54 protein-coding genes and 1 riboswitch (1 of these 55 running past the window's edge) are annotated in these 55,998 nt (G+C 70.7%); of the genes, 17 read left to right on the top strand and 37 right to left on the bottom strand.

The features are described from left to right. Positions 1–797, top strand: the 3' portion of a protein-coding gene (locus tag ACFUNE_RS16445) for a deoxyribonuclease IV (protein WP_383567486.1). It extends 61 nt beyond the left edge of the window; only the last 797 of its 858 coding nucleotides appear in the window; the start codon falls outside the window, past its left edge; it ends in the stop codon at positions 795–797. A gap of 78 nt (positions 798–875) precedes the next feature. Further along, the gene (locus tag ACFUNE_RS16440) at positions 876–1,379 is read left to right on the top strand and encodes a DUF4396 domain-containing protein (protein ID WP_383567483.1); all 504 of its coding nucleotides are present in this window, start codon (positions 876–878) and stop codon (positions 1,377–1,379) included. Positions 1,380–1,396: 17 nt separating this feature from the next. Here ACFUNE_RS16440 and ACFUNE_RS16435 read toward each other — a convergent pair whose 3' ends face one another. Further along, a complete protein-coding gene (locus ACFUNE_RS16435) occupies positions 1,397–2,029 on the bottom strand; it encodes a sulfite oxidase-like oxidoreductase (protein WP_383567480.1) in 633 nt (210 codons plus the stop codon). Between the two features lie 155 nt (positions 2,030–2,184). On the opposite strand from ACFUNE_RS16435, the gene bfr reads away from it, so the two are divergent. Next, positions 2,185–2,664: a bacterioferritin gene (bfr, locus tag ACFUNE_RS16430; RefSeq protein ID WP_383567477.1), complete on the top strand. Its 480-nt coding sequence runs from the start codon at positions 2,185–2,187 to the stop codon at positions 2,662–2,664. A 35-nt stretch (positions 2,665–2,699) separates the two neighbouring features. Here bfr and ACFUNE_RS16425 read toward each other — a convergent pair whose 3' ends face one another. Both ACFUNE_RS16425 and ACFUNE_RS16420 read right to left on the bottom strand, forming a co-directional pair. Then, positions 2,700–2,969 carry a bacterioferritin-associated ferredoxin gene (locus tag ACFUNE_RS16425; RefSeq protein WP_383567475.1) on the bottom strand — a complete coding sequence of 90 codons (270 nt, stop codon included), beginning with the start codon at positions 2,967–2,969 and terminating at the stop codon, positions 2,700–2,702. Positions 2,970–3,126: 157 nt separating this feature from the next. Next, entirely contained in the window at positions 3,127–4,473 is a 1,347-nt protein-coding gene (locus ACFUNE_RS16420; protein WP_383567472.1) for a class II 3-deoxy-7-phosphoheptulonate synthase, read from the bottom strand. Between the two features lie 92 nt (positions 4,474–4,565). Here ACFUNE_RS16420 and ACFUNE_RS16415 point away from each other — a divergent pair, with 92 nt between their 5' ends. After that, positions 4,566–4,634, top strand: coding sequence for a trp operon leader peptide (locus tag ACFUNE_RS16415; protein ID WP_383567791.1), 69 nt, complete (start codon positions 4,566–4,568; stop codon positions 4,632–4,634). A gap of 96 nt (positions 4,635–4,730) precedes the next feature. Next, complete coding sequence (locus tag ACFUNE_RS16410) at positions 4,731–6,617, top strand: anthranilate synthase family protein (RefSeq protein WP_383567469.1); 1,887 nt, start codon at positions 4,731–4,733, stop codon at positions 6,615–6,617. Positions 6,618–6,712: 95 nt separating this feature from the next. Here ACFUNE_RS16410 and ACFUNE_RS16405 read toward each other — a convergent pair whose 3' ends face one another. From ACFUNE_RS16405 to ACFUNE_RS16385, 5 genes are all read right to left on the bottom strand, one after another. Further along, positions 6,713–7,717 (bottom strand): 2-hydroxyacid dehydrogenase, encoded by a 1,005-nt coding sequence (locus ACFUNE_RS16405; protein WP_383567466.1) that lies wholly within the window; start codon positions 7,715–7,717, stop codon positions 6,713–6,715. A gap of 134 nt (positions 7,718–7,851) precedes the next feature. Beyond that, positions 7,852–8,889, bottom strand: coding sequence for a 6-phosphofructokinase (locus ACFUNE_RS16400; RefSeq protein WP_383567463.1), 1,038 nt, complete (start codon positions 8,887–8,889; stop codon positions 7,852–7,854). Between the two features lie 112 nt (positions 8,890–9,001). Next, on the bottom strand, positions 9,002–9,694 hold the full coding sequence (locus ACFUNE_RS16395) for a response regulator (RefSeq protein ID WP_383567460.1): 693 nt from the start codon (positions 9,692–9,694) through the stop codon (positions 9,002–9,004). Further along, complete coding sequence (gene macS, locus ACFUNE_RS16390) at positions 9,691–10,908, bottom strand: MacS family sensor histidine kinase (protein ID WP_383567457.1); 1,218 nt, start codon at positions 10,906–10,908, stop codon at positions 9,691–9,693. Before macS ends, ACFUNE_RS16395 begins: the two co-directional genes overlap by 4 nt. Before the next feature lie 60 nt (positions 10,909–10,968). Then, positions 10,969–11,688, bottom strand: coding sequence for a lysophospholipid acyltransferase family protein (locus ACFUNE_RS16385; protein ID WP_383567454.1), 720 nt, complete (start codon positions 11,686–11,688; stop codon positions 10,969–10,971). Between the two features lie 214 nt (positions 11,689–11,902). Between ACFUNE_RS16385 and ACFUNE_RS16380 the strand changes: the two genes are divergently transcribed. Beyond that, positions 11,903–12,682 (top strand): alpha/beta hydrolase, encoded by a 780-nt coding sequence (locus tag ACFUNE_RS16380; protein ID WP_383567451.1) that lies wholly within the window; start codon positions 11,903–11,905, stop codon positions 12,680–12,682. After that, positions 12,675–13,346, top strand: a complete 672-nt coding sequence (locus ACFUNE_RS16375) for a hypothetical protein (protein WP_383567448.1) — start codon at positions 12,675–12,677, stop codon at positions 13,344–13,346. Before ACFUNE_RS16380 ends, ACFUNE_RS16375 begins: the two co-directional genes overlap by 8 nt. A 6-nt stretch (positions 13,347–13,352) precedes the next feature. On the opposite strand, the gene ACFUNE_RS16370 is transcribed toward ACFUNE_RS16375, so the two are convergent. The 6 genes from ACFUNE_RS16370 to ACFUNE_RS16345 form a co-directional block, all read right to left on the bottom strand. Continuing rightward, positions 13,353–14,120, bottom strand: a complete 768-nt coding sequence (locus ACFUNE_RS16370; RefSeq protein WP_383567444.1) for an endonuclease/exonuclease/phosphatase family protein — start codon at positions 14,118–14,120, stop codon at positions 13,353–13,355. 71 nt (positions 14,121–14,191) lie between these two features. Further along, positions 14,192–15,133: an ROK family glucokinase gene (locus ACFUNE_RS16365; RefSeq protein WP_329227873.1), complete on the bottom strand. Its 942-nt coding sequence runs from the start codon at positions 15,131–15,133 to the stop codon at positions 14,192–14,194. Between the two features lie 117 nt (positions 15,134–15,250). Beyond that, entirely contained in the window at positions 15,251–15,745 is a 495-nt protein-coding gene (locus tag ACFUNE_RS16360) for a DUF5304 domain-containing protein (protein ID WP_383567440.1), read from the bottom strand. A gap of 80 nt (positions 15,746–15,825) precedes the next feature. Continuing rightward, a complete protein-coding gene (locus ACFUNE_RS16355) occupies positions 15,826–17,004 on the bottom strand; it encodes an ArsA-related P-loop ATPase (protein ID WP_383567438.1) in 1,179 nt (392 codons plus the stop codon). A gap of 4 nt (positions 17,005–17,008) precedes the next feature. Further along, the gene (locus ACFUNE_RS16350) at positions 17,009–17,458 is read right to left on the bottom strand and encodes an SRPBCC family protein (protein WP_073747652.1); all 450 of its coding nucleotides are present in this window, start codon (positions 17,456–17,458) and stop codon (positions 17,009–17,011) included. A 120-nt stretch (positions 17,459–17,578) separates the two neighbouring features. Then, positions 17,579–18,388, bottom strand: coding sequence for a metallophosphoesterase (locus tag ACFUNE_RS16345; RefSeq protein ID WP_383567435.1), 810 nt, complete (start codon positions 18,386–18,388; stop codon positions 17,579–17,581). Between the two features lie 280 nt (positions 18,389–18,668). Between ACFUNE_RS16345 and ACFUNE_RS16340 the strand changes: the two genes are divergently transcribed. Then, positions 18,669–20,465, top strand: coding sequence for an AMP-dependent synthetase/ligase (locus ACFUNE_RS16340; RefSeq protein ID WP_383567432.1), 1,797 nt, complete (start codon positions 18,669–18,671; stop codon positions 20,463–20,465). A 77-nt stretch (positions 20,466–20,542) separates the two neighbouring features. Here the strand turns inward: ACFUNE_RS16340 and ACFUNE_RS16335 are convergent, their stop codons facing one another. Beyond that, complete coding sequence (locus ACFUNE_RS16335; RefSeq protein WP_383567429.1) at positions 20,543–21,685, bottom strand: glycosyltransferase family 4 protein; 1,143 nt, start codon at positions 21,683–21,685, stop codon at positions 20,543–20,545. 77 nt (positions 21,686–21,762) lie between these two features. Between ACFUNE_RS16335 and ACFUNE_RS16330 the strand changes: the two genes are divergently transcribed. Then, positions 21,763–23,019 (top strand): glycosyltransferase family 87 protein, encoded by a 1,257-nt coding sequence (locus ACFUNE_RS16330; RefSeq protein ID WP_383567426.1) that lies wholly within the window; start codon positions 21,763–21,765, stop codon positions 23,017–23,019. On the opposite strand, the gene ACFUNE_RS16325 is transcribed toward ACFUNE_RS16330, so the two are convergent. The 5 genes from ACFUNE_RS16325 to ACFUNE_RS16305 form a co-directional block, all read right to left on the bottom strand. Beyond that, the gene (locus tag ACFUNE_RS16325; RefSeq protein ID WP_383567424.1) at positions 22,976–24,232 is read right to left on the bottom strand and encodes a hypothetical protein; all 1,257 of its coding nucleotides are present in this window, start codon (positions 24,230–24,232) and stop codon (positions 22,976–22,978) included. The two genes, ACFUNE_RS16330 and ACFUNE_RS16325, sit on opposite strands and share 44 nt — an antisense overlap. A 16-nt stretch (positions 24,233–24,248) precedes the next feature. Then, positions 24,249–25,271 carry an NlpC/P60 family protein gene (locus tag ACFUNE_RS16320; protein WP_383567421.1) on the bottom strand — a complete coding sequence of 341 codons (1,023 nt, stop codon included), beginning with the start codon at positions 25,269–25,271 and terminating at the stop codon, positions 24,249–24,251. 238 nt (positions 25,272–25,509) lie between these two features. Further along, entirely contained in the window at positions 25,510–26,535 is a 1,026-nt protein-coding gene (locus ACFUNE_RS16315) for an NlpC/P60 family protein (protein WP_383567418.1), read from the bottom strand. Positions 26,536–26,831: 296 nt separating this feature from the next. Further along, positions 26,832–28,196 (bottom strand): NYN domain-containing protein, encoded by a 1,365-nt coding sequence (locus ACFUNE_RS16310; protein WP_383567415.1) that lies wholly within the window; start codon positions 28,194–28,196, stop codon positions 26,832–26,834. Positions 28,197–28,230: 34 nt separating this feature from the next. Next, positions 28,231–28,473, bottom strand: coding sequence for a hypothetical protein (locus tag ACFUNE_RS16305; RefSeq protein WP_014156692.1), 243 nt, complete (start codon positions 28,471–28,473; stop codon positions 28,231–28,233). A 170-nt stretch (positions 28,474–28,643) separates the two neighbouring features. Between ACFUNE_RS16305 and ACFUNE_RS16300 the strand changes: the two genes are divergently transcribed. Both ACFUNE_RS16300 and ACFUNE_RS16295 read left to right on the top strand, forming a co-directional pair. After that, the gene (locus tag ACFUNE_RS16300) at positions 28,644–29,393 is read left to right on the top strand and encodes a rhomboid family intramembrane serine protease (protein ID WP_383567412.1); all 750 of its coding nucleotides are present in this window, start codon (positions 28,644–28,646) and stop codon (positions 29,391–29,393) included. After that, on the top strand, positions 29,390–29,671 hold the full coding sequence (locus tag ACFUNE_RS16295; protein WP_014156690.1) for an Lrp/AsnC family transcriptional regulator: 282 nt from the start codon (positions 29,390–29,392) through the stop codon (positions 29,669–29,671). The genes ACFUNE_RS16300 and ACFUNE_RS16295 overlap by 4 nt, the downstream gene beginning before the upstream one ends. 148 nt (positions 29,672–29,819) lie before the next feature. On the opposite strand, the gene ACFUNE_RS16290 is transcribed toward ACFUNE_RS16295, so the two are convergent. From ACFUNE_RS16290 to ACFUNE_RS16265, 6 genes are all read right to left on the bottom strand, one after another. Beyond that, the gene (locus ACFUNE_RS16290; protein ID WP_383567408.1) at positions 29,820–31,196 is read right to left on the bottom strand and encodes an aminotransferase class V-fold PLP-dependent enzyme; all 1,377 of its coding nucleotides are present in this window, start codon (positions 31,194–31,196) and stop codon (positions 29,820–29,822) included. Between the two features lie 179 nt (positions 31,197–31,375). Next, a riboswitch (SAM riboswitch) is annotated at positions 31,376–31,493 on the bottom strand. Positions 31,494–31,578: 85 nt separating this feature from the next. Then, the gene (gene trpD / locus ACFUNE_RS16285; protein WP_383567405.1) at positions 31,579–32,643 is read right to left on the bottom strand and encodes an anthranilate phosphoribosyltransferase; all 1,065 of its coding nucleotides are present in this window, start codon (positions 32,641–32,643) and stop codon (positions 31,579–31,581) included. A gap of 123 nt (positions 32,644–32,766) precedes the next feature. Continuing rightward, positions 32,767–34,392 carry a cytochrome bc complex cytochrome b subunit gene (locus ACFUNE_RS16280; RefSeq protein ID WP_383567402.1) on the bottom strand — a complete coding sequence of 542 codons (1,626 nt, stop codon included), beginning with the start codon at positions 34,390–34,392 and terminating at the stop codon, positions 32,767–32,769. Then, entirely contained in the window at positions 34,389–35,441 is a 1,053-nt protein-coding gene (locus tag ACFUNE_RS16275) for a Rieske 2Fe-2S domain-containing protein (protein WP_383567400.1), read from the bottom strand. Before ACFUNE_RS16275 ends, ACFUNE_RS16280 begins: the two co-directional genes overlap by 4 nt. After that, positions 35,438–36,247: a c-type cytochrome gene (locus ACFUNE_RS16270; protein WP_383567397.1), complete on the bottom strand. Its 810-nt coding sequence runs from the start codon at positions 36,245–36,247 to the stop codon at positions 35,438–35,440. Before ACFUNE_RS16270 ends, ACFUNE_RS16275 begins: the two co-directional genes overlap by 4 nt. 55 nt (positions 36,248–36,302) lie before the next feature. Beyond that, on the bottom strand, positions 36,303–36,923 hold the full coding sequence (locus tag ACFUNE_RS16265) for a heme-copper oxidase subunit III (RefSeq protein WP_014045480.1): 621 nt from the start codon (positions 36,921–36,923) through the stop codon (positions 36,303–36,305). 187 nt (positions 36,924–37,110) lie between these two features. On the opposite strand from ACFUNE_RS16265, the gene ACFUNE_RS16260 reads away from it, so the two are divergent. After that, positions 37,111–37,512: a hypothetical protein gene (locus ACFUNE_RS16260; protein WP_383567392.1), complete on the top strand. Its 402-nt coding sequence runs from the start codon at positions 37,111–37,113 to the stop codon at positions 37,510–37,512. A gap of 62 nt (positions 37,513–37,574) precedes the next feature. Here the strand turns inward: ACFUNE_RS16260 and ACFUNE_RS16255 are convergent, their stop codons facing one another. From ACFUNE_RS16255 to coxB, 4 genes are all read right to left on the bottom strand, one after another. Beyond that, positions 37,575–38,831, bottom strand: coding sequence for an Ig-like domain-containing protein (locus ACFUNE_RS16255; RefSeq protein ID WP_383567389.1), 1,257 nt, complete (start codon positions 38,829–38,831; stop codon positions 37,575–37,577). 124 nt (positions 38,832–38,955) lie between these two features. Next, positions 38,956–39,354: a cytochrome c oxidase subunit 4 gene (locus ACFUNE_RS16250; RefSeq protein ID WP_383567386.1), complete on the bottom strand. Its 399-nt coding sequence runs from the start codon at positions 39,352–39,354 to the stop codon at positions 38,956–38,958. Continuing rightward, a complete protein-coding gene (ctaD, locus tag ACFUNE_RS16245; RefSeq protein WP_383567383.1) occupies positions 39,351–41,087 on the bottom strand; it encodes a cytochrome c oxidase subunit I in 1,737 nt (578 codons plus the stop codon). The genes ACFUNE_RS16250 and ctaD overlap by 4 nt, the downstream gene beginning before the upstream one ends. Then, positions 41,084–42,052: a cytochrome c oxidase subunit II gene (gene coxB / locus ACFUNE_RS16240; RefSeq protein ID WP_383567380.1), complete on the bottom strand. Its 969-nt coding sequence runs from the start codon at positions 42,050–42,052 to the stop codon at positions 41,084–41,086. The genes ctaD and coxB overlap by 4 nt, the downstream gene beginning before the upstream one ends. Before the next feature lie 272 nt (positions 42,053–42,324). On the opposite strand from coxB, the gene ACFUNE_RS16235 reads away from it, so the two are divergent. Further along, positions 42,325–43,707 carry a cysteine desulfurase/sulfurtransferase TusA family protein gene (locus ACFUNE_RS16235; protein ID WP_383567377.1) on the top strand — a complete coding sequence of 461 codons (1,383 nt, stop codon included), beginning with the start codon at positions 42,325–42,327 and terminating at the stop codon, positions 43,705–43,707. Positions 43,708–43,753: 46 nt separating this feature from the next. Here the strand turns inward: ACFUNE_RS16235 and ACFUNE_RS16230 are convergent, their stop codons facing one another. Continuing rightward, the gene (locus ACFUNE_RS16230; protein ID WP_383567374.1) at positions 43,754–44,728 is read right to left on the bottom strand and encodes a carbohydrate kinase family protein; all 975 of its coding nucleotides are present in this window, start codon (positions 44,726–44,728) and stop codon (positions 43,754–43,756) included. Positions 44,729–44,887: 159 nt separating this feature from the next. On the opposite strand from ACFUNE_RS16230, the gene ACFUNE_RS16225 reads away from it, so the two are divergent. After that, positions 44,888–45,085 (top strand): hypothetical protein, encoded by a 198-nt coding sequence (locus ACFUNE_RS16225; protein WP_383567371.1) that lies wholly within the window; start codon positions 44,888–44,890, stop codon positions 45,083–45,085. Between the two features lie 120 nt (positions 45,086–45,205). Then, positions 45,206–46,654 carry a hypothetical protein gene (locus ACFUNE_RS16220; RefSeq protein ID WP_383567368.1) on the top strand — a complete coding sequence of 483 codons (1,449 nt, stop codon included), beginning with the start codon at positions 45,206–45,208 and terminating at the stop codon, positions 46,652–46,654. Positions 46,655–46,727: 73 nt separating this feature from the next. Here the strand turns inward: ACFUNE_RS16220 and ACFUNE_RS16215 are convergent, their stop codons facing one another. Then, complete coding sequence (locus ACFUNE_RS16215) at positions 46,728–47,084, bottom strand: iron-sulfur cluster assembly accessory protein (RefSeq protein WP_056784314.1); 357 nt, start codon at positions 47,082–47,084, stop codon at positions 46,728–46,730. 222 nt (positions 47,085–47,306) lie between these two features. Between ACFUNE_RS16215 and nadA the strand changes: the two genes are divergently transcribed. Further along, a complete protein-coding gene (nadA, locus tag ACFUNE_RS16210; protein ID WP_383567365.1) occupies positions 47,307–48,494 on the top strand; it encodes a quinolinate synthase NadA in 1,188 nt (395 codons plus the stop codon). A 96-nt stretch (positions 48,495–48,590) separates the two neighbouring features. Here the strand turns inward: nadA and ACFUNE_RS16205 are convergent, their stop codons facing one another. The 5 genes from ACFUNE_RS16205 to ACFUNE_RS16185 form a co-directional block, all read right to left on the bottom strand. Continuing rightward, complete coding sequence (locus ACFUNE_RS16205) at positions 48,591–51,746, bottom strand: efflux RND transporter permease subunit (protein WP_383567362.1); 3,156 nt, start codon at positions 51,744–51,746, stop codon at positions 48,591–48,593. 187 nt (positions 51,747–51,933) lie between these two features. After that, positions 51,934–52,623, bottom strand: a complete 690-nt coding sequence (locus tag ACFUNE_RS16200; protein ID WP_383567359.1) for a response regulator — start codon at positions 52,621–52,623, stop codon at positions 51,934–51,936. Continuing rightward, on the bottom strand, positions 52,620–53,885 hold the full coding sequence (locus ACFUNE_RS16195; protein ID WP_383567356.1) for a histidine kinase: 1,266 nt from the start codon (positions 53,883–53,885) through the stop codon (positions 52,620–52,622). Before ACFUNE_RS16195 ends, ACFUNE_RS16200 begins: the two co-directional genes overlap by 4 nt. 130 nt (positions 53,886–54,015) lie before the next feature. Further along, positions 54,016–54,294: a hypothetical protein gene (locus ACFUNE_RS16190; protein WP_329227933.1), complete on the bottom strand. Its 279-nt coding sequence runs from the start codon at positions 54,292–54,294 to the stop codon at positions 54,016–54,018. A 10-nt stretch (positions 54,295–54,304) separates the two neighbouring features. Beyond that, entirely contained in the window at positions 54,305–55,087 is a 783-nt protein-coding gene (locus ACFUNE_RS16185) for a PspA/IM30 family protein (protein ID WP_147963071.1), read from the bottom strand. A gap of 296 nt (positions 55,088–55,383) precedes the next feature. On the opposite strand from ACFUNE_RS16185, the gene ACFUNE_RS16180 reads away from it, so the two are divergent. Beyond that, entirely contained in the window at positions 55,384–55,983 is a 600-nt protein-coding gene (locus ACFUNE_RS16180; RefSeq protein ID WP_383567352.1) for a DUF3043 domain-containing protein, read from the top strand. The last annotated feature ends 15 nt before the right edge of the window (positions 55,984–55,998 follow it).

Raw genomic sequence — 55,998 nt, 5'->3', positions numbered from 1 at the left:
GCTACGCACGGGAGCTGGCGGCGGAAGCCGTCCAGGTCTTCGTCGCCAATCCGCGAGGCTGGGCGACACCGCCCGGCAACCCCGCGCAGGACGAGCTGTTCCGCTCGGAGTGCGCGGCCGGGTCCGTGCCGGCGTACGTCCACGCCCCGTATCTGATCAACTTCGGGTCGCACACCGAGGCCACGGTCGAGCGGTCGGTCCTGTCGCTCCGCCACTCGCTGCGCAGGGCGAGAGCCATCGGCGCCCTCGGTGTGGTGGTGCACACCGGCTCGGCCACCGGCGGACGCCCGCGTGAGGAGGCCCTGGCCCAGGTGCGTACGCACATGCTCCCGCTGCTGGACGAGCTGACCCATGACGACGATCCGTTCCTGCTGCTGGAGTCGACCGCAGGCCAGGGCTCCTCGCTCTGCTCGCGGACCTGGGACTTCGGCCCGTACTTCGAGGCCCTGGACTCCCACCCGAGGCTGGGGATCTGTCTGGACACCTGCCACGTGTACGCGGCGGGCCACGACCTGACCGGCCCCTTCGGTATGCGGCAGACCCTGGATCTGCTGGTGGAGACGGTCGGCGAGGGACGGCTGAAGCTGATCCACGCCAACGACTCCAAGGACGTGGTGGGTGCCCACAAGGACCGGCACGAGAACATCGGCGCGGGCCACATCGGCGCCGAGCCGTTCCGTGAGCTGTTCTCCCACCCGGCGACCGAGGGGGTGCCGCTGGTCATCGAGACACCCGGCGGCAAGGAGGGCCACGCGGCGGACGTGGCGCGTCTGAAGGAGCTCCGGGACACCCGCTGAGCCCTCACGGGAATACCCCTGGGGGGTATGTGGTTGGCAGAGGTGTCAGGAATCCGCGACCAGACTCCGGGGCTCACCATGCGGCACGACGCACACCACGCGCACGACAGGCATCAGGGACACCACGCCACTCACGGCGACGGGGGCTCCGGATGGGCCATGGCCGCGCGCGCGACCCTGCACTGCCTCACCGGCTGCGCGATCGGCGAGGTCCTCGGCATGACGGTCGGCACCGCGCTCGGCTGGGGCAACGTGCCGACGATGGTGCTCGCGATCGTCCTGGCGTTCCTCTTCGGCTACGCGCTGACCCTGCGCTCGGTCCTGAGCTCCGGCGTGGGCCTCCGCTCGGCCGTCGGGGTCGCGCTGGCCGCCGACACCGTGTCCATCGCCGTGATGGAGCTCATCGACAACGGGGTGATCGCGCTCTGGCCGGGCGCCATGGACGCCCAGCTCTCGGACGCGATGTTCTGGACCGTTCTGGCCATCGCACTGGGAGCGGCCTTCGTCGTCACGACACCGGTCAACAAGTGGATGATCGGGCGCGGCCTGGGGCACGCGGTGGTGCACACCCACCACCGCTGAACGACGGTGCGGGAGCGTCAGAGCTCGGGGCCGTCCCCGGGCTCCTCCTGGTAGGAGTAGCGCTGCTCGCTCCACGGGTCACCGATGTTGTGGTACCCGCGTTCCTCCCAGAATCCGCGGCGGTCCGCCGTCATGTACTCGATGCCCCGGACCCACTTGGGGCCCTTCCAGGCATACAGGTGCGGCACGACCAGGCGCAGCGGGAACCCGTGCTCCGCGGTGAGCAGTTCGCCGTCCTTGTGGGTGGCGAACAACGTCCCGTCCGAAGCGAAGTCGGCGAGCCGCAGATTCGAGCTGAATCCGTATTCGGCCCAGACCATCACGTGCGTGACGTGGGGCGCCGGCGGGGCCAGTTCCACGATCTCGCGGGCCGCGATTCCGCCCCATTCCGCTCCGAGCATGCTGAATTTCGTCACGCAGTGGAGGTCGGCGACGACGGACGAGAAGGGAAGTGCCGAGAATTCCTGGTGATTCCAGCAGTGCTTGTCACCGTCGGCCGTGGACCCGAAGACCCGGAACTCCCAGCGGTCCGGTTTGAACTTGGGCACGGGGCCGTAATGGGTGACGGGCCAGCCCCGCTGCAGCCGCTGACCCGGCGGAAGCCCGGACTGCTCTGCTGTGCCGCGTTCCCGGCTTTCCGGCTGACCCATGCCTCCATGGTGACAGACAGGCAGGGGTGGTCATGACCAGGGGAGAGTCGATCAGGGCAACTCGTACTAAGCATGCACTTACTGGACGACCGCTTGGCGCGATGCGAGGATGCGCGCAAACATGCCCAGTTCACCGGTTGGAAGGAGCCTCTGCGATGCAGGGCGACCCCGAGGTCCTCGAGTTCCTCAACGAACAGCTGACCGCCGAATTGACTGCCATCAATCAGTACTTCCTGCACGCGAAGATGCAGGAGAACTTCGGCTGGACGAAGCTCGCGAAGTACACCCGGGCAGAATCGTTCGACGAGATGAAGCACGCGGAGCTCCTCACCGACCGGATCCTGTTCCTGGACGGGCTGCCCAACTATCAGCGGCTCTTCCACGTGCGGGTCGGCCAGACGGTCACCGAGATGTTCCAGGCGGACCGGCAGGTCGAGGTGGAGGCGATCGACCGCCTCAGGCGGGGCATCGAGGTGATGCGCGGCAAGGGCGACATCACGTCGGCGAACATCTTCGAGTCCATCCTGGAGGACGAGGAGCACCACATCGACTACCTCGACACCCAGCTGGAGCTGGTCGAGAAGCTCGGTGAGCCGCTCTACATCGCCCAGTTGATCGAGCAGCCGGAGAGCTGATCCGCCGACCGCCCCGGCATCGTCGCGCGGTCCCCTCAGGCGGCGTCGGAAAGCCTGACGTCCGGCGTGACGCCGAGGGCGACGGGCGCACCCGCCGGGGCGCCGACCGACGCCGTACGCCGCTCGCCGAGCTCCCGGGGTGCGCAGTCGCCGCGGCCGAGAAGCGCCTGGATCCTGCGGACGCAGCCGCCGCAGTCGGTGCCCGCCTTGCAGGCGGAGGCGATCTGGCGGGGCGTGCACGCTCCGCCGTCCGCATGCCGCTTGACCTGGTCCTCCGTGATGCCGAAGCAAGAGCATACGTACATGCGGTTCACCTCCCGACGGGTCGCTGCGCCGTCCCGAATTCTCGGTGAGGCTAACCTAACCTTACCCGCGACACCCCGCACGCAAAAGCCCCGGGTACGGCTGTGGGGCACGGATCACATCGATCCGTGCCCCACAGCCGTACACCAGGGATGATCCCTACTGGTCGCGGTACATCTCGGCCACCAGGAAGGCCAGGTCGAGGGACTGGCTGCGGTTGAGGCGCGGGTCGCAGGCCGTCTCGTAACGCTGGTGCAGGTCGTCCACGAAGATCTCGTGGCCGCCTCCGACGCACTCGGTCACGTCGTCACCGGTGAGCTCGACGTGGATGCCGCCGGGGTGCGTCCCGAGCTGCTTGTGCACCTCGAAGAAGCCCTTGACCTCGTCCAGGACGTCGTCGAAGCGCCGCGTCTTGTGGCCGGACGCGGCCTCGAAGGTGTTCCCGTGCATCGGGTCCGTCACCCAGACCACCGTGGCGCCGGAGGCGGTGACCTTCTCGACCAGCTCGGGGAGCTTGTCGCGCACCTTGTCGGCGCCCATGCGGACGATGAAGGTCAGCCGGCCCGGCTCGCGGTCGGGGTCGAGGCGGTCGACGTAGCCGAGCGCCTCGTCGACGGTGGTCGTCGGGCCGAGCTTGATGCCGATGGGGTTGCGGATCTTCGAGGCGAACTCGATGTGCGCGCCGTCCATCTGGCGGGTGCGCTCACCGACCCAGACCATGTGGCCCGAGGTGTCGTAGAGCTGGCCGGTGCGCGAGTCGGTGCGGGTCAGCGAGGACTCGTAGTCGAGCAGCAGCGCCTCGTGCGAGGCGTAGAACTCGACCGCCTTGAATTCGGCCGGGTCCGTGCCGCACGCCTTCATGAAGTTCAGCGCGTTGTCGATCTCGCGGGCCAGGGCCTCGTAACGCTGCCCGGACGGCGAGGACTTCACGAAGTCCTGGTTCCAGGCGTGGACCTGGCGCAGGTCGGCGTAGCCACCGGTGGTGAAGGCGCGGACGAGGTTCAGCGTGGAAGCGGACGCGTGGTACATCTGCTTCAGCCGCTCGGGGTCCGGGACGCGGGAGGCCTCGGTGAATTCGAAGCCGTTGACGGAGTCGCCGCGGTAGGTCGGCAGGGTGACGCCGTCGCGGGTCTCGGTCGGCTTGGAACGCGGCTTCGAGTACTGCCCGGCGATACGGCCGATCTTGACGACCGGCACGGAGGCCGCGTACGTCAGGACGGCGCTCATCTGGAGCAGCGTCTTCAGCTTGGCCCGGATGTGCTCGGCGGACACGGCGTCGAAGGCCTCGGCGCAGTCACCGCCCTGCAGCAGGAACGCCTCGCCCTTGGCGACGGCTCCCAGACGGGCGCGCAGCTGGTCGCACTCGCCGGCGAAGACGAGCGGAGGATAGGACTCGAGGTCCGCGATTACGTCGCGCAGAGCCTCGGCATCGGGGTACTCGGGCTGCTGCGCCGCGGGAAGGTCTCGCCAGGTGTGGCCACCGGCGACGGAGGTATTGGCGTTCACGGTCACCTTGACAACATTACGGGGTCGGCAGGGCCGTCCCATCCGCCCGCTCACCAAATGAGACGCGCGCTCGTTTGTCCACCGGCTGCGCTATGGTTCGTGGCATGTTCGCGCAGACGACCCAGAACTGGTGGTGGACCGCTCATCCGGCGGCCCGCTGAATCATCGCGCGTACAGACTTCGCGAAGGCCGCCCGAGGGGCGGCCTTCTCTGCGTTTCGGAGCCGGGAGCCGTTCCTCCATCAGGAAGGAACGCCCATGCCCGACCGTGCCGCCGACCTCTTGTCCACCCTGCTCCGTGACGACTCCCCGCCCTTCGCGCTGCTGCGCAGGCGCACCCCCGGCCGGGACCACGACACCGTCGAGATCCTGACCGGAGAGGTGCGGGAGGTCGCCCGGCTCGCCGACATCCCGGTGCGCGACCTGCCGTCGCTGGCCCTGGTGCCGTTCCGGCAGATCGTCGAGCGCGGTTTCGACGTGCGGGACGACGGCACCCCGCTCGCCGTACTGGTCGCCGAAGAGGCGCACGAGCTGCCGCTGGCCGAGGTGCTCGCGGAGCTGCCCGGCCACGACGTGCGGGTCGAGGGCGGCTCCTTCGACGTACCCGACGACGCGTACGAGGACGTCGTCCGGCGGGTCGTCGAGGACGAGATCGGACGGGGCGAGGGCGCGAACTTCGTGATCCGGCGGACCTTCGGCGGCGAGATCCCCGGGTTCGGCCGGGCGGACGCGCTGGCGCTCTTCCGCCGGCTGCTTGCCGGTGAGCGCGGGGCGTACTGGACGTTCGTCGTCCACACCGGGAAGCGGACCCTGGTGGGGGCGAGCCCGGAGGTCCACGTGCGGATGTCCGGCGGGACCGTCGTGATGAACCCGATCAGCGGGACCTACCGCTACCCGGCCGAGGGGCCGACGGCCGAGGGCCTGCTGGCCTTCCTCGGCGACCGCAAGGAGACCGAGGAACTCTCCATGGTGGTCGACGAGGAGCTGAAGATGATGTGCACCGTCGGCGACATGGGCGGGGTGGTGGTCGGTCCCCGCCTCAAGGAGATGGCCCACCTCGCGCACACCGAGTACGAGCTGCGCGGGCGCTCCTCGCTGGACGTGCGCGAGGTCCTGAAGGAGACCATGTTCGCGGCGACGGTCACGGGCTCCCCGGTGCAGAACGCCTGCCGGGTGATCGAGCGGTACGAGCCTGAGGGCCGCGGCTACTACGCGGGCGCGCTGGCCCTGGTGGGCCGGGAGCCCGGCGGGGCCCAGACGCTGGACTCGCCGATCCTGATCCGTACGGCCGACATCTCCGCGACGGGCCGGCTGCGCGTTCCGGTGGGGGCCACTCTCGTACGCCACTCCGACCCGGCGGGGGAGGTCGCCGAGACCCATGCGAAGGCGGCGGGCGTGCTCGCCGCGCTGGGCGTCCGGCCGGGCCGGCCCGAGTCCGAGGCGAGCCGCCCGCGGCTGGCCTCCGACCCCCGGGTGCAGGGGGCGCTGGACGACCGGCGCGGCGGGCTCGCGCCCTTCTGGCTGCGGATGCAGGAGCGCACGAGGGAGCTGTCCGGCCACGCGCTGGTGGTGGACGGCGAGGACACGTTCACGGCGATGCTGGGGCACCTGCTGCGCTCGTCGGGCCTCACGGTGTCGGTGCGCCCTTACGACGAACCCGGACTGCGCGCGGCCGTGCGGGCGCACGAGGGGCCCGTGGTGCTGGGGCCCGGGCCCGGTGATCCGGCGGACACCCACGATCCGAAGATGCGGCTGCTGAGGGAGCTGACCGCCGAGCTCGTGCGGGAGCACCGGCACGGACTGCTCGGCGTCTGCCTCGGCCACGAGCTGATCGCGGCGGAGCTGGGCCTGGAGATCGCGCGGAAGGCCGTGCCCTACCAGGGGGCGCAGACCCGGATCGACCTGTTCGGCAGGCCGGAGACGGTCGGCTTCTACAACAGCTTCACCGCGCTCTGCGACGACGCGGCGGCCACGGAGCTGGGCGCGCACGGCATCGAGGTGAGCCGGGACACCGGCTCCGGCGAGCTGCACGCGCTGCGGGGCAGGGGTTTCGCTTCGGTGCAGTTCCACCCGGAGTCGGTGCTGACGCTGCGCGGCGCGGCGATCGTGACCGGGCTGCTGGCGGCCCTGCCGGTGGCCGGCTGAGGGAGGTCTCCCCCTCCGGCTCGAAGGCGGAGGGGGCGTGGGCGGGCGCGTTCCTGAGGAGCGCGCCCGTGGCCGTCCGGTCCGGCCCCGGGTCCCTAACGCCCGGAGGGCGCCGGGACCAGGAAGTTGTCGCTGCGGCGGCCGGCCAGGTAGTCGGTGACGTTCTGGACGGTGGCCTCGATGATCTGCCCCACGGCGTCACGCGTGTAGTACGCCTGGTGGGAGGTCACGACGACGTTGGGGAAGGTGACGAGCCGGGCGAGCGTGTCGTCGTCGATGCCCTCCACGGACTTGTCGACGTAGAAGAGCCCCGCCTCCGCCTCGTAGACGTCGAGCCCGACCCCGGTGAAGCGGCCGGCCCGCAGCTCGGTGACGAGAGCGCGGGTGTCGATGAGGCCGCCCCGGCTGGAGTTGACCAGGATCGCGTCGTCCTTCATCACGGAGAGCGCGTCCGGGCCGATGAGGTGCTGGGTGTCCGGCAGCAGCGGCACATGGAGGCTGATCAGGTCCGCCTCGGCGAAGAGTCGCTCCTTGTCCACGTACGTCATGCCGAGCGCGGTGCAGGCCGGGTTCTCGGCGACGTCCCAGCCGAGCAGCTCCATGCCGAACCCGTGGGCGATCCGGGTGAACGCCTCACCGATCTTCCCGGTGCCGACGACACCGGCCGTGCGGCCGTGCATGTCCCGGCCGAGGAGCCCGTCGAGCCGGAAGTCGAAGTCCCGGGTGCGGCTCACCGCGCGGACGATGCGGCGGTTGACGGCCATGGCCAGGGTCCACGCGAATTCGGCGACCGAGTGGGGGGAGTAGTAGGAGACCCGGGCGACCCGGAGGGCGAGCCGTTCGGCGACGGCGAGGTCGATGTTGTTGAAGCCGGTGGAGCGCTGGGCGATCATGTGCGTGCCGCCCGCGGCAAGGGTCTGCAGGACGCGGCTGCCGAGGTCCGCGTTGACGCTGGTGGAGACGATCTCGTAGCCCGCGGCGATCGGAGCGGTGTCCTCGGTGAGGAAGACGTCCAGGCAGCGGACGTCGTGCAGGCCGGCGAAGGCCTTCTCGATCAGCGGCTTCTCGTCGGACTGCACGCCGAATGCCAGGATTTCCACGACGTCTCCCTGGTGAGGGGGCGGGGCCGGTCCTCGCGAAATATACGGCCCGCGCCCCCGCGGCGCCGCTCGGCCGGGGGAGGTGCCCCGGCCGGGGGGCACCCGAAGCCGGGGATCACCCGAAGCCGGGGGGATCACCCGAAGAAGACCCCGGCCTCCGCGTAGAGGGCCGGGTCGACGGTCTTCAGTCGGGCCGTGGCCTCCGCGATGGGCACCCGGACGATGTCCGTTCCCCGGAGGGCGACCATCACGCCGAAGGCACCCTCGTGCACCGCGTCGATGGCGTGCAGCCCGAAGCGGGTGGCGAGCCAGCGGTCGAAGGCGCTCGGCGTCCCGCCGCGCTGGACGTGGCCGAGGACCGTCGTCCTGGCCTCCTTGCCCGTGCGCCGCTCGATCTCCCTGGCCAGCCACTCGCCGACGCCGGAGAGCCGGACGTGGCCGAAGGAGTCGTGGGATTCGTCCTTCAGGATCATCTCGCCCCGTGCGGGCGCCGCGCCCTCGGCGACCACCACGATCGGCGCGTAGCTCGCCCGGAAGCGGGAGGTGACCCACTCGCAGACCTGGTCGGTGTCGAAGCGATGCTCCGGGATGAGGATGACGTTGGCCCCGCCGGCCATGCCCGAGTGGAGCGCGATCCAGCCCGCGTGCCGCCCCATCACCTCGACGACGAGGACCCGCATATGGGATTCGGCGGTGGTGTGGAGCCGGTCGATGGCCTCGGTCGCGATGCCGACCGCGGTGTCGAAGCCGAAGGTGTAGTCGGTGCCCGAGAGGTCGTTGTCGATGGTCTTGGGAACTCCGACGCACGGGACGCCGTACTCGTCGGAGAGCCTCGCCGCGACGCCGAGGGTGTCCTCGCCGCCGATGGTGATCAGGGAGTCGATCTCGTATGTGGTGAGGCTCTCCCTGATGCGGCGGACCCCCTGGCCCGCGTAATCCGCGTCGAACGGATTGGTGCGGGAGGAGCCGAGGATGGTGCCGCCGCGCGGCAGGATGCCGCGCACCGCCGCTATGGGGAGCGGGACCGTCACGCCCTCCAGGAGCCCGCGCCAGCCGTCCCGGAAACCGGTGAAGTCGTAGCCGTACTCCTGCACGCCCTTGCGGACGATCGCGCGGATGACCGCGTTGAGTCCGGGGCAGTCGCCGCCCCCGGTCAGTACTCCGACCCGCATGGAAGCATCCCTTCGCCGAAGTGAGCTCACTGGAGGCCACGCTAATGGTGACCCAGGTCACTCCGGGATGGGTAGGACGGTCAATTCCGTTGCGGTGCGCGGAGTTCGTCCGTCACACGTCGTCGAGGCCGGCCTCGATGGCGTAGCGCACGAGCTCCACCCTGTTGTGCAGCTGGAGCTTGCCCAGGGTGTTCTGCACATGGTTCTGCACGGTGCGGTGGGAGATGACCAGGCGCTCGGCGATCTGCTTGTACGACAGCCCCTTGGCGACCAGCCGCAGGACCTCGGTCTCACGGTCGGTGAGCTGCGGGACCTTCGGCTGGTCGGGGGCCGCGGGGGCGGGGTCGGAGGCGAGCCGGCGGTACTCACCGAGGACCAGCCCGGCCAGGCCCGGTGTGAAGACCGGGTCGCCGGCCGCGGTGGCGCGCACCGCGTCGGTCAGCTCCTGGGTGCTCGCCGACTTGAGCAGATAGCCGGTGGCGCCCGACTTCACGGCCTCCAGCACGTCCGCGTGCTCGCCGCTGGCGGAGAGCACCAGGACGCGCAGCCCCGGGAGGGAGCCGACGACCTCCTTGCAGACCTGGACGCCGGGCATCCCCGGCAGGTTCAGGTCGAGCACCAGGACGTCCGGGCGGACGGCCATGGCCCGGCGCACGGCCCCGGGGCCGTCGCCTGCGGTCGCGACCACGTCGAACCCCGACTCGGCGAGATCGCGGGCGACCGCGTCGCGCCACATCGGGTGGTCGTCGACGACCATCACCCTGACGGGCCGTTCCTCGGACGCCTGCGTGTTCGGTGTACTCATCGGGCCGATCCTGCCTTCCCCCGTGAAACCTTCGGAACCTTCAACTCGACCTCGGTGCCCTGGCCGGACACCGAGATCAGCTCTGCTGTGCCGCCCAGGTCGCGCAGGCGCCCGCGGATCGACAGGGCGACGCCGAGCCGGCCCTCCCCCTCCGCCTGGTCGAGCCGGCCCTCCGGGATGCCCGGGCCGTCGTCCCGGACCGTGACGACCACCTCGTCCGGCTCGTCCTCGACCAGGATCCACGCCTGGGCGTCCGGCCCGGCGTGGACCCGGACGTTGTCCAGCGCGGCACTCACGGCGGCGGCGAGCTCACGCGCCGCTCCGGCCGCGAGCACCACGGGTGCGCCGGGCTCCGCGAAGGTGACCCGGGAGCTCGCGTACGGGGCGAGCAGGGCGCGCAGGTCGGACTCGGCGCTCTCCGTCGCCCCTTCGTCCACCGTGCGGACGACCGCGCCCTCGGCGCCGTCCTCGGAGACCCGGGTCGTGGGCACCAGGCCGGTGGACACCAGGGTCCGCAGGGCGACCTCCTGCTCCCCCGCCATCCGGCCCAGCTCCGCGGCCTCGCCGCCCAGGGCCGTGCCGCGCCGCTGCACCATGGCCAGGACCTGCAGGACGCTGTCGTGGATGTCGCGCGCGAGCCTCTCGCGTTCCCTGGTGGCGGCCTCGATCTCCAGTGCGCGGGCCAGGGTGCGCTCGCTGGCCCGTGCCACCTCGACGACGTAACCGATGGCGATGGACGCGACCCACACCAGGAGCACGTTGTGGAAGGTGTCCTCGCTGGGCTCGCCGCGCTCGACGATGTTGGCCGCCGCGACGAGGGTCGAGGCGAAGGCCGCCCACCGCCAGCCGCCCTTGAGCGCGAAGGCGAGCACGGAGCCGGCGGTCCAGATCGACGGGAGCGTCGGGCCGTCCATGTGCTGGGCGTCGAAGTCGGCGAGCGGCGTCAGGAGGATGCCGGTCAGGGCGACGGCCAGGTCCAGGCCGAGGAAGCGCTTGGTGCAGCTCGCCGCGTTGGCCACCCTGGGGAGGGTCACGAGCGTCCAGAGGGCCAGGGCCGCCAGGAAGGCGACGGCGACCCAGGGACGCTCCCACTTGTCCCGGCCGAAGCCCGCGAGCAGCGCCGCGTAGACCAGGGTCAGCACGCGGTACGCGGTCAGAGCCCGCCACAGCGGCTGCTCGACCGACATCCGTACGACCTGTTCACGCCCGGCCATGTGCCCTCCCCCGGTACCCACCCCTGTCATGCTGCCCGCTACGGGCGTCCGGCGGCGTCCCTACGCGCCGGGCCGCTCCGGTCCCTCCTTCTTCGCCTCGTCGGCGATCTGCCGTTTGGCCGCGGTCGCGTAGATGTCCACGTACTCCTGGCCGGAGAGCTTCATGATCTCGTACATGACCTCGTCGGTCACCGAGCGGAGGATGAAGCGGTCGCCGTCCATGCCCTGGTAGCGGCTGAAGTCCAGCGGCTTGCCGATCCTGATGCCGGGCCGCATCAGCTTGGGCACCACCTGGCCGGGCGGCTGGATCTTCTCCGTGTCGATCATCGCCACGGGGATGACGGGGGCGCCGGTGGCGAGTGCCACCCGGGCGAGGCCCCCGGGCTTGCCCCGGTAGAGCCGTCCGTCGGGCGACCGGGTGCCCTCCGGGTAGATACCGAAGAGCCCGCCGCTCTCGATCACCTGGATCCCCGCCCTGATGGCGGCCTCCCCTGCGCCGCGGCCGCCGGAGCGGTCCACCGGGAGCTGTCCCACGCCCTTGAAGAAGGCGGCGGTGAGCTTGCCCTTCACACCCGGCGCGGTGAAGTACTCCGCCTTGGCGATGAAGGTCACCTTGCGGTCGAGGACGGCCGGCAGGAAGAAGGAGTCGGAGAACGACAGGTGGTTGCTCGCGAGGATCGCCGGCCCGTGTACGGGGATGTTCTCCAGGCCCTCCACCCACGGCCTGAAGGCGAGCTTCAGGGACCCGCCGATGGAGAACTTCATTGCGCCGTAGATCAACTCGGGTGCCTCCTGTTGCCGTCCGACAGACCTTAACCTGTGGGGCCGCGCCCCCTCCCGCCCCCTCCGGGCGGAGTGCCCGGCGGCCGACCCGGCGGGTGACCGCTGCTCGGACGGTGACGGCCCTGGTCGGTGTCGGTCCGGTCGCGTACGGTGAAGTAATCCTTTTGCACACCCCCCGCACCCCGCCCCGCTTCATGAACAGGAGACCCCGGTGCCGGTCCTCCCTGGAGCCGAGCCGTTCCGCCACGAGGGCGGAGAGGTCGGCGTCCTCCTCTGTCACGGATTCACGGGTTCGCCCCAGTCGCTGCGCCCCTGGGCCGACCGGCTGGCGGAGCGGGGACTGACCGTGTCCCTCCCGCTGCTGCCCGGACACGGCACGCGCTGGGAGGACATGGCGGTCACCGGCTGGCAGGACTGGTACGCGGAGGTGGACCGGGAGCTGCGGGAGCTGCGGGCGCGGTGCGAGCAGGTCTTCGTCTTCGGCCTCTCCATGGGCGGCGCTCTGGCCCTGCGTCTCGCCGCGAAGCACGGGGACGAGATCGCGGGCCTGGTCCTGGTCAACCCGGCCAACAAGGTGCACGGCCTCTCGGCGTACGCCCTGCCGGTCGCCCGGCACCTGGTGCGGACGACGAAGGGGCTGACCAGCGACATCGCGCTGGAGGGCTCGGAAGAGGTCGGTTACGACCGGGTGCCGCTGCACGCCGCCCACTCCGTACGGACGTTCTTCCGCCTGGTCGACGCCGATCTCCCGCAGGTCACCCAGCCGATCGTGCTGCTGCACAGCCCTCAGGACCACGTCGTGCCGCCGGCCGACTCCGCGCGGATCCTCAGCCGGGTCTCCTCCCGGGACGTCCAGGAGATCCTCCTGGAACAGAGCTACCACGTGGCGACGTTGGACCACGATGCGGAGCGGATCTTCGACGAGAGCTACCGGTTCATCGACCGCCTCGCATCCGACGCTGGCAAGAAGGGGAGCACGTCCGGTGGCTGAGCACGACGCGGAGCGCGCGGGCAGTGACGAGGAGCGCGAACCGCGCCCCACGGAGGGGACGGCCGTCCCCGAAGGCACGGAGGGGGCCCGGCCGCTCGACGAGGCCGCGGCCTGGGAGGCGATCGTCGCGGGATACGGCGAGGAGCCGCCGGACCCGCCGGGCGCCAAGCCGTTCAAGTCGATCGAGGACCTGGTCCTGCTGGAGGACGACCAGCTCAACGTCCTCGACCCCGCGCCGGAGCCCGGCGCGGGCGAGGACGCGGACAAGGGCGTGAGCGGGAAGTCCCCCGCCGGGCCGCCGGAGAAGAAGCCGCTCGGCGGCTCGGTCGTCTTCGCCCCGGGGGTCGCGGGCCCCCGCGACTACGGCCTCCAGGAGCCCGCGGACGGCGACATCGACGATCCGGACGACAGCGAGGACGGGCACTTCGTCCCCCCGGAGCCGCCGCCGCTCCCCGAAGCCGACGTGACGGCGAAGTTCGCCTGGCTCGCGGTCGTCGGCGGTCCGGTGCTGATGCTGATCGCGGTGCTGATGCAGTGGGAGATGACGTGGTGGCTCACCACACTCTGCATCGGCGGATTCCTGGGCGGCTTCGCCACCCTGGTGGCGCGCATGCCCCACGACGACGAAGAGGACGACGACCCGGGGCGCGGCGCGGTCGTCTGACCCCGGTCAGCCCCCGGCGGGCACCCTGAGGGCGGCCAGCACGGGCAGATGGTCCGTGGCCGCCCGCAGGTCCGCGCCGGTGACGCCGGGCAGGCCCTCGGGGACGCCGCAGCCGAGCACCTCGATGCGGTCCGTCGCGAACACCGCGTCGATGCGGCTGCGCGGTGCGTCGGGCGGGAAGGTGAGCTCCCCTCCCCACGGCCGCACGGTCCGGCAGTCCTGGAGGCGCCCGGCCAGCCTCCGGAAGGCGGCCCCCTCCGGTCCGTCGTTGAGGTCGCCCGCCACGACGGCGTGCGGGACCCCCATCGCGTCGACCCGCTCCAGCAGCATGCCCGCCTGGGCCAGCCGCTCCTCGCGCCGCAGGCTCAGATGACAGCTCACGACGCCGAGCCTCGTCCCGGCGATGCGTACGACCGCCGTGGCCAGACCGCGCCGGTGCAGCCCCGGGGTGAGGGGCAGCAGGACGTCCTCGGTGCGCTCCACGGTGGCGCGCAGGGAACAGAGCAGCAGGGGCCCGGCCGCCGTGGCTCCGCCGCTGAGGATCACCAGGTCGGTCATGGCCGCGAGCCGGGCCGCCGCCTTGCGCCAGCGGAAGAAGCGCGGGGACTCCTGGACGCACACCAGGTCGGGCGCGCAGGCACGGATGACGCGGGCCAGCGCCTCGGTGTCGTCGCGCAGGGAGCGGACGTTGTAGCTCAGCACCCGGATGACGGCCGAACCGTCCTGCTCGGTACGGGAGTCGGGCAGGGGCGTCGGCATCGGCATCGTGACCATGGGAGGCACGATACGACGGACGCCCGCCGCTCCCCGGAGGGCGCGACGGGCGTCGGACGTGCTGTACGGGGTCAGCCCTGGCGTGCCAGGTCCGCCGCGCCCACCAGGCCTGCCTTGCCGCCCAGTTGTGCAGCGAGGACCTGCGCGTGCGGGCGCCATTCGCCGCCGATCAGCCAGCGCCGGAACGACTTGCGGATCGGGTCGAGGACCAGCTCCCCCTCGTCCGAGACGCCGCCGCCGACGATGAAGGCCGACGGGTCGAAGAGCGAGGCGAGGTCCGCCAGTCCGGCTCCGGCCCAGCGGGCCAGCTCGCGGAAGGAGTCGACGGCCACCGGGCAGCCCTGCCGGGCGGCCTGGCTGATGTGCTTGCCCTCGATGCCCTCGACCGTGCCGTCGCCGAGGCTCAGCAGGATCGTGGCGTTCTCCGGGGTGGCGTTGGCACGCTGCTTCGCGTACCGCACGAGAGCGCGCCCGGAGGCGTACTGCTCCCAGCAGCCCTGGCTGCCGCAGCCGCAGAGCAGCCCGTCGGGGACGACCCGGATGTGACCGAATTCAGCCGCCACACCGAAGCGGCCGCGCCGCAGCTTGTTGCCGATGATGATGCCGCCGCCCAGCCCGGTGCCGAGCGTGATGCAGATGACGTCGTCGTGCCCCTGGCCGGCACCGAAGCGGTATTCGCCCCAGGCCGCCGCGTTGGCGTCGTTCTCGACGACGACGGGCAGGCCGACGCGCTGCTCGACCTTGTCCTTGAGCGGCTCGTGGCGCCAGTTGATGTTCGGAGCGAACAGCACGGTGGCGCGCTTGTCGTCGACATATCCGGCCGCGCCGATGCCGACGGCCTCGACGTCGTGTCCCTCGCTCGCTCCGGCCACGGCAGCGCTGATGGCGTCCACGATGCCTTCGGCCGTCGGCGGGGTCGATACCTTGAACGTCGAGAGGATCCGGCCCTCTTCGTCGACCACTCCAGCCGCGATCTTCGTGCCGCCGATATCGACGCCGATGGTGAGTCCCATGAATCCCTCAGTTTCGGTCGAGCCCCGCTACGGCCAACCGTACCCGAGCCGGGGACGGGTAACGCCGCAGATGTGCCTGCCCGCCCCCGCGACGCCGCCCCCGTGTGCCGGCCGGTCTCAGTCCAGGTCGATGTGTTCGCTGCCGCCGGTGCCCTCGTCGCGCGGGTCCGAGGGGTCCTCGGCCGCCTTCTTCCCGGGACCGGGGGTGGATGATCCGGTGCCGCCCGCGGTGCCTCCGGCACCTTCGGTGCCCCGGGTCCAGCGGCCCTCCTGGCCCTCGACCGCGGAGCGGTAGGCGGCCAGGAGCTCGTTCCCGGCGGCGGCGAGATGGTCGAAGAGTTCCGGATTGCGCTCGATGACGGGTTCGACCGCGGACTTGGCCTGCCTGATCACCTGCTGGACGGTTCCCTGGGCGGCCATGCCGAGCAGGGGCGACTGCAGGGAGGAGACCTTGTCGGCCACGGCGTCGATCAGCTTGCGCAGCTCCTCGGCGGCGGAGCCCGGCTGCTGTCCGTACTGGGCCCGTCGACGGGCCTTCTCCGCCTCGAAATCCTCGGCGCAGGCCTCCGCCCACGCGTCGTCGTCGACGGGACGATCGGTGGCTTCACTCATGGCGGACTCCTGCGACGCGGTTGCCTGCGTGGCCGTGCGAGCCACGTACTACCGACGTTACCCGAACGGTGGTACACCGTTCATTGTGTCCGGGGCCAGAGCGCGGGGTCAGGCGTGAACCGGACACGCAGGACTCCGTCGGTCAGCGCGGCCCCCGAGACGGTGCAGCGGCGCAGCGCGGACTCCAGGCGGACGGTCCGGTGGAACCGGCCCGCGGTGAGCAGCAGTTCGTCGCCGCGCCGGACGAGCCCGAGGTCCTCCTTGACGGCACCCGGCAGGGGCAGGCACCAGGCGATGACGCCGTCGCCGGCGGCCTCGGTCCACCAGGGGTCCCCGGCGTGTCCCGGCTCCCGGCGGTCCGGCGCGCCGACCCCGGCGAGCAGGGCCAGGTCCTCGGCGGTGCGCGGCTCGCGGCCGAGGTGAGCGGCCTCGCGCACGGGTGTCCCCTGCCACTCCTGCTGCCAGTGGTCCAGGCACTTCTCCTGGCCTGCGGCGAGATCCGCGAACCAGGGGTCGCCGGAGTGGCGGGGCAGGACCTTGGAGGCCACGACGGCGTCGACGCGCAGTCCGTGCAGGGCGAGCCCCGTACGGGCGGCGCTCAGCGCCTCCCCGGCGGCCCGCCCGGGTTCCGCCACGAGCCGCACGGTGGTGGCGTTGTCCCCGATCAGCGCTTCGACGGCGGCCAGTTCGGCGTCCTTGCGGGCGGCGGCCTCGTAGAGCCACTGCGCGGGCATGGGGACGCCTGCGAGCTGGGCCAGCACCGGGCGCAGGGCGCGGGCGGCCTGGCGCTCGCGGGGCAGGAGGCGGCGGAGGTAGCGGCGCAGCTGCCCGGGCAGTGCGAGCAGGGCGAGGGCATCGGTGAGCGGGGGGAGGTCGACGACGAGGACCTCGTAGCCCTCTGCGGCCCAGTCGCCCTCGGCGGCCCGGCGCAGGGTGTGCAGGACGGCGAGCTGCGCGCTGCCCGGCAGTTCGGTCAGTTCCTCGCCGTCGAGCCGGTTGGCGCCGAGCAGGTCGAGCACCCCGGACGCCCGGTCCTGGAGCTCGAGGAGCTCACCGCGGAAGTGCGAGGCGGAGTCGACGCGCGCGCAGGCGAGCAGTTCGGCGGCCTCGGCCGGTTCGGTGCCCGCGGGGAAGGCCGGGACGGCGTCGGCGGAGACCAGGAGGGTGCGCCGGCCGTCACGGGCCGAGGCGAGCGCGGTCGCCGCGGCGACGGTGGTACGGCCTGCGCCGCCGGGGCCGGTGACGAGGACCGTACGCACGTGATCAGGCCTTCGGGACGGACTCGACGCGCTTCTTCAGTCCGGCGAGTGCGCGGTCGATGATGACCTTCTCGGCCTTGCGCTTGATCATGCCGAGGAGCGGGATCTTGACGTCGACGGCCAGCCGGTAGGTGACCTCGGTGCGGTCGCCGTCGCCGAGGGGCGCCAGCGCGTAGCTGCCGTCGAGGGCACGGAGCATCTGGGACTTGACGAGGGTCCAGCCGACCTCGTACGGGCTGTTCCAGGTGTAGGCGAGGACGTGGTCGTCCTTGATCGCTCCGGCGTCCAGGACGAGGCGGACCTGTTCGGCACGGCCCTGGTCGTCGGTGGCCAGGATCTCGGCCTCCTTCACCTCGCCGGTCCATTCCGGATAGCGCGCGAAGTCGGCGATCACTCCCATGACGTCGGCCGGTGCCGCCTCGATCGTGATGCTCGAGCTGGTGTGTTCAGCCATCGCCGTGGCCCTCCAGTGCGGTGTACCGGTCGCGTTCGGCAGAGGCCTGCCGTGTGCAGGCTATCGCGTACCGGATGCCCTCCCGCCCACGCCCCGGCCTGCGGGCACCGGCCGTGTCGCTCACCACTCCAGGGCCCAGGGCGTGCCCGTCGAGGCGAAGTGGCCGACGTTGACGCACTCGGTGACGCCGATCCGCATCCGGCGGACGAGCGGCTGGTGCACATGGCCGAAAAGCGCGTAGCGGGGCCGGGTCCGGTGGATGGCATCGAGGAGCGCGCGGCTGCCTCGTTCGAAGCGCCGGGCCACGGTGTCGTACGTCAGCTCCGGGACGTCCGGCGGGATGTGGGAGCAGAGCACGTCCACGGGGCCGAGCGCCTCGACCTTGGCGGCGTACTCCTCGTCGCTGATCTCGTACGGGGTGTTCATGGGGGTCCTGAGCCCGCCCCCGACGAACCCGAAGACCCGGCCCCCGATCTCGGCCCGCTCGCCGTCCAGCACGGTGGTACCGGAATTGGCGTACTCGGGCCAGAGCGCGGGCACGTCGACGTTGCCGTACGTGGCGTACGTGGGCGTGGGCATGACCGCGAACATCTCGGCGTACTGCTTGCGTACGGCGGACAGGATCGCCGCGTTGCGGTCCCGGCCCGCCCACAGCTCGTGCCCGAAGGCGCGCGCCTCCTCGAAACGGCGTGCGGTGCGCAGCTCGACGATGCGGTCGGCGTTGGCGACGCCGAACAGGTCGGGGAAGATGCCGCGCGAGTGGTCGGCGTAGTCGAGGAAGAGGACGAGGTCCCCGAGGCAGACCAGGGCGTCCGCGCCGTCCCCGGCGCGCGCCAGCGCCTCCGCGTTGCCGTGCACGTCGCTGACCACGTGCACGCGTGTCCGTCGGGTGGGGGTTGTGTGCTGATTGTGCGGTGTGCCGGCTCGCATGGAGATCACCCTAGGTCTCCACTCGCCGCTCTGGGTAGATGCCGCCGGACCTGCGATTACTTCCGGATCGGGACACGGGTGGACTAATGTGCGCCGAAGGACCGCCGATATGTGTGATGCATAAGACATCTGGCCGGAACCCCCTTTCCGGAACCGAGTACCGGTGGGTAACGTCCGGCCAGTCCAGTCGTGCTCACCCCACTGAGCATCTGCCAGTCTTGGACCGATCCGGTGCGTCGCACAGAGCCGTGGAACCGGAGCCCGATGAGGAGCAGCAGTCTTGCGCGAGTTCAGCCTTCCGGCCCTGTACGAGGTCCCTTCGGACGGCAACCTGACGGATCTCATCCGCCGCAACGCCGCTCAGCATCCCGATGTCGCGGTGATGAGCCGGAAAGTGGCCGGCGTCTGGACGGACGTCACGGCGACCCGGTTCCTCGCTGAGGTCAGAGACACCGCCAGAGGCCTGATCGCGTCCGGCATCCAGCCCGGCGACCGGGTGGCGCTCATGTCCCGGACCCGCTTCGAGTGGGTCCTGCTGGACTTCGCCATCTGGAGCGCGGGCGCCGTCACCGTGCCGGTGTACGAGACCAGCTCCCCCGAGCAGGTCCAGTGGATACTCGGCGACTCGGGCGCGGTCGCGGTCGTCGTGGAGAGCGACGCCCACGCGGATTCCGTCTCCTCCGTGCGTGACCGGCTCCCCGGGCTGAACCACGTCTGGGAGATCGACCGGGGCGCCGTCGGCGAGCTCGTCGCGGCGGGTGCCGGAGTCTCCGACGAGGCCCTGGACCTGCGCATGGTGAGCGCCAAGGCGGACGACCCGGCGACCATCGTCTACACCTCGGGCACCACCGGCCGCCCCAAGGGCTGTGTGCTGACGCACCGCAGCTTCTTCGCGGAGTGCGGCAACATCGTGGAGCGGCTGAAGCCGCTCTTCCGTACCGGCGAGTGCTCCGTCCTGCTCTTCCTCCCCGCCGCGCACGTCTTCGGCCGGCTGGTCGAGGTCGCCTCGGTGATGGCCCCGATCAAGCTCGGCTGCGTGCCGGACATCAAGAACCTCACCGACGAGCTGGCCTCCTTCCGGCCGACGCTCATCCTCGGTGTGCCGCGGGTGTTCGAGAAGGTCTACAACTCGGCGCGTGCCAAGGCGCAGGCCGACGGCAAGGGCAGGATCTTCGACCGCGCCGCCGACACGGCGATCGCTTACAGCCGCGCGCTGGAGACCCCGGACGGTCCCTCGGTCGGCCTGAAGGTCAAGCACAAGGTCTTCGACAAGCTCGTCTTCAGCAAGCTGCGGGCCGTGCTCGGCGGCCGCGGCGAGTACGCGATCTCCGGCGGCGCGCCGCTGGGTGAGCGGCTCGGCCACTTCTTCCGCGGCATCGGCTTCACGGTGCTCGAGGGCTACGGCCTCACCGAGACCTGCGCCGCCACGGCCTTCAACCCGTGGGACCGCCAGAAGATCGGTACGGTCGGCCAGCCGCTGCCGGGTTCGGTCGTGCGGATCGCCGACGACGGCGAGGTGCTGCTGCACGGCGAGCACCTGTTCACCGGGTACTGGAAGAACGAGACGGCCACGGCCGAGGCGCTCGCCGACAACTGGTTCCACACGGGCGACATCGGCACGCTCGACGAGGACGGCTACCTCGCGATCACGGGACGCAAGAAGGAGATCATCGTCACGGCGGGCGGCAAGAACGTCGCCCCCGCGGTGATCGAGGACCGTATCCGCGCGCACGCGCTGGTCGCCGAGTGCATGGTGGTCGGCGACGGGCGGCCGTTCGTCGGCGCGCTGCTCACCCTCGACGAGGAGTTCCTCTCCCGCTGGGCCGAGGAGAACGGCAAGCCGGCCGGGTCGACGGCGGTCTCGCTGCGTGAGGACCCCGACCTGCTGGCCGAGGTGCAGCGCGCGGTGGACGACGGCAACGCCGCGGTCTCCAAGGCCGAGTCCGTGCGCAAGTTCCGTATCCTCGCGGCGCAGTTCACCGAGGAGGCGGGCCACATCACGCCCTCGCTGAAGCTGAAGCGCAACGTCGTGGCGAAGGACTTCGCGGACGAGGTCGAGTCGATCTACCGCGGCTGAGCCCGGACACGTACGACGAGGGGCCCGCACCGGTCACACGGTGCGGGCCCCTCGTCGTGCACGCGGTCCGCAGGCGCTCAGAGCAGCTCTTCGAGCTTCCCCGCGAGCAGGTCCCAGCGCCACTTCTCCTCGACCCACGTCCTGCCCCGCTCCCCCATGCGCCGGCGCAGCTCCGGATCCTTGAGCAGGGTGACGATCCGGTCGGCCGACTCCTCGGCGGAGCCGCCCCGGACCACCCACCCCGTCTCGCCGTCGAGGACGGCGTCCGGGGCGCCGCCCGAGTCGCCGGCCACGACCGGCAGCCCGGTCGCGGAAGCCTCCAGGTAGACGATGCCGAGGCCTTCGACGTCGAGACCGCCGCGCCGGGTGCGGCAGGGCATGGCGAACACGTCGCCGGCCCCGTAGTGGGCGGGCAGCTCCTCCCAGGGCACCGGCCCGGTGAAGCGCACGGAGTCCTGGACGCCGGTCTCGGCGGCCAGCTTCTTCAGCTGCCCCGCGTACGGGCCGCCGCCGACGATCAGCAGGACGGCGTCCGGAACCCGCGCGAGGATCGCGGGCATGGCGAGGACGAGGGTGTCCTGGCCCTTGCGCGGGACGAGCCGTGACACGCACACGACGACGGGCCGGTCGGCGAGGCCGAGCCGCGCCCTGACCCGGTCGCCGCCGGAGTCCGGGCGGAAGGTCTTCTCGTCGACCCCGGGCGGCAGCTGCACCATGCGGCCCGCGGCCTGCGGGGTGAGCGCGGCGGCGATCCTGGAGCGGGTGTACTCGCCGAGGTAGGTGATCGTGTCGGTGCCCTCGCCGATGCGGCGCAGCAGCTGCCGGGACGCGGGCAGCTGTGCCCAGCCGGCCTCGTGGCCGTGCGTGGTGGCCACGATCCTGCGGGCACCGGCCCTGCGCAGCGCGGGCGCCATCAGCCCGAGCGGCGCAGCGGCACCGAACCACACGGAGGTGCAGCCGTGTTCACGGAGCAGCCCGGCCGCCCGCCGGGTGACCCGAGGGGTGGGCAGCAGCATCGTCGTGCGGTCGCGCACGACGGTGAAGGGCTGCTCGGCGTCGAAGGCGGCGGTGGCCTCGGCGCCCTCCGCGCCGCGCTTCCACGTGGAGGCGTAGACGACGAGCCGCTCGGGGTCCACGCGCAGCGCCATGTTGTGGAGGAAGGCCTGGATGCCGCCGGGGCGGGGCGGGAAGTCGTTCGTCACGATCAGCGTCTTGTCCATCGCCGCCGACAGTACCGGGCGGCCCGACGGCCCTGCCTGACGGCTCCCGCACAGCCGGGGCCTGCATCATGACGGGCATGACAGGTACGAGTGGCCGGGGAGGCCGGGCTCTGTCCAGCGCCGTGTGGGGCCTCACCCGGGCGGTGCTGCTGCTCTGCGTCTTCAAGGTGTTCACGGTGCCGGGCCCGGACGTCACGAGCGACGTCTCGGCGATCTACCGGGGCTGGTACGAGGTGCTGCGCGCCGGGTCGTACCCGCTGGACGGCGTCACCTGGCAGTACCCGCCCGCGGCCGCGCTCGCCGTGCTCTCGCCGGACCTCCTGCCCTTCCTGGAGTACGCCTCCGCCTTCTTCGTCCTCGTCCTCCTCTGCGACGCCCTGGTGTTCGGACTCCTGCTGTACGCGGGGAGCCGTCCGGGCGGCCGCGAGGCCGGCGCGTGGCTGTGGGTGGCGGGTGTGCCGCTGCTCGGCCCGACCGTGTACGCCCGCTACGACCTGATGGTGACGGCCGTGGCGGTGGCCGCGCTGCTGGCGGGCGTGCGGCACCCGAGGGTGCTGGGGGCGCTGGCCGCCTTCGGCGCCCTGCTGAAGGTGTGGCCGGCGCTGCTGCTGGTGGGCACCGCCCGGGGCAGGGACACGCGCCGGTCCTGGTCGGCGGCGGCGGTGACGGCGGCCGTGCTGGTCCTGGCGTCGGCGGTGGTGCTGCCCGGCGCGTTCGCCTTCCTGACGTTCCAGCGGGACCGGGGGCTGGAGATCGAGTCGCTGGGGGCGCTGGTCTTCCACGTGGCCAGGCAGTTCGGCTGGGAGGGCCGGGTGGAGCTGCGCTACGGCTCGATGGAGTTCGCCGGCCCTCACGTGGCGCTGGTGAGCACGCTGGCCCTGGCGCTGAGCGTGCTCGCCTTCGGCTGGCTGCTGCTGTGGCGGCTGCGGGCCCGGACCTTCGCCGTGCACACCCCGGCGGACGCGGCGTTCACCGCGGTGCTGCTGTTCACCGTGACCAGCAGGGTCATCAGCCCCCAGTACATGGTGTGGCCGCTCGGCGTCGGAGCGGTCTGCCTGGTGTTCCGGGGCAGCCGGATGGCGCCGCCCGCGTGTCTGGTGCTGGTGGCGACCGCCGTCACCCTGCTGGAGTTCCCGCTCGGCTTCGCGCACGTGGTGGCGAGCGACGCGGAGGGCGTGGCACTCATGGCCGTACGCAACGGCCTGCTGGTCGTGGCGGCGGTGAGCGCCGGGCGGCGGCTGTGGCGGGACACCGTGCCGGGGGCGAGGAGGGGGCGCGAGGCGGAGCGGCTCAGCCGAGCCGGGCGCGCAGATACTCCCGCCAGCGCGCCGTGAAGTCCTGGGGCGTGGTGCCGAGGACCTCGTGCATGGCCTGCTCCACGGCCCCGTCCCGCTCCGCACGGCTCCCCACGGCCTCGTAGAAGGCGATCAGCTTCTCCTCGCCCCAGTCCCGCGCGATCAGCTCGCAGGCCAGCCAGCCGCCCTCGTAGGCCCGTGAGAGCCTCGCCGCGTCCTCACCGAAGCCGAACTCCTCGTCGGCCGGCAGCTGCGCGGGCAGCTCACCGAGGCGGACCGCCTCGGCGAGCTCCGGCGCGATCTCCGCGGCCGTCCGGCTCTCCCGGCGGTAGGCGGTCCGGTCGGCGAAGCCCTCGGAGAGCCAGACCGGGGTGGCGGCCGAGGTGTGCGCGCGGGTCGCCACGTGGGTGGTCTCGTGGGTGAGGACGACCCGCTGCCCGAAGTCGCCGAGCATCCCGTACGCCTGCGGATTCACGATCACCCGGTCCGCGGGCGCCCGGCCGCTGCCGCCGCCGACCTTGCCGGTGGTGACGGCCGCTATGCCCCGGTAGCTGGCCGCGGGTGAGTCCAGGAGCCCCGCCATGTCCTCCACGGACTCCGGCACGAGCACCACGACCCGCTCGGCCCAGGGCTCCGGCCAGGCATCCGTGACGGCCGGGACGGCCCGGTCCGCGGTGGCCGCGATCCGGCGCAGCTCTGCGGTCCGCCGCCCGACGCCGAGGACCAGGCTGTGCGCGCCCCGTACGACCTCGACGTCACCCTGCTGCCAGAGCTGTCCCGGGGCGCCGTCGGCCGCCCGGTCGGCGGCGACGTACCAGGTGCGGTCCCCGCCGCGGCGGACCAGCTCCACCGTGCGGGAGGAGGACATGGGCGCTCGGTCGTAGCCCTCGATCCGGTAGCGCAGTTCCACCTCGGCGGTGACCCGGTCGCCCCCCTCGGCGGTCACGTCGTGCACCTCGTACGCCCATGACTCCAGCGGCACGTCGGCGAGGTTGTGCAGCTCGGTGCGCTGCGCCGCCCGGAAGGAGGCGGCCCGGGGATCGAGCGCGGCCAGGTAGGCGTCGGTGTCGTGGTCCATGACCGCCGCCGCCCGGCGGTCCAGGGTGGCGGCTATCTCCTGTGCGGTGATCCCGCCGGCGGTGTCCCGTGGGCCGGAGCAGGCGGGCGCGAGCAGCAGGGCGGCGAGCACGGCACCCGCCGTGCTCCGCCTGCGGGTGCGCTCCCGCCGCGCGTCCTGCGTCCGAACAGCCATCCAGCCGATCGTACGGTCAGACGCGGGTGACCGAGGAGACGGGCATCATGCCGACGGGGTCGTAGCGCACCGGGGCACCGGGGTAGGGGGCGTGGATGACCTGGCCATTCCCGGCGTACATCCCGATGTGGCTCGCGTCCGCGCGGTAGGCGACCAGGTCTCCGGGCCTCGCCTGCGAGAGCGGCACCGTGCGGCCCGCGTACCGCTGCGCCTGCGAGGTCCTGGGCAGGCCGACCCCGGCCTGCGCGTACGCCCACTGCATCAGGCCGGAGCAGTCGAACCCGGAGGGCCCGTTGGCGCCCCACACGTACGGCCGGCCCAGTGCCTGCCGGGCGGCCATGAGCGCCGCCATGCCGCGCGCGGAGCCGGGGGCCCCTGCGCCGAGCTCCGTGTCCGGGCCGGAGCGCGCCGCACGGCCGAGGGACGCGCGGTCGGTGGCCGACAGCGTGTGCAGCAGGTGGCGGGCCCGGGCCAGCTTGCCCTCCACGGCGCGCTTGTGGCGTGCCACCGAGGCCCGGTCGCGCTCCAGGGCGGCCGTGGCCCCGGCGGCCTCCGCGCGGATCTGGGCGATCCTGCGCTGCGCCCGCCGGAGCTTGCCCAGCGTCACTGCGCGGCGCTCGCCCACACGGTCCAGGGTGGCGGCCCGGTCGAGGAAGGTGTCCGGGTCCGAGGAGAGCAGCAGGGCGACCGAGGGGTCGATGCCTCCGGAGCGGTACTGCGCGCCCGCCATCGAGCCGAGGGACGCCCGCATCCGGTTGATGTCGTCCTGCGTCCGGGCCGCCGCGTCCTGCGCCCCGGCGAGCCGGTCGCGCTGTTGTCCGAGGCTCTCCCGGGCGGCGTTGTACTGCTCGGTGGCGCGCTCGGCCTCCGCGTACAGCCGGTCGACCGCGGCCTTGGCCGTCTCGTGGGTGTCCTCCGGCACGGCGCTCGCGGGCGCGGCGTTGAGGGTGGCCGCCGCGGTGGCCGCGGCGGCGGACAGGACGGTGGCCCGGACGCCACGGGTGAGGCCGGGCCGGGTGGGGCGGCGATGCGACACCACAGGAAGCCGCACTCCCTTCCGCTGTACGCAGACGTGCGCAGCCCCTGCCGCCCGGGGCGGGCGGACCGACGACCGGGAGCTGCGCGGCAGCGCAGACAGTAACCGGACGGCTACACGCCGGCCAAAGGCCACGCCGGGAGGGGAACAGGGCGGTGAACAACGGCGCCCCGCCGGTGACCTGTGGTCTCCGGCGGGGCGGGGTGTCTGCGAGGGGTGCTGCGATTCGCCCGTTCGGGCGTCAGGGGCGCACGCCGAACTGGAAGGTGCCCATGTAGTCCATCGACTCGTAGCGGACCACGGCGCCGGGCTTCGGGGCGTGCAGGATCTGGTTGTTGCCCGCGTACAGGCCCACGTGCGAGGTGTTGTTGAAGAACACCAGGTCGCCCGGCTTCAGGGAGCTGCGGCCGATGCGGGGACCGTCGTTGATCTGGGTGTACGTGGTCCGGGTGAGCTGGACGCCGGCCTGGGCGTACGCCCACTGGGTCAGACCCGAGCAGTCGAACGAGTTGGGGCCGGTGCCGCCGGAGACGTAGGGCTTCCCCTGCTGCGTGGAGGCGGCCTGGAGGGCGGCGGCGCCGCGTGCGGACGCGGGGACCTCGTTGCCGAGGTCGACCCGGTCACCGGCCGCGCGGCTCGCGCGCTGCTCCTGCTCGGCCATCTTGGCGCGCTCGGCAGCGGTGAGGGTGTTGAGCAGCTTCTGCGCCTCGGCCAGCTTGCCCTGGTACTTCTGCTTGTTCTCGTTCAGCGACTTGCGGACGTCGGCGAGGTCGGTGAGCTTCGCCTGCGCCTCCTTGCGCTCCTGCGCGAGGGTCCGCTGCTTCGCCTGGATCTTCTGCAGCGACTCGGCCTGCTTGGCCGTCAGCTGGTCGAGCGCGGAGGCCTGGTCGAGGAAGCTGTCCGGGTCCGAGGACAGCAGCAGCTGGACCGACGGGTCGAGACCGCCGGAGCGGTACTGCGCGGTGGCCAGCGAACCGAGCTCGCCGCGCAGGGTGTTGAGCTCGTCCTGACCGCGGGCGACCTTGTCCTGGAGGGCGTCGGCCTGCTTCTTGAGCTTGTCCTGCTGCTCCTTGGCGCCGTTCGCCTTCTCGGTGGCGACCTCGGCCTCGTGGTAGAGCTTGTCGACCTTCGCCTTGACCTCGCTCTTGGTCGGCTTGGGGTCGGCGTGGGCGGCCTGGGAGGTCAGGGCCACGGCCGCGGCGGCGGTCGCGGTGAGCACAGTCACGCGGGTGCGGCTCGGCTGCTTGGGACGACGGTGGGACGCCACGAAGGCGAGCTCCTTCTTCCTCGAGCCGCCTACCGGGATGTGGGGGACACGAACGGATCCCCGGCTCCGTGCACGTCACGGACTCGGCGGTTCCTTCGCTGTCGCCCCGGGTGGGCAATCAACCGTGCGAAGGTTCGAGGCCTGACCCTAGTGACCATCCTGTGATCAGTTCAAATCCTCACGAGGAAAATCTCGTCACACCAGGCACTTCTTTACTTTCATCACACTGCGTGTAGTGGAGACTTGACGGTACGTTCCATGAAATCCGGCAAGTCGCCCAAGCCTCACAAGACGCCTCAGACGCGCGAAAGGCGCTTCAGGAGCAAGGCGGACGCGACCGGCCTCGCTCCGGCCTTCGCCACTCCGTCGGCGACCTCGCGGTCGGTGGAGACCACCACGACGGGCCTGCCCGGCGGTTCCGCGCGGGCCAGTTGGCGGATCAGCTCGTCCGCGGTCACCCCGGCCTTGCTGAACAGCACACGGACCCCGCGCGGCGGCGCGAGGAGGACGGGCACGGCCAGCTCGGCACCGTCGAAGACGCAGGTCATCTCGGCGCCGGTCTGGGCCGCGAGGACCGAGAGGCCGCCCAGGAGGCGCAACCGCTGCTTCTCCAACGGCATCTGCGGATAGCCGGTCTTCGTGACGTTGTAGCCGTCGACGATCAGATGTGCCTGCGGCAGGGCGAGCAGCTGGTCGAGGAGTGCGGGATCGGTCTCCGAAAGGGCCCTGGCCGCGATGTCCTTCGGCGACATCCGGCCGGGCTCCACCGCCTCGACCCCATCCGCGGGACGGATCGACGAGGGGGGCAGGGCCAGTTCACGGCGGAGCCCCTGGGCCGCGTCCAGCACGGTGTCCAGGAGCAGCCGCAGCCGCATGTCCTCGACCGACCGCCCCTCCCTGGCAGCTCTGCGGCCCGCTTCGACGGATGCCTCCGCCTCGGCCAGCCGGGCCTTGAGCCGGCGGGACTCGCTCTCGGCCGCGGAGACCTGGGCCGCGGCCTCGGCCCGCACGGCGTCGGTCTCGACGCCCGCCTTGCGCAGGGCGGCCTCACCGCGCTTCACCTCGCTGAGCGCGCTGCGCAGCTTGCGGTGCAGGGAATCGGCCTCCTTGCGGGCGGAGTCCAGCTCCGAGCGCAGCCGTTCGGTGTCGGTCCTGGTCTGGCCGCGAGCGCGGTCGAGCTCCTCGCGCAGCCGCTCCAGTTCGCGCCTGGTCTCCTCGTCCGCGCGCTCGGCGTGCGCCCGCTGGACCTCCTCGCCCGCCGCGGACACCAGCTTGGCCCAGCCCGTGGGCCGCAGCACGTAGGCGGCGGCGGCCACGTCGACCGGGTCTGCGGCGGCCGGCGGGGCGCCGGACGTGAGCGCTTCGGCCAGCTCCGGCTGGGTCTGGCCGATGCGCTCACCGATGCGCCGGCGGAAGGCGGGGTCGCTCTCCAGCGCGGCCGCCATCGCGTTACCCGCGAACTTGGCCCGCCTGGTCGGAGTGAAGCGGGCGTACTGCCGGAGCTGGGCGGGGAGTTCGCCGACGGTCAGACCGCCGAAGGCGTCCGAGACCAGCGCCACCACCTTGCGGCGTACGCCCTCGGGCAGCGGACGGTCGAGCGACTCCGCGGCGCAGTCGGCCGCGTCGGCCGGCCCGGCGCCGCCTGTCGGCTGCTCCACCATCCATCACTCCCGTATGTAGGTGCGCACGGCCCCGTCAGGAGTCGGCGCCCGGCCTGTCGACCAGTTCGATCTGGTCCACCGCGTTGCACCAGCGGCAGCGCACGGACTCGATGGTCTCACTGACCACCTCGCGCTCCTCGACACTCGACTCCCCGGCCAGGTCGAGATGCACGTACTCGACGACCTTCGAGGAGCGCGTCACATCGAAACGGGTGAGGTTGCCGCAGAGCGTGCAGCGCCAGCGGGTCCCGTCCGTCGGCTGGGGAACCGTCGTCATCGTTGCGTCCTCTTTCGTCGTTCGTCGAGTCTCGTGCGTGCCCAGGTCTTCGATCTCGCGGTGCGCCGTCGAACTGCGGATGTCCTGCCGCAACCCTACGGCCTTGCGCATACCTGTCGGCACGGCGAGGCGGTCTGTCCCGTTCTCGCCGGGTGCGTCATGCTCTGTACGTGATCGATCGGCGGGAAGTCCACTGGCGGGAGCGGGCACGGGAGCTCGGGGCGGCGGCCGCGGCGGGCGGCGCCCCGGTCACGTACGGGATCGTCGCGCTGTGCTGCGCGGTGTTCCTGCTCAGCCCGCTCTCCGGGTTCAACCCCGTCCCCGGCGGCGCCGACGCCCTGCTGGCCGCCCAGGCCGGGTACTTCGAGCGGTGGGGCGTGATCCCCAGCGAGCTCACGGACGGCTCGGCGCACGCGGCACTGACCCCGCTGACCGCGCTCTTCGTGCACGGCAGCTGGCTGCACCTGCTGGGCAACCTGCTCTTCCTCTACGTGTTCGGCGCGATGACCGAGGAACGCATGGGCCGCACGGAGTTCGCCTTCTTCTACCTCGGGTGCGGCTACTTCGCCCTGGTGGCCTACGCGGTGGTGCACGCGGACTCCGACCAGACCCTCGTCGGGGCGTCGGGCGCGATCTCGGCGGTGCTCGGCGCCTTCCTCTTCCTCTTCCCCCGGGCCCGGGTCACCAGCCTCTTCCCCTTCCTCTTCTTCCTCCCGCTGCGCTTTCCCGCCTGGATCGTGCTCGTGTTCTGGTTCGTCCTGCAGTGGCTGGCGGCACAGAGCGCGGGCAGCGGCCCGGGCGTGGCGTACCTCGCGCACGTGGCGGGTTTCGCGGCCGGGTTCCTCTACGCCTGGGGGCGGTTCCGGGGTACTAGAGTGAAAGCTCCAGCCACGGCCACCGAGGGAGAAAGCCAGCCGTGATCACCGCGATCGTGCTCATCAAGACCAGCGTGGACCGGATTCCGGAGATCGCCGAGGCCATCGCCGCTCTGGACAGCGTCAGCGAGGTCTTCTCCGTCACCGGCACGTACGACCTGATCGCCATGGTCCGGGTGGCCCGGCACGACGATCTGGCCGACGTCATCCCGGGCCGGATCAGCAAGATCCAGGGCGTGGAGGCCACGGACACCCACGTGGCGTTCCGCACCTACTCGCAGCACGACCTCGAGGCGGCCTTCGCCATCGGTCTGGACGGCTAGGGCCCCTCCTCCGGATCACGCCGGGCTCACGGGCCCTGGCACCGCCCCCTGATCCGGCCCGGTCCGAACGAAGGACCCTGTACGCATACGGCTCCGGCCGGCCCCGGGAAGCGTCTCCCGGGGCCGGCCGGAGCCGTATCCGCCCACCTCAGACCTGTGCGGCACCCCGGTCGGGCACGCAGCGGCCCTCCTCGGTGCGGTAGGTCCAGCGCGCGCCCTTGCCGACCAGCTCCCGGACGGCTCCGAGGAACCGCTCGATGTGCTCGTCCGGTGTGCCGGCGCCGAAGCTCACCCGGATGGCGTTGAGGGACCTCTCCCCCGGCGCGGCCTCCGGAGCACCGCACTCGCCCGGGTCCTGCGGCTCGCTGCCCAGCAGGGTCCGCACCAGCGGGTGGGCGCAGAAGAGTCCGTCGCGCACCCCGATGCCGTACTCGGCGGAGAGCGCCGCGGCGAAGTGCGAGCTGTTCCATCCCTCGACCACGAAGGAGATGACGCCGACCCTCGGGGCGTCGTCGCCGAACAGCGAGAGCACCTTGACCTCCGGGACACCGGCCAGACCCTCGCGGACGCGGGTCACGAGCCGCTGCTCCCGCGCGACCAGCCGGTCGAAGCCCTCCTCGGTCAGGGCCTTGCAGGCGGCGGCGATGGAGTACACGCCGATGACGTTGGGCGACCCGGCCTCGTGCCGGGCCGCGGTGGTGTGCCACTCGACGTCCACACCGCCGTCGGTGCGCCGGGCGACCTTGCGCGAGGCGCCGCCACCGGCGAGGTACGGCTCCGCGGCCACCAGCCAGTCGGCCCGGCCGGCGAGCACACCCGAGCCGAAGGGGGCGTACAGCTTGTGCCCCGAGAAGGCGACCCAGTCGACGTCCAGGTCGGCGATGTCCACCGGGTGGTGGGGCGCCAGCTGCGCCGCGTCGAGCACGATCCTCGCGCCGTGGGCGTGGGCGGCGGCGGCCAGTTCCCTCACCGGCCACAGCTCACCGGTGACGTTGGACGCGCCCGTGACGCAGACCAGCGCGGGCCCGTGCGGGTCACGTGCGGCCAGTGCCCGCTCCAGGGTGGCGACCGCCTGGTCCGGGGTGCGCGGAGCGTCGAGGCAGGTCACCCGGGCGTCGCGCCAGGGCAGCAGCGAGGCGTGGTGCTCGGTCTCGAACACGAACACCTGGCAGTCGGCGGGCAGCGCGGCGGCCAGCAGGTTGAGGGAGTCGGTCGTGGAGCGGGTGAAGACCACCTGGTCGTCGGCCCGGCAGCCGAGGAACTCCGCGACGGTCACGCGGCTGCCCTCGAACAGGTCGGTGGAGAGCTGCGAGAGGTAGCCGGCGCCGCGGTGCACGCTGCCGTAGTACGGGGCGTAGGCGGCCACGTCGTCCCACACCCGCTGGAGGGCCGGGGCGCTGGCCGCGTAGTCGAGGGCGGCGTAGGTGACATCTCCGCCCGTAACGAGCGGAACGATGACATCAGATCCCAGAACCGGCAGCGGGGCACAAACCGACTGGTCGACGGCAGCGGTGGAGACAGACATGGCGAACTCCCGTGAGAGGCAGGCGAAATCCTCGCGCCGGCGGTCCGACAGGACGCAGCAGCGCGGGAACAGAAGAATTGGGTGCGCGGAGGAGGGCGTCGAGCCCTATCGCATTCGCTTGCTCACAAGAGGCTCCCTGGGACCAGGACCCCAAGGGGTGGCATACAACGATGCCGAGGGGCCCGCGCTTGCCACAGACCTCGCTGCCTGCGGCCTGGTCTTCACCCGGGGCACCCCGCCACGGACGGAGGGTTGCCGGACAGCGGGCCGGGGCCGTAGTCGCTGTCACTCATGACCTGACCAGCATCTTGCCATACCCCTGACGACGCGCAAGGGCGCAGTCCGCGATCCGGACTGCGCCCTTGCTCACAGCGTGCGCCCCTCAGGCGTTGCTGGCCGCCACCCAGCGCTCCAGAGCGCGCTTGGCCGCGCCCGAGTCGACCGACTCCGCGGCCCGTGCGATCCCGGCCGCGAGCTGCTCGTTCAGCGTGCCCTCGCCCGGGTCCAGGGCGACCAGCGCGGCGGCGGTGTTGAGCAGCACCGCGTCACGTACGGGGCCCCTCTCCCCGTCGAGCAGCCGACGCGCGACATCCGCGTTGTAGGAGGCGTCCGCGCCGCGCAGGGCCTCGACGGGGACCAGGTCCAGGCCGACGTCGCGCGGGTCGAAGGGCTCCTCGCGGACGGCGCCGTCGCGGACGATCCAGACCCGCGAGGTCGCCGTGGTGGTCAGCTCGTCCAGGCCGTCGTCACCCCGGAAGACGAGCGCCGAGTTCCCCCGGGCCGCCAGCACGCCCGCGACGATGGGCGCCATCTTCACGTCGGCGACCCCGATGGCCTGGGAGCGCACGCGGGCGGGGTTGGTGAGCGGGCCCAGGATGTTGAAGGTGGTCTGCGTGCCGAGCTCCTTGCGCGCCCTGGCCGCGTAGCGCAGGGCCGGGTGGAACTTCACGGCGAAGCAGAAGGTGATGCCCGCTTCCTCGGCCACGGCGACGACGCGCTGCGGTGTCAGATCGAGATTGACGCCCAGCTTCTCCAGGACGTCGGAGGCCCCGCTCGCCGAGGAGGAGGCCCGGTTGCCGTGCTTGACGACCTTCGCGCCCGTCCCCGCGACGACGATCGCGGACATGGTGGAGATGTTGACCGTCTTGGCCATGTCGCCACCGGTCCCCACGATGTCGACCGTACGGCCGGGCACGGTGATGGTGTGGGCGTGCTCGTACATGGCGCGGACGAGTCCGGTGACCTCGCGGACGGTCTCCCCCTTGGCGCGCAGGGCGACCGCGAAGCCGGCGATCTGCACGTCCGTGGCCTCGCCGCTCATGATGCGGTCCATGGCCCAGGCGGTGTCGTCCTCGCTCAGGTCCTGGCCGCGCAGGAGGGGGGTCAGCACGCCGGGCCAGGTAGGGGCCGCCACGCTGTCGCCGCCGTCCGGGGTCACAACGTTCATGGTCCGCTCCTGGGGGTCCACAGCCGGTACAAGGATGCCTCCACCCTATCCAGCCCCGGGGACAGCGAAGAGCCCCGTCCATCGGATGGACGGGGCTCCCGCTGTGGCGTTCAGCTGAGGTGATCAGTGGTGGCCGTGGCCGCTGGTGATCTCCTTGTACTCCTCGGCGGTGGGCTTGGCGATCTGGTTGTCCTCGCCGTAGTAGCTCCTGCTGAGCCTGGCCCGCACCTTCTGGAGCGCCGACGGCTTGCGCTCGACGCCGTTCTCGTCGACCGTCGGGCCGATCTCGACCGGCTTGTACTGCTCGTGCGCCGTGAGCGTGTGCAGCTGCGCGGGGCTGAGCGGCTCGTGGATCTCCACGAACTCACCGTGCGGCAGGCGCTTGATGGTGCCGGACTCGCGCCCGTGCAGCACCTTCTCCTTGTCCCGGCGCTGGAGGCCGAGGCAGATCCGCCGGGTGACGACGAACGCCGCGACCGGGCCGACGAAGAAGGCGATACGCACGAACCAGCTGATCGCGTTGAGCGACAGGTTGAAGTGGGTCGCCCAGATGTCGTTGCCGCCGCCGATCAGCATGACGAAGTAGATCGTCACCCAGGCGACACCCAGTCCGGTGCGGGTCGGAGCGTTGCGCGGACGGTCCAGGATGTGGTGCTCGCGCTTGTCCCCGGTGATCCACGACTCGATGAACGGGTAGAGCGCCAGGGCCGCGAGGATCACGCCGAACAGGACCAGCGGGATCAGCACGCCCAGGACCAGCGTGTGGCCCCAGAGGTTGATCTCCCAGCCCGGCATGACACGGACGAAGCCTTCGGCGAAGCCCATGTACCAGTCCGGCTGGGCGCCCGTGGACACCTGGTCGGGACGGTAGGGGCCGAGCGCCCAGATCGGGTTGATCGTGGCGATCGCCGCGATGATCGCGATGAAGCCGAAGACCAGGAAGAAGAAGCCCCCGGCCTTGGCCATGTACACCGGCAGCAGCGGCATGCCGACGACGTTCTTGTTCGTGCGCCCCGGACCCGCGAACTGGGTGTGCTTGTGGAAGAAGACCAGGATGAGGTGGCCGACCACGAGCCCGAGCATGATGCCCGGCAGCAGCAGGATGTGGATCGAGTAGAACCTGGCGATGATGTCGCCGCCGGGGAACTCCCCGCCGAACAGGAACATCGAGATGTAGGTGCCCACGATCGGCATCGACAGGATGGCGCCCTGCGTGAAGCGCACACCCGTGCCCGAGAGCAGGTCGTCCGGGAGCGAGTAGCCGGTGAACCCGGTGAACATGCCGAGGACGAACAGCAGGAAGCCGAACAGCCAGTTGATCTCGCGCGGCTTGCGGTACGCGCCGGTGAAGAACACCCGGAACATGTGCACGAACATGCCCGCGAGGAAGATCACGGCTGCCCAGTGGTGGATCTGCCGGACGAGCAGACCACCGCGGACGTCGAAGCTGATGTCCAGGGTCGAGGCGTAGGCCTCGGACATCCGGATGCCCTGCATCGGCTCGTAGGAGCCGTGGTACACGACCTCGTTCATGCTCGGGTGGAAGAACAGCGTCAGGTACACACCCGTGAGGATGATGATGATGAAGCTGTAGAGGCAGATCTCACCGAGCATGAAGGACCAGTGGTCCGGGAAGATCTTGCGCATGTTGGCCTTGGCCAGGCCGTAGATGCCGAGCCGGCCGTCCGCCCAGTCGGCGACCCGCTCACCGGCGGGCGCCTTGCGCTGTGTTTCCGTCGCAGTACTCATCCGCGCTCCCAGAAGGCAGGACCGACGGGCTCTTCGAAGTCACCGAGCGCCTCGAGGTTGCCCTCGCTGTTCACGCCGATCCGCAGCTGCGGAAGGGCGTGACCGGCCGGACCGAAGATGACGCGGGCGCCGTCGGAGAGGTCGAAGGTGGACTGGTGGCACGGGCAGAGCACGTGATGCGTCTGCTGCTCGTACAGGCTGATGGGGCAGCCGACGTGGGTGCAGATCTTGGAGAAGGCCACGATTCCCTCGTGGGCCCACTCGCGCTCGCGCTTGTCCTTGATGTTGTCCGGCTCGATCCGGATGATCATCAGGGCGGCCTTGGCGATCTGCGTCTGGAAGTCGTGCGCGTCCTCCTCCAGGCCCTCGGGCATGGCGAAGGTCAGCGAACCGACGACGACGTCCTCGGGGCGCAGCGGCTCCATCGTGTTCATGTTGACGAGCTGCTTGCCCTTGGCCCACAGGGTCGAGCGGAGCTTCTTCTCCGGCAGCGGACCGAGGTCGCGCAGCAGAACCACACCGGAGAGCGGCACCAGGGCCAGCGCACCGAACATGGTGTTGCGGATCAGCTTGCGCCGCCCGATCGCGGACTCCGCGGCACCGGCCGCGAAGTCGGCCATGACCTTGGCCTTGACCTCGGGCTCCGCCTCGATGGCGTGCCGGTCGTCGGCGACCTCCACGTCGGACATCAGGGTGCGCGCCCAGTGGACGGCGCCCGCGCCGATGAGGAAGAGCGCCAGGCCCAGGGTCAGGCCCAGGGAGAAGTTGAGCGCGCTCACGTGCCCGAACGGCCAGATGTAGACGATCCGGTCGACCGGGAAGATGACGTACGAGGCGATGAAGCCGATCGTCGCCAGCATGGACAGCGTGAACATGAACGCGACGGCTCGCTCGGAGCGCCTCGCTGCCCGCTCGTCGATGTCCTGGATGCGCGGCCTGTGGGCCGGCAGCCCCGGGTTGGCGAACGGGTCGCCCGCACCCTCTACCGCGCCGTGCGCGGTGCCCTGCTCTACCGGCAGGTTCTCTTCTGGAATCTGTTGGCTACTCATGACTTCTTGGCCTTAGCGGTGTGGGCCGCGACCCATACGGCGATGGCGACCAGGCCGCCCAGGCCGAAGATCCAGCCGAAGAGACCTTCGCTGACGGGGCCGAGGCCACCGAGCGAGAGTCCACCGGGGGTCTCGGACTCATCACCGTTGACGGTCTTGATGTACGCGATGATGTCTTTCTTCTCCTGCTCCGGCATGGTGCTGTCCGGGAAGGAGGGCATGCTCTGCGGGCCGGTCTGCATGGCCTCGTAGATGTGCTTCGGGCTCACGCCTTCGAGGCTCGGGGCGTACTTGCCCTTCGTCAGGGCACCGCCCTCGCCGGTGAAGTTGTGGCACTGCGCGCAGTTCGTGCGGAACAGGTCCCCGCCCTTGGCCACGTCGGCGCCCGAGGGGTCGACCTGGCTCTTGGTGGGCGTGATCGGACCGGCGCCCAGCGACGAGACGTACGCCGCGAGCTGGTCGATCTCGGCCTGGTTGTAGATGACCTTCTTCTTCGGGACCTGGGCGCCCGGCTGCTGGGCCGGCATGCGTCCGGTACCGACCTGGAAGTCGACGGCGGCGGAGCCGACGCCCACGAGGGACGGCCCGTCGGTGGTGCCCTGACCGCCGGATCCGTGGCAGCTTGCACAGCCCACGGAGTAGAGCTTCTTGCCCTCGTCGATGGCGAGGGACTGGGCGGTGTCGTCGGCCTGCGCCTTACCCGCAGGCGCAAACGCGGCGTACAGCCCCCCGGTAGCCGCCAGTGCGAGGAGTAGTACGACGACTGCCGCCAGCGGATGGCGTCGTCGTGCGGAGAGCTTTTTCACGGATTACCCCGGTGTCAGGATCTTCTGCGTCGATGATGGGTGGGTGCGAGCCCGGTTACTTGATCATGTAGATCGTGGCGAACAGACCGATCCAGACGACATCGACGAAGTGCCAGTAGTAGGACACGACGATGGCCGCGGTGGCCTGTTCGTGGGTGAATCTCGAGGCCGCGTACGTCCTGCCCAGGACGAGCAGGAAGGCGATGAGACCGCCTGTCACATGCAGCCCGTGGAAGCCGGTCGTCAGGTAGAACACCGAACCGTACGGGTCGGAGGACAGGGAGAGACCCGCCTCCTTGACCAGCTCGGTGTACTCGAGGACCTGGCCTCCGATGAAGATCGCACCCATCACGAACGTGATGATGAACCAGGTGCGGAGCTTCTTCACATCGCCCCGCTCCGCGGCGAAAACGCCGAGCTGGCAGGTGAGAGAGGAAAGCACCAGGATCGTGGTGTTCGTCGCCGAGAACGGGAAGTTCAGATGGTGGGCCATCTCCTTCCAGTGATCGGGTCCCATCACCGATCGCAGGGTGAAGTACATCGCGAAGAGGGCCGCGAAGAACATCAGCTCGGAACTCAACCAGATGATGGTTCCGACGCTGGTGAGGTTCGGCCGATTGACCGACGGGTGCGCGTGCCCGGTTTCTACTGTCGTTGCTGTCGCCACGACCGACATTATGTCGGTCGCTTATCCCGCCCTCACTCCGGGGGGTGCCGTTCGGTGTGTCAGAGGCGTGTGTCCTCACCGAACGGCCCATCGAATCGCTGTCTTTACCGGTGCTGACAGCGGGTCCGCCGGAGTACGATCCGCCCATCGGTTCATGCCCCGAGAGCCCCGAAGACACAGACGTCACGGAGGAACAATGCAGCCGACCGCCACGGTCCTGGTCTACAGCGACGACGCCAACACCCGCGAGCAGGTGAGGCTGGCATCCGGGCGCAGGCCTGCGGCGGACGTGCCACCGGTGGAGTTCCTGGAGTGCGCCACCCTGCCCGCCGTGCTGAGCGCACTGGACCGGGGCGGTGTCGACGTCTGCGTGCTGGACGGTGAGACGGCCCCCGCGGGCGGTATGGGCGTCTGCCGGCAGATCAAGGACGAGATCTTCGACTGCCCGCCCGTGCTGCTGCTGATCGGTCGCCCGCAGGACGCCTGGCTGGCCACGTGGAGCCGTGCGGACGCCGCTGTGACGCATCCCGTCGACCCGGTCGACTTCGCGGGCGCCCTGGCCTCGCTGCTGCGCCGCAGGCTGTCCGTGGAGGCCTGAGGCGGAGGGGCCCCGAACCCCTCCGCGGTGCCTTTCCGCGGCGCGGCGCACTCCCGGCGGGATCAGACCTGGGGGCGCAGCCGCGCCGTCTGGACATCGGTGCCCGTGTCGGGCGTCCCGCCACCGTGGAGGGCACTGCCCTTCTGCCAGGCCTCCCAGTCGAGGTTCCAGTCACCGAAGCCGTTGTCGAACGGGGTCATCGTCTCGCCGTCGCTCCCGACGACCTTGACGATGTCGCCCTCGCGTACGGTCTCGAAGAACCATTCGGCGTCGGCCGTGCTCATCCCCGTGCAGCCGTGGCTCACGTTGGCGTTGCCCTGTGAACCCGTCGACCAGGGCGCGGCGTGGACGTACTCGCCGCTCCAGGTGACCCGTGTCGCCCAGTAGACCGGCAGGTCGTAGGACTCCGAGGAGCCGGCCGCGATGCCGATGCTCTCACCGCGCATGCGTACGAACTGCTCCTTGGCCAGCACCACCTTGACGCCGTTGCGCGTGTCGAAGCCGGGCTTGCCCGTGGTGACCGGCAGGGTGTTGATCACTTCGCCGTTGCGGAGGACGGTCATGTGGTGCTCCGAGGCGTCGGTGATCGCTTCTATGCGGTCACCGGTGGTGAGCTTCAGGGGTTTGGTGGCGTCGCCGTAGAGGGCGTTGGTGACCTTGATGCCCTTGAGGTTGCTGCGGATGTCGATGGTGGCGTCCGCGGGCCAGTACTCCTTGGGGCGGTAGTGCAGGGTCTTGGCGTCGACCCAGTACCAGGAGCCCGTGACGGCGGGGGCGGACCGGACCTGGAGCCCGCGCTCCACCGTGGACCTGGCCGCCCGGCCGGTGACCGGAGCGCTGAGTTCCGCCGTGAGGGGCTGCCCGACCCCGTAGGTGCCCGCCTGCGGGCCGAACGTGACCTTCAGGAACTTCTTGGCCGAGGTCGTACCGAAGGCGTACGTACGGCTGCCTGGGGCGCCGTCGCCGTTCTCGGTGGAGACCTTGACGGTGTATCGGGTGCCGGCCGCGAGCGAGGTGGTGGAGTGCCACCGCTTGCCGTCGGCGTCGAGTTCGCCCGCCAGGTGGCGGCCCTCGGTGTCGACGGCCGTCACGTCCGTGATCTTCGCGTCGTCGTCCTTGACGGTGACTTCGAGGGGCTTGTCGGGGTCGGCCTTCTCGTCCTTGGACGGGCCGTTGAAGGAGACCAGGTCTGCGGCGTCGTAGGGCTTCAGCGACAGCGGATGACCATCGGGCTCGCCACAGGCGGTCGCACCAGCGACCAAGGTCACGACCAGCAGGGTGCAGCTCACTACGGTGCGGATGCGCGGCGTGTGGTTCATGAACCCACGCTAAGAAGATTCATCCGATCCAGCGCGTTCAATGACTGCAAACGGGGGCCCGGCCCGCTCATCACTGAGCGGACCGGGCCCCCGTACGGGTGCTGCACCTCCTGGGAGGCGTGTCCTACTGGGTGCGGTTCTCGCCGCGGTAGTACTCGAAGACCCAGCCGAAGAGGCCGATCAGGAGCAGCGGGGCCGAGAAGTAGGCCAGCCACCAGCCGAAGACGACGGACATGAAGAGGAAGGCGCCACCGATGGCCAGCGAGAACGGCTGCCAGCTGTGCGGGGAGAAGAAGCCCACCTCGCCGGCTTCGTCCGCGACATCGGCCTCCTTGTTGTCCTGGGCCATCGCGTCGACCCTGTTGGCCGTGAAGGCCAGGTAGAAGCCGATCATGATGGTCAGCCCGAAGGCCAGGACCAGCGCGGTGGTGCCGACCGGCTCCTTGGACCAGACGCCGTAGGTGACGGCCATGGCCAGCATGAAGACGCTCAGCCAGATGAAGAGCTTGCCCTGGATCTTCACTTGCCGTCCTCCTTGCCGCCGACGAGGACCTTCTCACCCTCGGACAGGTGATCCAGCTGCTCGAGCGCCGCGATCTCCGGGTGGTGCAGGTCGAACGCCGGGGATTCGGAACGGATCCGCGGCAGGCTGAGGAAGTTGTGCCGGGGCGGCGGGCAGGACGTCGCCCATTCGAGCGAACGGCCGTAGCCCCACGGGTCGTCGACCTCGATCTTCTTGCCGTACTTGGCGGTCTTCCAGACGTTGTACATGAACGGAAGCATCGACAGGCCGAGCACGAAGGAGGAGATCGTCGAGATCGTGTTCAGGGCGGTGAAGCCGTCGGCGGCGAGGTAGTCCGCGTAACGACGCGGCATGCCCTCGGCACCGAGCCAGTGCTGCACCAGGAACGTGCCGTGGAAGCCGATGAACAGCGTCCAGAACGTCATCTTCCCGAGACGCTCGTCCAGCATCTTGCCGGTGAACTTCGGCCACCAGAAGTGGAATCCGGCGAACATCGCGAAGACCACGGTGCCGAAGACGACGTAGTGGAAGTGCGCGACGACGAAGTACGAGTCGGAGACGTGGAAGTCCAGCGGCGGCGAGGCCAGGATCACGCCGGTCAGACCACCGAAGGCGAAGGTGATCAGGAAGCCGACGGACCAGAGCATCGGCGTCTCGAAGGACAGCGACCCCTTCCACATCGTGCCGATCCAGTTGAAGAACTTCACACCGGTCGGTACCGCGATGAGGAACGTCATGAACGAGAAGAACGGCAACAGCACACCGCCGGTGACATACATGTGGTGCGCCCACACGGTCACCGAGAGGCCTGCGATGGAGATCGTCGCCGCGATCAGACCGACGTAGCCGAACATCGGCTTGCGGCTGAATACCGGAATGATTTCGGAAATGATTCCGAAGAATGGTAGAGCGATGATGTACACCTCTGGATGGCCGAAGAACCAGAAGAGGTGTTGCCAGAGCAATGCGCCACCATTGGCCGCATCGAATACATGTGCGCCGAATTTTCGGTCGGCCTCGAGCGCGAAGAGCGCGGCGGCCAGGACCGGGAAGGCCAGCAGGACCAGGACACCGGTCAGCAGGACGTTCCAGGTGAAGATCGGCATGCGGAACATCGTCATGCCGGGGGCGCGCATGCAGATGATCGTGGTGATGAAGTTGACCGAACCGAGGATCGTGCCGAAGCCGGAGAAGGCCAGACCCATGATCCACATGTCGGCACCGACGCCCGGCGAGCGGACCGCGTCCGACAGCGGGGAGTAGGCGAACCAGCCGAAGTCGGCCGCACCCTGCGGGGTGAGGAAGCCGGCCACCGCGATGATCGAGCCGAAGAGGTACAGCCAGTACGCGAACATGTTCAGCCGCGGGAACGCCACGTCGGGCGCGCCGATCTGCAGCGGCATGATCCAGTTCGCGAACCCTGCGAACAGCGGCGTCGCGAACATCAGCAGCATGATCGTGCCGTGCATCGTGAACGCCTGGTTGAACTGCTCGTTCGACATGATCTGCGTACCCGGACGGGCCAGCTCGGCGCGCATGAAGAGCGCCAGGAGGCCACCGATGCAGAAGAACGCGAACGATGTGACCAGGTACATCGTGCCGATCGTCTTGTGGTCAGTGGTGGTCAGCCACTTGACGACGACACTCCCCGGCTGCTTGCGCCGCACCGGCAGCTCGTCCTCGAACGAGTCGTCTGCTGCCGCGGCACCCTGGGATTCGTTGAGGATGCTCACAGTTTGTTCGTCTCCGCATTCCTGGCCGGGTCCGTCTGCTCGATGCCTGCCGGCACGTAGCCCGTCTGACCCTTCTCCGCCAGCTCCTCGAGGTGCTGCTGGTAACGCTCGGGAGAGACGATCTTGACGTTGAAGAGCATCCGGGAGTGGTCCACGCCGCAGAGCTCGGCGCACTTACCCATGTAGGTGCCCTCCTTCTTCGGCGTGACCTCGAAGGAGTTGGTGTGGCCCGGAATGACGTCCTGCTTCATGAGGAACGGCACCACCCAGAAGGAGTGGATGACGTCACGCGAAGTCAGGACGAAGCGGACCTTCTCGCCCTTCGGCAGCCACAGGGTCGGGCCCGGGTTGCCGTTCTGCGGGTTGCGCGTACCGGGGACGCCCACGTCGTAGACGCCGCCGGCGTCCTTGGGGAAGTCCTCACGGAACTTGTCGGGGATGGCGTCGAGCTCCTTGGGGACCTCGCTGCCCGTGGAGGGCGAGCCCGCCACGTTCTCGATGTAGTTGAAGCCCCAGCTCCACTGGTAGCCGACCACGTTGATGGTGTGGGCAGGCTTCGGGCTGAGCTCGAGGAGCTTCGATTCATCGCGCGCGGTGAAGTAGAAGAACACCGAGACGATGATGAGGGGGACCACTGTGTACAGCGCCTCGATGGGCATGTTGTACCTGGTCTGCTGAGGAACCTCCACCTTGGTCCTGCTTCGGCGGTGGAAGATGACGCTCCACAGGATCAGCCCCCAGACGAGGACACCCGTGGCGAGCGCTGCCGCCCACGAGCCCTGCCAGAGGGAGAGGATCCGAGGGGCCTCTTCCGTTACCGGAGTGGGCATACCGAGGCGGGGGAAATCCTCCCAGTTGTATGAACAACCGGAGGCCGTCGCCAGGACCAGGCCCGCAGTCAGCACCTGTGGCAGCTTCCGCCGCATCGGGCGCCGCGACGAGCGGTCGGAGCCGTTGGGACTCACGTAGCGCCTTCCCGAGAGTCTCGCCCGCACGGTCGGCGCGGCCGTCTCACTTGGTCGGTCGCCGGCCCTGACGCGGGCAGGGGTTTGGATGTTTATGCGGACCAAACCCTACTGGACGCTATTTGGGGTCGCGCGGGGAGGGTGCCCAACGCGCCGCACGACACCCCGAAGGGATGGAATGCGAGCCTCCGGGGGCCATCTGACGCTCCCTCTCCCCTGCCGCGGAGACGGCCGGTCACCTGGTCACGCGCCCTGCGGGCTAGCGTGACGCCGTGCCCTACTTCGACGCGGCCTCCTCCGCCCCCCTGCATCCCGTCGCCCGTCAGGCGCTGCTTGCCTCCCTGGACGAGGGCTGGGCCGACCCGGCCCGCCTCTACCGCGAGGGACGGAGGGCCGCGATGCTGCTCGACGCGGCCCGGGAGACCGCGGCGGAGGCGGTCGGCTGCCGGCCGGACGAGCTCGTCTTCACCTCGTCCGGCACCCGCGCGGTGCATTCGGCGGTGGCCGGAGCGCTCTCCGGGCGTCGGCGTGTCGGCCGCCATCTGGTGCTCTCCGCCGTCGAGCACTCCTCGGTGCTCCATTCGGCGGCGGCCCTGGAGTCGGAGGGCGGGACGTTCACCGAGGTGCCGGTCGACCGGACCGGGGCGGTGGACCCCTCGGCGTACGGCCGGGCCCTTCGCGCGGACACCGCTCTGGCCTGTCTGCAGTCCGCCAACCACGAGGTCGGGACGGAACAGCCGGTGGAGGAGACCGCGGAGATCTGCGCCGGCGCCGGTGTGCCGCTGCTGGTGGACGCCGCGCAGTCGCTCGGCTGGGGGCCGGTGCCCGGCCGCTGGTCGCTGCTGGCCGCGAGCGCCCACAAGTGGGGCGGGCCCGCCGGGGTCGGGCTGCTCGCCGTACGCAAGGGGGTCCGCTTCGCACCTCAAGGCCCGGCCGACGAGCGGGAGTCGGGCCGTGCTCCCGGCTACGAGAACATCCCGGCGATCGTGGCGGCCGCGGCCTCTCTGCGGGCGGTGCGCGCGGAGGCCGCCGCGGAGGCCGCGCGGCTGCGCGTCCTGGTCGACCGCATCCGGGCGGCGGTGGGGACTCTGGTGCCGGACGTGGAAGTGGTCGGCGACCCGGCGCGGCGGCTGCCGCACCTGGTGACCTTCTCCTGTCTCTATGTCGACGGAGAGACAGTGCTCCACGAGCTGGACCGGGCCGGGTTCTCCGTGTCGTCCGGCTCCTCCTGCACGAGCAGCACCCTGACGCCCAGCCATGTCCTGAAGGCGATGGGAGTGCTCACGGAGGGAAACGTGCGCGTGTCGCTTCCGGCCGGGACGACGGAGGAAGAGGTCGACGGCTTCCTCCGCGTACTGCCGGGGGTGGTGGCCGGGGTGCGGGAGAGGCTCGGCGCCCCCGCTCGGACGTCGCCCTCCCCCGCGGCGCGGCCCTCGCTCGTCGTCGACGCGCTCGGCCGGCGCTGCCCGATTCCGGTGATCGAGCTCGCAAAGGTGATCGAAGGAGTACCCGTGGGTGGCACGGTGACGGTGCTCTCCGACGACGAGGCCGCCCGCCTCGACATCCCGGCCTGGTGCGAGATGCGGGAACAGGAGTACGTGGGCGAGCAGCCGGCGGACCGCGGCTCGGCCTATGTGGTCCGCCGGCTCGTGTGAGCCCGTACCGCTCACCCGCGGGCCCGCGCCGCCTCCGTCTCGCGTACTAGGAGAGGTGCTTCCTGACCTCCGAGGCCGCCTCGTCGCCGTAGGCCTTGGTGAAGCGGTCCATGAACGGGCTGCGGCGCAGGGTGTACTCCTGGGTGCCGACGGTCTCGATGACCAGGGTCGCGAGCATGCAGCCGACCTGGGCGGCGCGCTCCAGGCTCACACCCCAGGAGAGGCCGGAGAGGAAACCGGCCCGGAAGGCGTCGCCGACGCCGGTCGGGTCGGCCTTGCGCTCCTCCTCGGCGCAGCCGACCTCGATGGGGTCCTGGCCGGCCTGCTCGATTCGGACACCCCGGGAGCCGAGGGTGGTGACGCGGTGGCCGACCTTGCCAAGGATCTCCTCGTCGCTCCAGCCGGTCTTGGACTCGATGAGTCCCTTCTCGTACTCGTTGGAGAAGAGGTACGTCGCGCCGTCGAGGAGGATCCGGATCTCCTGGCCGTCCATCCTGGCGATCTGCTGGGAGAAGTCCGCGGCGAACGGGATGGACCGGGAGCGGCACTCCTCGGTGTGGCGGAGCATCGCCTCGGGGTCGTCGGCCCCGATCGAGACGAGGTCGAGGCCGCCGACCCGGTCGGCGACGCTCTTGAGCTCGATCAGCCGGGCCTCGCTCATCGCGCCCGTGTAGAAGGACCCGATCTGGTTGTGGTCGGCGTCCGTCGTGCAGACGAAGCGCGCCGTGTGCAGGACCTCGGAGACCCGGACCGATCCGGTGTCGACACCGTGCCGGTCGAGCCAGGCGCGGTAGTCGTCGAAGTCGGCCCCGACGGCACCGACGAGGATCGGCTGTGTGCCGAGCACGCCCATGCCGAAGGCGATGTTGGCTCCGACCCCGCCCCGGCGCACGTCGAGGTTGTCGACCAGGAAGGAGAGCGAGACCGTGTGCAGCTGATCCGCGACCAGCTGGTCGGCGAAACGGCCGGGGAAGGTCATGAGGTGGTCTGTGGCGATGGAGCCGGTGACTGCAATGCGCACGGGGAGCTGCTCCTGCGGAAGGCGAAGGGAACGCGTGAGCGCGCCCTCCGGGACGGCGTGACAGTTCACGCTACCCGGTGACGCCACCATGCCCGAATGGGCAAAACTACCCGATAGTAGGCCTTTCTACCTGGGTACTCCTGTGCATACGGTGCGGATATGTCGAACACCATCGTTCCTCGCGAGTCCGAGATGAGCCTGGCCGAGCTGCGCGGAGACTGCGCGCGTATGGCGCCGCACTGGGTCGTACCCGAGAGGACCGCCGCGAAGCCGGTGGAGCCCTCCCGCATCCACGGCGTCACCGTGCCTCCCTCCTCGGCCCGTCTGATCGACGCCATGTCCGACTACGGGGACTGACCCGGGCGGCTCCCCACGCACCCGGGGAACCGCTCGCTCCCCCGGCCCGTCCCACCGGTGTCCCCGCCCCGGGGGCGGATGTTGTGCCAGTGACGGCCAGGCAGCCGAAGGAGCGATCCGGTGAGCACCGAGCGACCCGAGAATGACGTGACCGGCCCCCGGCGGCGGCGGTCGCCGCTGGCTGTGGCATCGGTGGCGGCGGCCGTCCTGCTGGCCGGGGGCGGGGCGGCCTACTGGGCCTCGAACGCTCCGGGCGAGGCCGGCCCCGGCCTCCTCCCCGACCCCGGAACAGGCTCACCCCCTCTGCTCTCGCTCGACGTCTCGGCGGGCAGCGGCTCCACGGAACCCCCGCAGGGCATCGCGCCGGGTGAGCCGGATCCCCACGGCGGCGGGACCGTCTACCGCGCCTCGGGAGAGCTGCCGGACGGCCCGGACGAGGCCTCCGTCCACCGGTCTACGGGCACGGTGAGCGCGGCCGAGGTGGCGCGCCTCGCGAAGGCCCTCGGGGTGCAGGGCAGCCCACGCGCGGACGGCACGGCCTGGAAGGTGGGCAGCGAGGGCGACGGGTCCGGCCCCTACCTCCGGGTGCACAAGCAGGCGCCGGGCACCTGGACGTTCGCGCGGTACGCCTCGGGCGGCACGGACGCGTGCGAGTCGCCCACGGTCTGCTCGAAGGACGCGACACCGGGCACCGGCACGGGCTCACCGGTGAGCGAGAAGGCCGCCAAGGCTGCCGCCGCCCCGGTCCTGAAAGCCGTGGGGCAGGACGGTGCCGCACTCGACGCGGGTCAGCGGATGGGCTCCGTACGGGTGGTGAACGCCGACCCCGTGGTGGGCGGGCTGCCGACGTACGGCTGGTCGACCGGGATCCAGGTGGGCGCCGGGGGCGAGATCGTCGGCGGCAGCGGACACCTGAAGGGACTGGGGAAGGGCGACAGCTATCCGGTGACCGGCGCGGACGAGGCGCTGAAACAGCTGAACGCGGAGAGCCGACGGAGCCCGAAGGGCGGGATCGGCGGCTGTGCGACCTCCGTACCGCTGGAGGACGATCTCGCACCGCAGCCCGACTGCGGCGCCTCGGGCGGTACTCCGCCCGCCACCACGGTGACGGTCGAGAAGGCCGTGTTCGGGCTCGCGGCGCAGTACGCGGACGGCGAGCAGATCCTCGTGCCCTCCTGGCTCTTCTCCGTGCGGCCCGAGGGGGGCGGCCCGGTGGACACGGTCGCCCAGGTCGCGGTGGACCCGGAGTACGTGAGGCACGGGAGCACCCCGCCCTCCCCCGAACCCACGAAGGACCCGGACGGCTCGGCCACGGACCTCACCTCGTACAGCTCGGACGGCCGCACGCTGGAGGTGACGTTCTGGGGCGGCGTGTGCAGCACGTACACGGCCCGCGCCACGGAGGACGCCACGACGGTGCGGGTCACGGTCTCCCAGTCACGGCCGGATCCCGGGAAGGCCTGCATCCTGGTCGCCGAGGAGCTGAACCGCACGGTGACCCTCGATGCCCCGCTGGACGGCCGGAAGGTGGTCGACGCGGGTTCGGGCGAGGCCGTGCCGCGCGCCTGACGGGCGTGGCCGGACATGACTGCGGCGGCGCTCCCGATGACCGGGAGCGCCGCCGCTGTCGTACACCTCAGGCTTAGCTGAAGGAGTCACCGCAGGCGCAGGAGCCCGTGGCGTTCGGGTTGTCGATCGTGAAGCCCTGCTTCTCGATGGTGTCCACGAAGTCCACGGAGGCGCCGCCCAGGTACGGGGCGCTCATCCGGTCGGTGACAACCTTGACGCCGCCGAAGTCCTTCACGACGTCACCGTCGAGCGAACGCTCGTCGAAGAAGAGCTGGTACCGCAGACCCGAGCAGCCTCCGGGCTGCACGGCGACGCGCAGCGCGAGGTCGTCACGGCCCTCCTGCTCGAGCAGGGTCCTGACCTTGTCTGCGGCGGCGTCGGACAGGAGGATGCCGTCGCTCACGGTGGTGGTCTCGTCCGATACGGACATCTGCTTCTCTCCCGGGTTGTACGGACTGCTTGCCGACGGGTCCAACCATCGGGGCCGCGGATTCATTCCGGGCCAGGCGCGTGTCTGTTCCCCTTCATGCTCGCACACCGCCCGCGCGAGGGGATGCGTCACATCGACGCTATCGGCATCGTCAAGCTGACACGAAGCGGTTATGATAGATAGCGTCAATTCGACGAAAAGGCTTTTCGCGGAAAAGAAAGGGTGCGTGTCGTGACCACCGCCCAGCCCTTGGATGTCCAGCCGACACCCCTCGCCCTTCTGCTGCTCGGCCGCGAGGCCGACCCCCGGAGCGAGCGCGGGGTCGAATGCCCCGGTGACCTGCCCTCCCCGTCCGACCCGGACCTGGTGGAGCGGGCCCGCGCGGCCAAGGAGAAGCTCGGGGACAAGGTCTTCGTGCTCGGCCACCACTACCAGCGCGACGAGGTCATCCAGTTCGCGGACGTCACCGGCGACTCGTTCAAGCTCGCCCGGGACGCCGCTGCGCGGCCCGAGGCGGAGTACATCGTCTTCTGCGGCGTGCACTTCATGGCGGAGTCCGCGGACATCCTGACCGGCGACGAGCAGAAGGTCGTCCTGCCGGACCTGGCCGCAGGCTGCTCGATGGCCGACATGGCCACCGCGGAGCAGGTCGCCGAGTGCTGGGACGTGCTGACGGAGGCGGGGGTCGCCGACCGGGTCGTGCCGGTCTCGTACATGAACTCCTCCGCCGACATCAAGGCCTTCACCGGCAGGCACGGCGGCACGATCTGCACCTCGTCCAACGCGAAGAGGGCCCTGGAGTGGGCCTTCGAACAGGGCGAGAAGGTGCTCTTCCTGCCGGACCAGCACCTCGGCCGGAACACCGCGGTGCGGGACATGGGCATGAGCCTGGAGGACTGCGTCCTCTACAACCCGCACAAGCCGAACGGCGGCCTGACCGCCGAGCAGCTGCGCGACGCGAAGATGATCCTGTGGCGCGGGCACTGCTCGGTGCACGGGCGCTTCTCGGTGGAGTCCGTCGAGGACGTGCGCGCGCGGATCCCGGGCGTCAACGTGCTGGTGCACCCGGAGTGCAAGCACGAGGTCGTGGCAGCCGCCGACTACGTGGGCTCCACGGAGTACATCATCAAGGCCCTGGAGGCCGCTCCGGCCGGCTCGAAGTGGGCCATCGGTACGGAACTGAACCTGGTCCAGCGACTGGCGAACCGTTTCGCCGCCGAGGACAAGGAGATCGTCTTCCTCGACAGGACCGTGTGCTTCTGCTCGACGATGAACCGGATCGACCTGCCGCACCTGGTGTGGACGCTGGAGTCGCTGGCCGAGGGGAACCTCGTCAACCGCATCCAGGTCGACCCGGAGACGGAGAAGTACGCGAAGCTGGCGCTGGAGCGGATGCTGGCGCTGCCGTAGGACGGCGCGGGAGGGGTCGCCCTCCCGCACGCGAAAGGCCCCCGACCACCGTGTGCACGGCGGTCGGGGGCCTTTCGCGTGGTGCTGCGGGCCCCGTCAGGCCTTCGCGGGCTCCGGCTCGTCGGAGACGGCTTCCTCCGCCGCCTCCGGGGCGGGCCCGCCGGACTTCGCCGCACGCCTGGCGGCCTTCTTCTTCGCGCGGCGCTCCTTGCGGAGTTCGACCATCGCGTAGAGCGTCGGCACCAGGAGCAGCGTCAGCAGCGTGGAGGTGATCAGACCGCCGATCACCACGACCGCCAGCGGCTGGGAGATGAACCCGCCCTCACCGGTGACGCCGAGCGCCATCGGGAGGAGGGCGAAGATCGTCGCCAGTGCCGTCATCAGGATCGGGCGGAGGCGGTGGCGCCCGCCCTCGATCACGGCCTCGACGACGCCCATGCCCTGCGACCTGTACTGGTTGATCAGGTCGATCAGCACGATCGCGTTGGTCACCACGATGCCGATCAGCATCAGCATGCCGATCATCGCGGGGACGCCCAGCGGGGTGCCGGTGACGACCAGGAGCCCGATGGCGCCGGTCGCCGCGAAGGGGATGGAGACCAGCAGGATCAGCGGCTGGACGAGCGACCTGAAGGTGGCCACCAGCAGCATGAAGACGATCGCGATGGCCGCCAGCATGGCCAGGCCCAGCTTCATGAAGGCATCGTTCTGGTCCTGGGAGACACCGCCGATGGTCGCGGTGGCACCCTCCGGGAGGTCCAGGGCGTCGATCTTCGTCTGGAGCGAGGCGGTGACCGCGCCCGTGTTGTCGCCGGTCGGCTTGGCGGTGATCGTCGCTGCCCGCTGTCCGTCGATCCGGGTCATCGAGACCGGCCCGGGGACCAGCTTCACGTCGGCGATCTGGCCGAGCTTCACCGGGCCCAGCTGAAGCGCCTTCAGCTCGGCCGTGGTGGTGGCCGGCGAGGCCGACCTCACCAGGATGTCACGCTCGGTGTCGTCCATGATCGCGGTGCCGGAGGGGGTGCCGCGCACCGCACCGGCGACCGCCGCGCCGAGGGTGGTCTCGTTGAACCCGGCGTCGGCCGCCTTGTCGTTGGCCTTGACCGAGATGCGCGGGACGCTTTGCGCCAGGTCGCTCTGGACGTCGGTGACGTCCTTGAGCTTCGCGACCTCGCCCCGCACCGCTTCGGACGCCTTCTGCAGCACGTCCGCGTCCGCGGCCTTGACCACGACGCTGAGGTCCTGGCTGCCGAAGCCGTCGCCGGCGGCGATCGTGGTGTCACCGATGCCGTCGAGCTTGCCGAGGGCCTCGTCGATACGGTCCTGGGTGGCCTCGAAGTCCGCCGAGTCCTTGAGGGTGACCTGGTAGGAGGCCTGGTTGGCGCCCGTACCGCCGCCGAAGGCGGCCATGAAGCCGGAGGAGCCGACGGTGACCTGGTAGTCCTCCACGCCCTTGTCCGCGGCGAGGACCTTCTCGACCTTCTTCGCGGCCTCGTCGGCGGCGGCCAGGCTCGTACCGGGAGTCAGCTCCTGCTTGACGGAGAGGACTTCCTGCTCGCCCTGGTCGAAGAAGTTCGTCTTGAGCAGGGGCGCCATGCCGAACGTGCCGAACAGGACCACGAAAGCGAGGACGATGCTGGTGACACGGCGCCGGGTCGCGAAGCGGAGCACCGGGACGTAGAGCCGCTGGAGCCGGCTGGCGGCCTCCTTCTCCTCGGCCTTGCGGCGTGCCTCGTCCGGGTCGGCGTCGGTGCCCTTGGGGGCCCGCAGGAACCAGAACGAGAGGACCGGGACCACGGTCAGCGAGACCAGCAGGGAGGCCAGCAGGGCCGCCGTGACGGTGAGCGAGAAGGATCCGAAGAGCTGGCCGACCATGCCGCCGACCAGACCGATGGGCAGGAAGACCGCCACGGTGGTGAGCGTGGACGAGGTGACCGCGCCGGCCACTTCCCTGACCGCGGTGATGATCGCCGAATGGCGTTCCTCGCCGTAGCCGAGGTGCCGCTTGATGTTCTCCAGGACCACGATCGAGTCGTCGACGACCCGGCCGATCGCGATGGTCAGTGCGCCGAGCGTGAGCATGTTCAGCGACAGGTCGCGGGTCCAGAGCACGATCAGCGCGAGGATCACGGAGAGCGGGATGGAGACCGCGGTGACCAGCGTCGAGCGGATCGACGCGAGGAACACCAGGATCACGACGACCGCGAAGAGCAGGCCGAGCGCGCCCTCGGTGGTCAGGCCGGAGATCGCCTTGGAGACGGCGGGTCCCTGGTCGGAGACGACGGTCAGCTCGGCGCCGGCGCCGAGGTCCTTGCGCAGGTCGGCGAGCTTGTCCTGGACGGCGTCCGAGATGGCGACGGCACTGCCGTCCTTGTCCATCGTCGCCATCACGGCGAGGCTCGGCTTGCCGTTCGTACGGGTGAGGGAGACCGCGGTGGCGGGCTCCTGCTTCACCGTGGCGATGTCACCGACGCGGACCGGCTTCCCGGACTTGCCCGTGGCCGGGTTCGCCGCCGAGACCTTCAGGTCCTCGATCTGCTGGAGCGAGGTGAAGGAACCGCCCACCTGGATGGTGCGGCTCTTGCCGGACTCGGAGAATGAGCCCGCCGGGACCGTGGCGCCCCCGGCCTGGAGGGCCTGGGCCAGCGAGGCGGCGTTCATGCCGGCCGCGGCGAGCTTCCTGTCGTCGGGGACGACGGAGATCTGGAGGTCCTGGACGCCGTCGACCGTGACCTGGCCGACGCCCTCGATGTCCTCGAGCGCCGGGACGACCGTGCGGTCGAGCTGGTCGGCGAGGGCCTGCTGGTCCTTGTCCGAGGTGACGGCGAGGACGACGGTCGGGATGTCGTCCGTCGAGCCGGCGATGACCTGCGGGTCCACGGAGTCGGGCAGCTGGACGCGGGCGCGGTTCACGGCCTGCTGGATGTCGGCGACGAGCTGCTTCGTGCCCTCGTCCCCGAAGTCGAACGTCGCCATGATGACGGCGTTGCCCTCGCTGGCGGTCGAGGTGACGCCCTCGACGCCGTCGACGGCCTTGATCGTGTTCTCGAGGGGCTCGACGACCTGCTTCTCGACCACATCGGGGGACGCACCCTGATAGGGCGCCAGCACCGACACCATCGGGAGTTCGATGGTGGGCAGCAGCTGCTGCTTGAGCTGCGGGATCGCGATCGCTCCGAAAACGAGCGCGACGATCGAGATCAGCCCGATCAGCGCCCTTTGCGCGAGGCTGAATCTGGACAGCCAGGACATGGGTGGGTCTCTCTTCTGTGGCGTACGCGGCAGATGGGCGGCTGTTCGGCGACCACCGGTCCGGCGATCACAGGGGACACAGCCCGCCCATCCATACGATCGCCTGATCCGTGCGGGAAAACGTCGGCCCCCGGGTTGCCTTTTTATCCCGCGCATACCGCAGCTGGAGTAGCCGGGTCTCCACCCGTCACTCCACCCGGGGACGGACCAGGCCCGATTCGTACGCGATGACCACCAATTGCGCACGGTCCCGCGCGCCCAGCTTCGCCATGGCCCGGTTCACATGGGTCTTCACGGTGAGAGGGCTGACGACCAGCCGTTCGGCGATCCGGTCGTTGGAGTGCCCGCCCGCGACCTGGACGAGCACCTCGCGCTCGCGCCCGGTGAGCGCGGCGAGGCGCTCGGCGTACTCCGTGGCGTCGGGCCCCTCGGCGCCGGTGCCCGCCTGGGCCAGGAAGGTGGCGATGAGGCCCTTGGTGGCGACCGGGGAGAGCAGCGCCTCGCCCGCCGCGGCGACCCGGATGGCGTTGAGCAGCTCGTCCGGTTCCGCGCCCTTGCCCAGGAAGCCGGAGGCGCCCGCGCGCAGGGACTGCACGACGTACTCGTCCACCTCGAAAGTGGTGAGCATGACGATCCGGACCCCGGCGAGGTCCGGATCCGCGCTGATCATCCTGGTCGCGGTGAGCCCGTCGGTGCCCGGCATCCGGATGTCCATCAGCACGACGTCCGCGCGGGTCGAGCGGGCCAGTTCCACGGCCTGCGCCCCGTCCGCGGCCTCACCGACGACGTGCATGTCGGGCTCGGAGTCGACCAGCACCCGGAACGCGCTGCGCAGCAGCGCCTGGTCGTCGGCGAGCAGCACCTTGATGGGCGTCATGCGCATCCCCCCGTCGTCCCCACCGTGCCCGGCCGCTCCGGCGCGCGTGTGCGGGACGTGACGGGCAGGATCGCATGAACCCTGAAGCCGCCCCCGTAACGCGCTCCCGCCGTGAGGGTGCCGCCGAGCGCGGTCACGCGCTCACGCATGCCGATCAGGCCGTGCCTGCCGCCGTCGGCCGGTGCGGGGAGCGGATGCGGTCCCCGGCCGTCGTCGAGCACGGTGATCTCCGCGGTCCCTCCGACCCGTACGACGCTGACCTCGGCTTTCGCGCCGGCGCCGGCGTGCTTGCGCACGTTGGTCAGGGCCTCCTGGATGATCCGGTAGGCAGCGAGGTCCACCGCCGCGGGCAGCGGACTGTCCGGGTCGGTGCAGGCCACCTCCACGGGGAGTCCGGCGTTGCGGAAGGTGTCGACCAGGGGTTCCAGGACGGCGAGCCCCGGGGCGGGTTCGGTGGGCGCCTCGGGGTCACCGGACTGGCGCAGCAGCCCCACCGTGGTCCGCAGTTCGTTGAGGGCCGAGCGGCTGGCCTCCCGTACGTGGGCGAGCGCTTCCTTGGCCTGGTCGGGGCGCTTGTCCATGACGTGGGCGGCGACCCCGGCCTGGACGTTGACCAGGGCGATGTGGTGGGCGACGACGTCGTGCAGGTCCCGGGCGATCCGGAGCCGCTCCTCGGCGACCCGCCGGCGGGCCTCCTCCTCGCGGGTGCGCTCCGCGCGTTCGGCCCGTTCCCTGATCGCGTCGATGAACGCGCGTCTGCTGCGGACCGCGTCGCCGGCGGCACCCGCCAGCCCGGTCCAGGCGAGGACGCCCAGGTTCTCCTGGCTGTACCAGGGCGTCGTACCGGCCACCATCGCGGCCATGGCCAGTCCGCCCATGGTGAGCAGGCCGACCCGCCAGGTGGTCGGGCGGTCGGTGCTGGCCGCGACGGTGAAGAGCGCGATGACCGCGCTCATGACGACGGGGGCGGGCGGATCGATCAGGAGGAACTCGACGACGCACAGCAGTCCGGTCGCCACGAGCACGGCCATGGGCCTGCGTCGCCGCAGGACGAGCGCACCGGCGCCGAGCACCATCAGCAGCACGCTCGACGGTTCGGGTACCCGCGCGCCGAAGTCGGGCCCGTGGCCCGGGTTCGGCTCGGTGAACGACACGCAGATCATGCAGGCGAGCACGCCCACGGCGAGGCCGCCGTCGAAGGCGAGGGGATGGCCGCGCAGCCAGCGCCAGGCACGCACGAGCCCGTTTCCGAGGAGGGTCACGTCGGACCACGGTACGGCGTGCCGTCGCCGGGCCGGCCCGTACGGTGTGCCGACCACGTCACGGCACGGTGCCCCGCACCGGACCGACCGGGGCGGGGCACCGTGGGGAGTGCGGAGGGGGCGGGCCCGTTCAGCCGGGGATCAGCCCGTCGTCGCGGAGCATGGAGCGCACCTCTTCGAGGGTGGCGTCGGGTGACGGCAGGATCAGTTCGGACGGCTCCAGGGCGTCGTCGGGGAGCGGCGAGCCCAGCTCGCGCACCTTGTCCAGGAGCGCGTGGAGCGTGGTGCGGAAACCGGGTCCGTCACCGCTCTCCATCTCCGCGAGGAGTATGTCGTCGAGCTCGTTCAGCTCGGCGACGTGACTGTCGGCCAGGCTGACCTGGCCCTCCCCCATGATCCGTACGATCATGACGCCGCCCTCACTGCTTGTCGAACTTGTGCGGGGACTGCTGCGACTGCGGTGCCGCGTCCTCGGCGCCGCCCTCGATGGCCTGCTGCTGCCCCGCGGATCCGCCGGCCAGTTCGGCCTTCATGCGCTGCAGCTCCAGCTCCACATCCGTACCACCGGAGATCCGGTCCAGCTCGGCGGCGATGTCGTCCTTCGCCGTACCGGACGGGTCGTCCAGGGCACCGGAGGCCAGCAGCTCGTCGATGGCCCCCGCGCGGGCCTGGAGCTGCTGGGTCTTGTCCTCGGCCCGCTGGATGGCCAGGCCGACGTCGCCCATCTCCTCGGAGATGCCGGAGAAGGCCTCACCGATCCGCGTCTGGGCCTGGGCCGCCGTGTAGGTGGCCTTGATGGTCTCCTTCTTCGTCCGGAAGGCGTCGACCTTGGCCTGAAGACGCTGGGCCGCGAGAGTGAGCTTCTCCTCCTCGCCCTGCAGCGTCCGGTGCTGCGTCTCCAGGTCGGTCACCTGCTGCTGGAGGGCGGCCCGCCGGGACAGCGCCTCGCGGGCCAGGTCCTCGCGGCCGAGCGCGAGCGCCTTGCGGCCCTGGTCCTCCAGCTTGGACGACTGCCCCTGCAACTGGTTGAGCTGCAGCTCAAGCCGCTTGCGCGACGTCGCCACGTCGGCGACGCCGCGGCGTACCTTCTGGAGCAGCTCCAGCTGCTTCTGGTACGAGTAATCGAGGGTCTCGCGCGGATCCTCGGCCCGGTCAAGGGCCTTGTTTGCCTTCGCGCGGAAGATCATTCCCATACGCTTCATGACACCGCTCATGGGCTTCGCGCGCCCCCTTCTGACGGACTGAGCTCCAGCACTCCAACAGAACCCACAGTACGGGCCCTGTCTCCATTACCGCACTGTTCGAGCACGGATGTGCTCCTCCGCAAGGACGACTGCCGCCGGTCACCGCTCCCGCGCAGGGAGTAGACGGCCCTCAGGGATCACGTCGGCAACGTCCGTTCTGCCCCTGTCGGGACACTTTTCAGGACGCAGGCCGTTGCCGGATCGTTCCCGGCCGGTCCCCGGGAGTCCCCGGCGACCCCGTACCCTTGGGTTTTGTGTTCCGTAGCCGTTCCAAGGAAGAGAAGGCCCCCACCGGCAAGGTGACGGCGGACCTCTCCAAGCAGCCCCGCGACCCTCAGGCTCCCAAAGGTCGCCCCACCCCCAAGCGCAGCGACTCGCAGACGCAGCGCCGGCGTGCCTCCAGCGGCACGCCGACCGATCGCAAGGAGGCGGCGAAGCGCCAGCGTGAAGCGCGCCGGGCGGACATGGCCCGGCAGCGGGAGGCCCTCGCGTCGGGCGACGAGCTTTATCTGCCGGCGCGTGACAAGGGGCCCGTGCGGCGCTTCGTCCGTGACTTCGTGGACTCGCGCTTCTGCATCGCGGAGTACTTCCTCCCGCTCGCAGTGATCATCCTGATCCTCAGCGTGATCCAGGTCCAGAACATCCAGAACATCTCGCTGCTGCTCTGGCTCGGCGTGATCGTGCTGATCGTCGTCGACTCCATCGGCCTCGGTTTCCGCCTCAAGAAGCAGCTGGCCCAGCGCTTCCCGGACACCCCGAAGCGCGGCGCGGTGGCCTACGGCCTGATGCGCACGCTCCAGATGCGCCGTCTGCGTCTTCCCAAGCCGCAGGTCAAGCGGGGAGAGCGGCCCTGAGCACGGATACCTCCG

The organism is Streptomyces sp. NPDC057287, from assembly GCF_042667905.1.
In the GTDB taxonomy this organism is placed as follows: Bacteria; Actinomycetota; Actinomycetes; order Streptomycetales; family Streptomycetaceae; genus Streptomyces.
Note: the sequence above shows the minus strand (reverse complement) of the source record. Positions and strands in the feature narration are given on the sequence as shown.

Bases quoted from the DNA above. Each gene is read 5' to 3' on its own strand.
- ACFUNE_RS16440 (WP_383567483.1), top strand. From the start codon at position 876: ATGCGGCACGACGCACACCACGCGCACGACAGGCATCAGGGACACCAC.
- ACFUNE_RS16435 (WP_383567480.1), bottom strand. From the start codon at position 2,029: ATGGGTCAGCCGGAAAGCCGGGAACGCGGCACAGCAGAGCAGTCCGGG.
- bfr (WP_383567477.1), top strand. From the start codon at position 2,185: ATGCAGGGCGACCCCGAGGTCCTCGAGTTCCTCAACGAACAGCTGACC.
- ACFUNE_RS16425 (WP_383567475.1), bottom strand. From the start codon at position 2,969: ATGTACGTATGCTCTTGCTTCGGCATCACGGAGGACCAGGTCAAGCGG.
- ACFUNE_RS16410 (WP_383567469.1), top strand. From the start codon at position 4,731: ATGCCCGACCGTGCCGCCGACCTCTTGTCCACCCTGCTCCGTGACGAC.
- ACFUNE_RS16400 (WP_383567463.1), bottom strand. From the start codon at position 8,889: ATGCGGGTCGGAGTACTGACCGGGGGCGGCGACTGCCCCGGACTCAAC.
- ACFUNE_RS16395 (WP_383567460.1), bottom strand. From the start codon at position 9,694: ATGAGTACACCGAACACGCAGGCGTCCGAGGAACGGCCCGTCAGGGTG.
- macS (WP_383567457.1), bottom strand. From the start codon at position 10,908: ATGGCCGGGCGTGAACAGGTCGTACGGATGTCGGTCGAGCAGCCGCTG.
- ACFUNE_RS16370 (WP_383567444.1), bottom strand. From the start codon at position 14,120: ATGGTCACGATGCCGATGCCGACGCCCCTGCCCGACTCCCGTACCGAG.
- ACFUNE_RS16365 (WP_329227873.1), bottom strand. From the start codon at position 15,133: ATGGGACTCACCATCGGCGTCGATATCGGCGGCACGAAGATCGCGGCT.
- ACFUNE_RS16360 (WP_383567440.1), bottom strand. From the start codon at position 15,745: ATGAGTGAAGCCACCGATCGTCCCGTCGACGACGACGCGTGGGCGGAG.
- ACFUNE_RS16350 (WP_073747652.1), bottom strand. From the start codon at position 17,458: ATGGCTGAACACACCAGCTCGAGCATCACGATCGAGGCGGCACCGGCC.
- ACFUNE_RS16345 (WP_383567435.1), bottom strand. From the start codon at position 18,388: ATGCGAGCCGGCACACCGCACAATCAGCACACAACCCCCACCCGACGG.
- ACFUNE_RS16335 (WP_383567429.1), bottom strand. From the start codon at position 21,685: ATGGACAAGACGCTGATCGTGACGAACGACTTCCCGCCCCGCCCCGGC.
- ACFUNE_RS16330 (WP_383567426.1), top strand. From the start codon at position 21,763: ATGACAGGTACGAGTGGCCGGGGAGGCCGGGCTCTGTCCAGCGCCGTG.
- ACFUNE_RS16325 (WP_383567424.1), bottom strand. From the start codon at position 24,232: ATGGCTGTTCGGACGCAGGACGCGCGGCGGGAGCGCACCCGCAGGCGG.
- ACFUNE_RS16310 (WP_383567415.1), bottom strand. From the start codon at position 28,196: ATGGTGGAGCAGCCGACAGGCGGCGCCGGGCCGGCCGACGCGGCCGAC.
- ACFUNE_RS16305 (WP_014156692.1), bottom strand. From the start codon at position 28,473: ATGACGACGGTTCCCCAGCCGACGGACGGGACCCGCTGGCGCTGCACG.
- ACFUNE_RS16290 (WP_383567408.1), bottom strand. From the start codon at position 31,196: ATGTCTGTCTCCACCGCTGCCGTCGACCAGTCGGTTTGTGCCCCGCTG.
- trpD (WP_383567405.1), bottom strand. From the start codon at position 32,643: ATGAACGTTGTGACCCCGGACGGCGGCGACAGCGTGGCGGCCCCTACC.
- ACFUNE_RS16280 (WP_383567402.1), bottom strand. From the start codon at position 34,392: ATGAGTACTGCGACGGAAACACAGCGCAAGGCGCCCGCCGGTGAGCGG.
- ACFUNE_RS16275 (WP_383567400.1), bottom strand. From the start codon at position 35,441: ATGAGTAGCCAACAGATTCCAGAAGAGAACCTGCCGGTAGAGCAGGGC.
- ACFUNE_RS16265 (WP_014045480.1), bottom strand. From the start codon at position 36,923: ATGTCGGTCGTGGCGACAGCAACGACAGTAGAAACCGGGCACGCGCAC.
- ACFUNE_RS16260 (WP_383567392.1), top strand. From the start codon at position 37,111: ATGCAGCCGACCGCCACGGTCCTGGTCTACAGCGACGACGCCAACACC.
- ACFUNE_RS16255 (WP_383567389.1), bottom strand. From the start codon at position 38,831: ATGAACCACACGCCGCGCATCCGCACCGTAGTGAGCTGCACCCTGCTG.
- ACFUNE_RS16225 (WP_383567371.1), top strand. From the start codon at position 44,888: ATGTCGAACACCATCGTTCCTCGCGAGTCCGAGATGAGCCTGGCCGAG.
- ACFUNE_RS16215 (WP_056784314.1), bottom strand. From the start codon at position 47,084: ATGTCCGTATCGGACGAGACCACCACCGTGAGCGACGGCATCCTCCTG.
- ACFUNE_RS16205 (WP_383567362.1), bottom strand. From the start codon at position 51,746: ATGTCCTGGCTGTCCAGATTCAGCCTCGCGCAAAGGGCGCTGATCGGG.
- ACFUNE_RS16200 (WP_383567359.1), bottom strand. From the start codon at position 52,623: ATGACGCCCATCAAGGTGCTGCTCGCCGACGACCAGGCGCTGCTGCGC.
- ACFUNE_RS16190 (WP_329227933.1), bottom strand. From the start codon at position 54,294: ATGATCGTACGGATCATGGGGGAGGGCCAGGTCAGCCTGGCCGACAGT.
- ACFUNE_RS16185 (WP_147963071.1), bottom strand. From the start codon at position 55,087: ATGAAGCGTATGGGAATGATCTTCCGCGCGAAGGCAAACAAGGCCCTT.